The sequence below is a fragment of the Lentzea roselyniae genome (assembly GCF_039537795.1).
Classification (GTDB): Bacteria; Actinomycetota; Actinomycetes; order Mycobacteriales; family Pseudonocardiaceae; genus Lentzea; species Lentzea atacamensis.
Window position 1 is genome coordinate 1 of the sequence record NZ_BAABBE010000036.1, and the last position, 54,760, is coordinate 54,760.

A 54,760-nucleotide genomic window follows, 5' to 3' on the forward strand; every position below is an offset into this window, starting at 1 on the left:
GCGGCCGCGGGCCCCACGGGCCTGCTGCCGGAGGAGTACGACCCGGTGGCCGAGCGCTCGCTGGGCAACCACCCGCAGGCGTACTCGCACCTGGGCCTGATCCGCTGCGCCCAGCTGCTCTCGCAGTGAGCTGACGTGGTGCCGCCGCGGTCTTCCCGGCCGCGGCGGCCACCTCACTTCTCGTCGAGGGTCTTCTTGATGACGTCCAGGCAGTGCGCCATCGCCCTGCCCATCGTCTCGGCCAGCTCGTCGGGGAGCACGTCGCGGGTCCACACCATCCGGCAGCGCAGTTCGCCGTCGGCGACGATCTGCATGGCCGCGTTGTCGTGCTCCGGCGCAACGGTGCCGTCGACCACCGAGTAGGCGATCCGGCGCACGTCGTCGTCGACCGAGACGCGCTTCTCCCTGACCACGGTGCCGTCGGCGAAGGTGACCGTGCGCTCGTCGGCTTCGGCCGTGGTGTCCACCACGAGCCCCGGCGCCATCCGCGACGGCCCTTTGGCGAAGTCGCCGATCACGTCCCACACGTCCTCGGCACTGGACTCGATGACGATCTCCTTGCTGATGTACGCCATGTGATCAGCCAACCAGACACAGCAGGTGGCCCTGCGGGTCCGCGAGCACGGTCCAGCCGTCGCCGGGCTGGAACTCGGGCTTCGTGGCACCCAGCGCGAGCAGTTGCTTGACCGCGAGGTCGAGGTCGGCGACCTGGAAGTCCAGGTGCGCCTGCTTGGCAGTGCTCGGCCACTTCGGCGGCTCGTAGCCGTCCACCCGCACGAACGCGAGCTGGATGCCGCCGTCGCCCAGGTAGGCGCTGTCGGCGTCGCTGGAGATCACCTCCCACCCCGTGACCGCGCGGTAGAACTCGGCCAGCGGGCCGGGGTCGGCGCAGTCGAGGACGATCGTGGTGAGCTGGGCCGGTGCGGACATGATGTCGACTCCTTCTCTTCGGTGCGCCCAGCGTCGCCCGAGGTCAGCCCGCCCGTCTTGAAGATCCTTGCGGGAATTGTCAGACCCCGCGCCTAACCTGCGAGGGTGCTCTCGTTCGTGGGTCTCGCCGCCCGTCCCGAGTTCACCGTCGCCTCGGTGGACTGCCAGGACGACCACCGCGGCTGGTCTGCCGAGCCGCCGCGTGCCGACGTGCGGCTCGTGCTCGTGCGCCGCGGCGGGTTCCGCCGCCGGGTCCGCGGTGAGTCCGCGGATCTCGACCGCACGGTCGGGTACGTCGGGCTGCCCGGCGAGGAGGAGCAGTTCGCGCATCCCGCCGGTGGCGACGTGTGCACCTCGATCAGCCTCACCACCGATCTGTGGCGTGCCGTGGCGGGCGACGCACCGCGGCTCAGCAGCTCGTCGCTGTACGTCGACGGCAGGCTCGACCTGGCCCACCGGCGGCTCCTGGCCGCGACCCGCTCCGGCGACTCGGCCGAGCATCTGGTCGGTCTGGTGGGCGAGGTCGTCCGGCAGGTGGTGGCGACGACGGCCCCGGACGGCGACCGACCCGGTGCGGGCGACCGGGCGCTGGTGGCCAGGGCGCGCGAGGTGATCGGCGCCGGACATCCCGCCGCGGAGGGGTTGCTGCCGCTCGCCGCGCTGCTGGGTGTCTCGCCGTACCGGCTCAGCCGGGTCTTCACCCGTGAGCTGGGGGTGTCGCTGACCCGCTATCGCAACCGGGTCCGCGTGGCCCGCGCGCTGGATCGCCTGGAAGCCGGTGAAACAGGGTTGGCCGGCCTCGCCGCCGAGCTGGGCTTCGCGGATCAGGCCCACCTGTCCCGCACGGTGCGCGAACACCTCGGCCACACCCCGACCGCACTGCGGAAGCTGCTCACCTGACGCCGCTCAGGGCCGCGGCGGCACCTTCTCGAGAATCTTCGCCGTGCCCGGCGAGCTGCCGTGCAGGGCGATCACGTCCCCTCTGACGAGATGAGCCCACGCCGGCGGCACGAACGGCCGCAGCCGTGCCCTCGCGCGCTCTCCAGGCCCCAGGACCGGCTTGGACTCGATCCACAGCGCGGCCACCCGCCGGTCGTTGCCCGTGAGGTCCCACGTCGGCCGTTCTCCCCTGGCCTGCAACGGTTCGGCGTCGTTCCCGAGCACCAGCTCGACCCGCAGCACGCCTTGGATCGACTCCACGCACCGCCATTGGAACCAGGCCTCGTCCTGCTCCAGCTGAATCGCCGCCTCGGCGAGCAGAGCCCAGTAGCGCGGCGTCTGCCAGGTGTTGCCGTCGAACTCCCCCAGCTGGTCCAGAACCAGCTCCCACTCCTCGTGGTCGAGATGGTCGAGCACGTCCTCGCTCTGCACCTCCGCGGGAACCATGCCCGCCGCGAACCGCAACAACTCACCGATCTCGCGGTCGTGTCTCCCCAACACGCCAGTATTCGATCACAGTCGCCGTTCCCGCCGCGGCCAGCCCGAAGCGTCAGCGCAGCCGCATCAGCCCGGCAGCCTCGGCCGGCAGTGCCCAGAACTCCTCACCCTGCCAGGCACCGTCGTGGAAGTCCGCGAGGATGCCGTGCGCGACCTCGAACTCGTTGTGGTCCAGATACTCCTCGACGTCCGCCCGCGACAGTCCCGCGTCACTGCGCGCTCCGTCCGGCACCAGCGCGGCCGCGCGGCGCAGCGGTCGAGGTCAGTCATCCTCGCCCTTGGTGCTGCGCCGGCGGTTCAGGCCCAGCACGTCCAGCGCCGATACCAGGTCGTTCGCCACCAGGGCCCTGACCCCCTCCGGCAGCGGTCCGTGGTCCGGCGGCACCAGCGCCTTCTTGAAGCCGAGCCGCGCGGCCTCCGTGAGCCGCTTGCCCACCCCGTTGACCCGCCTGATCTCCCCGGCGAGTCCCACCTCGCCGAGCACCACCAGATCGGCGGGCAGCGCGATCTCCCGCTCCGCGGACGCCACCGCCAGCACCACGGCGAGGTCAGCGGCCGGCTCGACCAGCCGCATGCCGCCGACGGTCGCGGTGAAGACGTCCTTCTGGAACAGGTTGACCTTGCCGCGTTTCTCCAGCACCGCCAGCGCCATCGAGATGCGCGCCGAGTCGAGCCCGCTCACCGCGCGCCGGGGCGCGGGCAGGTTCGTCTTGGCCACCAGGGCCTGCACCTCGCCGAGCATCGGCCGCTTGCCCTCGACGATCACCGTCACGCAGGTGCCCTCGACGGCCTTCTCCCGGCGCGTCAGGAACAGCCCTGACGGATCCGGCACGCCGACGATGCCGTCGTCGCGCAGCTCGAAACAGCCCACCTCGTCGGCCGCGCCGTAGCGGTTCTTGATGCCGCGCAGCAGCCGCAGGCTCGAGTGCCTGTCCCCCTCGAACTGCAGCACCACGTCGACGAGGTGCTCCAGAACCCTGGGCCCGGCAACGGATCCGTCCTTGGTGACGTGTCCGACCAGGACAACCGGCAGCCCGCGTTCCTTGGCCATCGCGATCAGTCCTGACGCGACGGTCCGCACCTGGGTGACACCGCCGGGTACGCCCTCCACGCTCACCGTCGACATGGTCTGCACCGAGTCCACGATCAGCATCGACGGCTTCACCTGGTCGACCTGCCCGAGCAACGCGCTGAGCTCGCTCTCGGCCGCCAGGTACATCTCGGGGTGCAGGTTGCCGGTGCGCTCCGCCCGCAGCCGCACCTGGCCCGCGGACTCCTCACCCGTGACGTAGAGGCAGCGCCCGTGGCTCTCGGCCCACCGGTGCGCGGTCTCGAGCAGCAACGTCGACTTGCCCACGCCGGGCTCGCCGGCCAGCAGCACGACCGCGCCCGGCACCAGCCCGCCGCCGAGCACCCGGTCGAACTCGCCCACGCCGGTGGACAACGCCCGCGCCGACTCGATGTCGACCTCGCCGATCGGCCGCGCCGCCGACGTGGGCGCCCCCGCCACGACACGGGTCACCGACGCGGTGCCACGTTCTTCGATGCTGCCCCACGCCTGACATTCGGGGCAGCGGCCTAACCACTTCGCCACCTCGTGCCCGCACTCGGCACAACGGAAGATCGGCCGCGCTGTCTTCGCCACGCACGGAACGTTAGAGGACGGGTCTGACAGTGTTCTTGGCCGCTGCTCCGCAGACGGCGGCGAGTTCGCCCGCAAGTCGAACTCGCGTTCCCAGGTCAGGCACGACGTCAGGAAAACTTCGAAGATTTTTTCGCGGGCTTGTCGATCCGCCGCGGTGCCCGTTCGACGCATGAGTGGAAGGACCCGACAGCCTGGAGGACACAGTGACCACCGCTACCGCGACCCAGACCCGCAAGTTCGCCCTCGGCCGCTACGCCACCGTCGTCACCCGCGTGCTGACCGGTCTGCTGTTCACCACGACCGGCCTCAACGGCTTCCTGATGTTCATGCCCGCCCCGGACCCCAGCACGATGGCACCGGAAGGTGTGGCCTTCACCGCGGCGCTCTACGCCACCGGCTACATGCTGCAGCTCGCGTCCGGCGTGCAGCTGCTCGCCGGCATCCTGCTGATCATCGGCCGCTTCGTGCCACTGGCGCTCGCGCTGCTGGCCCCGATGGTCGTGAACATCTTCCTGTTCCACGTGTTCCTGGAGCCGAGCGGCACCGTCATGGCCGTGCTCGTCGTCGCCGCCGAGATCGGCCTCGCGTGGGCCTACCGCGACAAGTTCCGCCCGATGCTCAAGGCCGCGTGACCCGGACGCGAAAACGCCGCCCCCTCACCAGGAGGGAGCGGCGTTTCACCGTTTCAACCTTGCGAGTTCGTGTCGGTCGTCCGATCGCCTCTTCGGGTCAACCGCCGCAGGCGATTCGGGCCGAAGCGGTGGCCGGACGGCCGACTTCCAGACGAACTCGCCGCCGTCTGCGGAGCAGCGGCAGAAGGCTCAGTGACCGCCGGCTTCGTGGCCCTCGCTCACGCGCTTGTGGTCGGACGGTGCGACGGGCACCTCCAGCGTCAGGGAGCCGGCCTTCTCGAACAGGAACGTGATCTTGATGGTCTGCGCGGCCACCACTTCGCGGTTCAGCTTCTTCAGCGTGCAGCGGATCTGCAGCACCTCGAGCGACTGGTCGTGCGCGGCCGACGACGAGGTCGGCGACACCGAGGACGAGCCCGACGGGCCGTTCGACGCCGAGACACCGGACGACGGGGCACCTGACGACGACGGCACCGAGCCCGAGGTCGGGGCGACCGACGAGGACGACGGGGCACCGGAGGTCGGCGAGACCGACGAGGAAGGCGCCTTCGACGAGGACGGGGCGTGCGAGGAGGACGGGGCGTGCGAGCCGGACGAAGGCGTGGAGGGCTTCGTCGGCGCGTGTGCGGCGTCGTACTCGGCGCGCAGCGCGTACTGCGCCGGGATGTCCTTGCCACCGACGACCTCGGCCTCGCCCTCAGCGGCGTCGGACTTGATCGACAGCAGCTTGTCCGGCGTCGAGCCGGTGTTGGCGATGACGAACGTCAGCGGCGCGTCCTCGCCCTCGTGATAGCGGTTGCCGTCCGGCGGGAACACCAGCATGACGTTGCGCACCGCGATCGGGCCCGCGTTTCCGCTCGCACCGTCGACGGCGGCGACCTGGGTGTCGGTCTGGGTGACCTGACCGGCGCTGCAGCCGACCGCCACCAGGCCGAGGCCCGCGGCCAGCGCTGCCGTCACGATCAACCGGCGAGACACTCCTGAGTTCACGGCTCCAGCGTCCTTCCTAGGGAACAACCACCAGGCAAAGAGCCTAACCGGGGCCCGGAAAGCGGACTCGACGTGGTGCCAATCGATCTTGACAAGCCCGTACGTTGCACGCAAACAGGTGGTTTGTCAACCCCCCGCATGGCCCTGACCAGCACTAACGGATCATCGACCGGCGTTCGAAGCCTTGCCGGACGTGTTAGGATGGAGGAAGCGAAAGGGGCAGAGGACACATGGTTTTCAAGGTCGGAGAGACCGTCGTCTACCCGCACCACGGTGCCGCTCTCATCGAAGCAATCGAGACCCGCGTGATCAAGGGCGAGGAGAAGAAGTACCTCGTTCTCAAGGTTGCGCAGGGCGACCTCACCGTTCGGGTTCCCGCTGACAACGCCGAGATCGTAGGCGTGCGCGACGTTGTCGGCCAGGAAGGGCTCGACCGGGTCTTCGAGGTCTTGCGTGCTCCCCACACCGAGGAGCCGACCAACTGGTCTCGGCGGTACAAGGCCAACCTTGAGAAGCTCGCCTCCGGCGACGTGAACAAGGTTGCGGAAGTGGTGCGCGACCTCTGGCGGCGCGAGAAGGATCGCGGGTTGTCCGCCGGCGAGAAGCGGATGCTGGCGAAGGCGCGGCAGATACTGGTCAGTGAGCTGGCGCTGGCCGAGGGCACCGACGAGGACAAGGCCGAGGTTCTCCTCGACGAAGTTCTCGCCACCGCGTCGTAGGTTTCCAAAATCACACAGAGCATCGGATAACGCTGCAGACATGAGTGTTGTCGCGCTCGTGCCCGCGGCAGGGCGGGGTGAGCGTCTGGGCTACGGGATGCCCAAGGCGCTCGTGCCGGTCAACGGGGTACCGCTGTTGACTCGTGCCGTTCAAGGTCTGTTCGCGTCAGGCCAGGTTCAGCACGTCGTCATCGCCGCTCCACCGTCCGATGTGGATCTAGTGCACACCGCAACCGCCTCGCTGGCCCCGGCCGGCGGGGCGGTGCACGTGCTTTCAGGGGGCGCCGAGCGCACCGACTCGGTGCGCCTCGCCCTCGAACACGCTCTCCGCGTGATTCCGGACACCTCGATCGTGCTCGTGCACGACGCCGCTCGTGCCTTCACCCCTCCCGAAGTCATCGCGGGCGTCGTGGCCGCGGTGCGCGACGGGCACGACGCCGTCATCCCGGTGCTTCCGGTGGCCGACACGATCAAGCAGGTGGACGAGGTCGGAGTGGTCGTCTCCACACCTGACCGGGCCGGTCTGCGGGTCGTCCAGACCCCGCAGGGTTTCCGCGCCGAGATTCTCAAAGCCGCCTATCGCTCCGGTATCGCCGCGACTGATGACGCTGGTCTTGTGGAGAAGAACGGCGGCAAGGTCCACACGGTTCCCGGACACGCGCACGCCATGAAGATCACCACTCCGTTCGACCTCGCGGTCGCGGAGGCACTTTTCACCGGAGGCCAGCAGTGAGGATCGGCCAGGGCGTCGACGTCCACCCGATCGAAGCAGGTCGTGAGTGCTGGATCGCCGGACTGCTGTGGGAGGGCGTCGACGGTTGCGCCGGTCACTCCGACGGCGACGTCGCCTCCCACGCGCTGTGCGACGCCCTGCTCTCCGCCGCCGGCCTCGGTGACCTGGGCGCCGTCTTCGGCACGTCCGACCCGCGCTGGTCGGGTGCGCACGGAGTGGTTCTGCTCACGGAGGTCCGCCGCCTCATCGAGGAGGCCGGTTTCCGTGTGGGAAACGCCACAGTGCAGGTCATCGGCAACGAGCCGCGCATCGGCAAGCGCCGCGACGAAGCGCAGAAAACGCTTTCTGAAGCCGTCGGCGGCCCGGTCTCCGTGGCCGGCACCACGACCGACGGACTCGGTCTCACGGGGCGGAACGAGGGAATCGCGGCGATCGCCACAGCGTTGCTCGTGACATGGCCACCCTCTCAGAACCACAGCGCGCTCTCCTAGACGGCGCTAACTACGCCACCGTCGCGACGCTCGCCAAGGACGGCAGCCCGCAGACGTCAGTCGTCTGGATCAAGCGCGATGGTGACGACGTGCTGTTCTCCACCGTCGTCGGCCGCGCGAAGGAACGCCACCTGGCGCGCGACCCGCGGGTGAGCATCACCGTCATCGACAGCAACAACCCGTACAACTACACCGAGTTCCGCGGTGAGGCGTCGCTGACGACCGAGGGCGGGGACGACCTCATCAACGAGCTGGCGCACAAGTACACCGGTGACGACTACAAGGGCGACGTCGGTACGGACAACGTGCGCGTCGTCGTCCGGGTGAAGGTCGCGAAGACCACCGGGGGCCGCTAGCGCGGCAGCTTGAGCACGGCTTTGCCGCCGTCGAGGTCGATCCGGCTTCGCGGCGGCGCGCCGTCGCCCTCCTCGTCGCGCAGCTGCCGCTCCTCCTTGCGGTACTCGAGCTCCTCGCGCTTGCCGGCCTCGAACGTCGCGCCGAGCTCGCCGATGCCGGCGCTGGCCATCGGCGTGCCGGTCCTGCCCCGCACCATCCGCTCGACCACTGCGAGCAGGAACAGGGCCGCCACCAACGCCGGTAACGACATCGCGAACAGGAACCCCGGGCTCATACCTGGACAACTCCCGCCACGGCGCTGTGGTTCCCGCCACTAACATTCGGCGCGTGCCCAAGTACGACGTGTGCCTCTCCTTCGCCGGCGAAGATCGCTACTACGTCGAAGAGGTGGCCCGCCACCTCACCGATCTAGGCGTCTCCCGCTTCTACGACACCGACGAGCAGGCCGATCTGTGGGGCAAGAACCTGGTCGAGCACCTCGACCAGATCTACCGCAAGGACTCCCGCTTCTGCGTGATGTTCATTTCCGAGGCCTACGCGCGGAAGATGTGGACCAAGCACGAGCGCCAGGCCGCGTTCGACCGGGCTCTGGTCTCCGACATCGAGTACGTGCTGCCCGCGCGGTTCGACGACACCGAGATCCCGGCGCTGCGCGTCGGCACCGGCTACATCGACCTGCGCAATCGCACCCCGAGGGAACTGGCCGAGATGATCGCGGAGAAGGTGGGGACCGCGATCAGCGCACCCGCTGCGGGCTGGGAGTACCAGCTGTTCTCCGACACCGTGACGATGAACCTGCGCAAGCTCAAGGACAAGCAGCTCAGTCACGAGATGGGCTTCGCGTCCGACGTGCGCACGCTGACCACGGACACCGAGGCGCTCGACTACTACAAGATGCGCACCGGCGCGTTCGACAAGATCATCAACGGCATCGAGGGCCTCCTCTCGCCCGGTAAGCAGCAGTGGGCGTTCGGCCCGGCGGGCCGGCCGGGTGACAGCGACCGGATCAGGCACCTGGCCGCGCAGTTCGCCAAGTCGTACGAGAGCCTGCTCGACTGGGCCGCCGACCTGCGCGGCTCCACGACGCCCGCCCGCTTCAGCGCGCTCTACGCGGCCACCGCACAACTTGCCGACCAGCCGCTCAAGCAGATCGAGGAGTTCGTGGCCCAGCTCGCGGCCGCCACCGAGCGCAATGCCGGTGACCTGGAGCTGGTCATCTCGTACGAGTGGGCGCCGGTGGAGGCCGAGCTCAAAAAGGTCCAGACCACTTAGCCGCGGAGAACGTAGAGTCGGGAGCGTGACGATCCACGCCGCGCTCTTCGACTTCTCCGGCACGCTCTTCCGGCTCGAGCACCCCGAGCTGGCGTCCAACGCGGACCTGATGCGTGCGCTCACCGCCCCGGTCGGCGTCGCCGACGACGTGGACCCCGAGCTCGTGGACGCGTGGTACCGCCGCGACCTCGACCCTGACGTCCACCGCTGGGTCCACGTCCGAGTGCTCAACGACGCGAACGTGCCCGACGCCGAGGCGCTCTACGACCAGCTGATCGACGCGGAGTCGTGGCAGCCCTACCCGGACACGAAGGCGGCGCTGGAACACCTCGCCGACGTTCCCGTCGCGGTCGTCAGCAACATCGGCTGGGACATCCGCCCGGTGTTCGAGCGGTTCGGGCTGACGCACCTCGTGGACGAGTTCGTGCTGTCCTACGAGGAGGGCGTGATCAAGCCGGATCCGAAGATCTTCACCTCCGCGTGCGAACGGCTGGGTGTCGATCCGCGCCACGCCGTCATGGTGGGCGACAGCGAGGAGGCGGACGGCGGAGCCGAGGCGATCGGCTGCTCCTTCCGGCTTGTCAATCCAGTTCCGACGAGTGACCGCCCCAATGCTCTTTTGGATGTGGCCCGTACCATTCCCGTGTGAGCCTCCACATCTACGACACCGCGAGCCGGTCCATGCGGGAGTTCCACCCGCAGGTCAACGGAACGGCGTCGATCTACGTGTGTGGGGCGACCGTGCAGGGCATCCCGCACATCGGGCACGTCCGCAGCGGCCTGAACTTCGACGTCCTGCGTCGCTGGCTGGCCCGCGACGGTGCCGATGTGACGCTGGTCCGCAACGTCACCGACATCGACGACAAGATCCTCACCAAGGCCGCCGACCACGGTCGGCCGTGGTGGGAGTGGGCGTACACGCACGAGCGCGCCTTCGAGGAGGCGTACGACGCACTGGGCTGCCTGCCGCCGTCGTACGCGCCGCGGGCGACCGGGCACGTGACGCAGATGGTCGAGCTGATGCAGCGGCTGATCGACAAGGGCCACGCCTACGACGTCGACGGTGACGTCTACTTCGACGTGCGCTCGTTCCCCGAGTACGGCGCGTTGTCCGGCCAGAAGCTCGACTCCGTGGAACAGGGCGAAGCAGCGGTGCGCGGTAAGCGCGACCCGCGCGACTTCACGCTGTGGAAGGGCGCGAAGCCCGGTGAGCCCTCCTGGCCGACGCCGTGGGGCAACGGCAGGCCCGGCTGGCACCTCGAGTGCTCGGCGATGGCCACGACGTACCTGGGCGGCACGTTCGACATCCACGGCGGCGGGATCGACCTGATCTTCCCGCACCACGAGAACGAGCAGGCGCAGTCGCGTGCGGCCGGTGACGGCTTCGCCAACTACTGGATGCACAACTACTGGGTGACGTTCTCGGGCGAGAAGATGTCCAAGTCGCTCGGCAACACCGTGTCCATCCCGGTGATGCTCGAGAAGGTCAGGGCCCAGGAGCTGCGGTACTACCTGGTCGCGCCGCACTACCGCTCGCACATCGAGTACTCGGAAGAGGCCTTGCAGGAGGCGGTGACGTCCTACGCGCGCATCGAGTCGTTCCTGCGCCGGGTCGCCGAGCGGGTCGGCCCCATCGAGCTCCGCGGCGACATGTGCCCGGACTTCGTCGTTGCGATGGACAACGACCTGAACACCCCGCAGGCCGTGGCCGCGCTGCACAACAAGGTGCGGCAGGGGAACACGGCGCTCGCCGACGGCGACCACGAGACGGCCCGCGAGGCCGCCGAGTGCGTCCGCCGCATGGCCGACATCCTCGGCGTCGACCCGTTGTCGCCGAAGTGGAACGACCAGTCGTCTGCCGATCTCGGCATGCGGCAGGCGTTGACCACGCTCGTGGATCGGCTGCTCGTCGAGCGCCAGGAAGCCCGCAAGACCAGGGACTTCGCCCGCGCTGACGCGTTGCGCAAGCAGCTGGACGAAGCGGGCATCGCCGTCGAGGACACCCCCGACGGTCCGCAGTGGACTTTGAAGGACGACTGACTTCCGTGGCTGGCAACTCCAAGCGCAAGGGCGCGATGCGCAATCCGGGCTCGAAGAAGGGCGCGGTCGTCGGCTCCGGCGGGCAGAAGTCCAAGGGGCTGCAGGGCAAGGGTCCGACCCCGAAGGCGTCGGACCGCCCGAACCACCCCGCCTACAAGCGGGCCAAGGCGGTCGCGAAGACCGAGGCCGTCAAGACGCAGCGGCGCCAGAAGACCGAGAAGGCCCAGGCCGAGACCGTGGCGGGCCGCAACCCCGTCGTGGAGTGCCTGCGCGCGGGCACGCCGGCGACGGCGCTGTACGTGGCGCTCGGCATCGACGCGGACGACCGCGTGGCCGAGGCCGTGCGCCTGGCCGCCGATCGGGGCATCTCCGTGCTGGAGGTGGCCCGCGGTGAGCTGGACCGGATCACCGGTGGCGCGATGCACCAGGGCCTCGGCCTGCAGGTGCCGCCGTTCGAGTACGCCTCGCCCGACGAGCTGCTCGACCTCGCCCAGCGCGCCGGTGAACCGCCGTTGCTGGTGGCACTGGACGGCGTGACGGACCCGCGCAACCTGGGTGCCGTCGTGCGCTCGGCCGCGGCGTTCGGTGCGCACGGCGTGGTGCTGCCCCAGCGGCGCAGTGCGTCGATGACGGCGGTGGCGTGGCGGACCAGCGCGGGCACGGCGGCCAAGCTGCCGATCACGATGGCCACGAACCTCACCCGCACGCTGCGCGACTGGGCGGAGGCGGGCCTGATGATCGTGGGCCTGGACGCGGACGGCGACGTGGACATCGACGGCCTGGAGCTCGCGACCGGCCCGCTGATCGTCGTGGTGGGCTCGGAGGGCCGCGGCCTCGGCCGTCTGGTCAAGGAGACCTGCGACCAGACCGTGTCGATCCCCATGGCGCCTGGCGTCGAGTCGCTCAACGCCTCCGTCGCCGCCGGTGTCGTGCTGGCCGAGGTCGCACGTCGCCGCAGGATCGCGGCCAAAAGCTGACCCTTGCGCCTGACGTTATCGGCTTGTTCGCGACGCTAAGGGCGCCCATTAGCCGACGTTAGTGATCGTTTTCCTGCCCGCTGAACCGGTTTCGGTCTGGCGGGCAGGAAACGGCGATCTCGGTTGCTGCCAAGAGCTTGCGGGTGACCGGCATGACAAACGGCAGGGTCTATTCCGCGGCACTCCCGAGCGCGGGTACGTTCTCTGGTGTTCGCCAATTGCCAGTTGTGCGGGCAGGAGTCGGAGCAGGTTGCACCGCTCGGTCGAGCGTGTGACACCCGTTTGGCACCAGTTGACACAGACCGTGACCGTTTGGGGTCCAATCAGGCGAACCCGAGGTCAACTGTGAAGAAGATCAGCCTCACGTTTCGCTATTGTAACTACTTTAGGTAACTGGCCTGCTCCGTTTAGGTACACACTGTGGTAGGACAGACGTTGAACGGTCAGACAGCTTCTACCGTGATTGTCGATAGAAATTGATTACCACCGGCGGGGGCGACGTGACTCGGCGTAGAGCGAATCAGGACGTGCTGATTCGCCGCGCGCGGGGCGCGGCTCGCCGAGGTCCCGCATGACGACCCGCGGCGCTCTCCGCGACCTCGTCGGTTTGCGTGAGTTCCGCGCCATGTGGATCGGTTCGACCGCTTCGACCGCCGGTGACCAACTCGCGGCAGTGGCATTGTCACTGCTCGTATTCGAACGAACACAATCCGCTGCCTGGACCGCCCTCACCTGGTCGCTGACGCTCTTCCCGCCGCTGATTTCGGGCCCGCTGCTCGGCTGGGTCGCCGACCGCTTCCCGCGACGCACGGTAATGGTGACGACCGCGTGGTCACAGGCTGTGCTGATGGGCGCGATGGCCATTCCGGGCATGCCGCTCTGGGCCATGATCGTGCTGCTGGTGGTGGTGCTGGCGATCTCCTCGCCATATCTCGCGGCCCAGGAGGCGAGCCTCCCGCACGTCCTGCCCAAACACCGCTACGACGACGGCGTGGCGCTCTTCGGCACGTCCGTCGACATAGCTCAGATGGCCGGCCTGGCCGCCGCGGGCTTCCTCGTGGCCCACACCAACCCCGGTGTGGCACTCATGATCAACGCCGGCACGTTCGTCTTCCTGGCGGTCTTGGTGCAGGTGTCCGTGAAGCACCGTCCGGCCGCCGATCCCCTGGGCCGGAAGAAGAAGGACGACGAGCCCCGCGGCGCGCTGACCCTGCTGGTGTCCGAGCCGCGATTGAGGACGTTGCTGGGCGTCCGCATGCTCGCGGGCCTCGCGATGGTCCCGGAAGGACTCGCCGTCCCGTTGGCGGCCAGCCTCAACGCCGTGTGGGCGGTCGGCTTGATTCTCGCGATCGAGCCCGCGGCGAACGTTCTGGGCGTGGCTCTGCTCTTCCGTCTCGTGCGAGATCCGGCAAAACGTGAACGGCTGATCGGTCCTCTTGCGATCCTGTCGCTGGCGCCTTTGATCATGTTCGCGTTCAACCCGAACCTGACGTGGACGATCGTTTTGCTCGTGATTGCCGGTATAGGAGGCGCTTATCACACACCGGCTCGTTCGGCGTGGATGCGGCTGCTACCGGATCAGTACAGAGGAAGGGCTTACGGCATTGGGCGCGCGGCGTTGCGCTCGAGCCAGGGCGGCGGAATGGCGCTGGCCGGTGTCGTCGCCCATTCGATCGGATCGGTCACAGCCACGATCGCGGGAGCGGGCGGTATCGGACTGCTGCTGGCGACGCAGGCCACCATCGCCTGGCGACGTGCGCGCGGTCGCAACGACACGAAGGCGGTGGCAATCTGAAACAGAACGGTCACCAATAGCGATATCCGTCTAGAGGCACCACAGGATCAAGGTGCACGATTGGAAGCCTGTCGAGGAGAGGCGGAGTCAGAAGTCACGGTTGCACATGGAGGGCACCTCCTCGTTGCGACGAGCAGCAGCGCGGTAGGTCTACGACCTGGTCAGCGGCGGCTTTGCTCATGATGTGCCATGAGCGTAGGGGGTCGTGGTGAAGAACAGTTTGACTGATCGCAGGCGATCGCGGGCACTCGGATTGACTCCGATTCGCAACTGGGACCTTTGGACCGTTGCGCCTAGTGCGATCGCGTACTTTTTCGTGCTCGAAGCGGCTGTCGCCGTGGCCTCCATTTGGCTGCTGACGAAGCTCACCTCGGTCTCGCCGTCCGACTGGCTCCGCTTCGGCGCGATCATCGCCGCCATCACGATTCACCTGACCGTGGTACGCAGAGCGGAAGAGGCCCGCCGCAACGAGGCCTCCGGCCCCCACATCGACCTGACCTCGGTCTGGACCTTCGCCGCGGCCGTGGCACTCCCCGGCGGCCTGGCCGTGATCGCCACGATCTGGATGCGCATCCTGATCCAGCCGATCGCCCGCCGCCAGCCCTACCGCTTCGTCTTCGGCACCGCCTCGATGCTCGCCTCGACCCTCCTGTCGTGGGCCGTCGTCCACCTTTCGGGTGTATCACTGGCAGCGACCGGAAACGTGCCGACCGACCTGGGCCTGGTGCTCGTTCTCGCCATGACCGCGGTCCTCTACTGGTTCATCCAGGTGATGACGGTCGCCGTGGCCTTCAAGATCGTCACCCCGAACTCGAAGGTGCTCGACTTCCTCGGCTCCAAAGTCGACAACATGCTCGAGATGAGCACCCTCGGCGCGGGCGCCATGCTCGGCATGCTCATGACCACCCACTGGGTGGGCCCGCTGCTCCTGGTCGTCCCGGTGATCCTGGTGAACGCCCTCCTGTCGCGGGCTGGAGAACGCCGCGCGCACCTGGAACGCCTCCTCCGCGAACAGGAGCAACTCCACCAACGCCTGGCCGCGGACGCCCACACCGACTACCGCACGGGCCTGCTCAACACCAACGGCCTGGCCGAGTACGCGGGCCGCCTGGCCGAGCGGTGCCGCATCGACGGCGAACCGATGACCGTCCTGGTCATCGACCTCGACCACTTCAAGCGCATCAACGACACCTGGGGCCACCCGGCGGGCAACGCCGTCCTGGCCGAGGTGGGCCGGATCCTGCGCGAGAAGCTCCGCCCCGGCGACGTGGCGGGCCGCGACGGCGGCGAGGAGTTCGTGGTGGCGCTGAAGGACACCCCGGTGGCCCAGGGCGTGACGATCGCCGAACGCATCCGCGAGGCCATCGGATCCCTGGCCGTCCCGACCACCGACAAGCACCGCAACGTCGTCACCCTCTACGGCCGGGAGATCCAGCCCTCAGAGCCGGAAGGCGCGTCGCTGCAGGCGATCTCCGCCTCGATCGGTGTGGCCGTGATCCCGGACAACGGCCCGGACATGGCCACAGCGCAGCACTCGGCCGACGCGGCCCTCTACAAGGCCAAGGAGAACGGCCGCAACCAGGTCCGCGTGGCAGGCCTGGACATCCCGCCGCGCCTGATGCCTGCTCCGCGCGCCGATGACATCACCAAGCCGATCACCACCCGCACGGCCTGATCCCGCACTCGGTCAGGCGGTACGACGCTGCACGGCCCCGATGCCCCGGCACGCGAGGTAGATGACGAAGCTGACCGCCGTGACCATGGCGGACACCGGCAGTCCCGGCTGCAGCGACAGCAGAATGCCGCCGACAGCCGCCACCTCCGCGAAGACGACGGAAAGAGCCGTCGCACGGACAGGTGAAGCCGTGACGCGCATCGCGGCGGCGGCCGGCGTGATCATCAAGGCCAGCACGAGGAGCGCTCCGACGACCTGGACGCTCAGCGCGGTCGCCACACCGACCAGCAGGGCGAAGACGATCGACAGCGCGCGCACCGGAACCCCGCGCGCGATCGCGACGTCCGGATCGACCGAAGCGAAGAACAACGGCCGGTAGATGAACGCCAGCACGGCCAGCACGGCGATCGACGCAACCACCAACAGCCACACGTCGGTCGAGTCGACCCCGATGATCTGCCCGACCAGCAGGCTCAGCTTGTTGACCGCACGCCCCTTGTAGAGCGCGAACATGAGCACGCCCATGCCGAGACCGAACGCCAGAATGGCGCCGATCACCGAGTCCCGGTCGCTGTCGCGCCGACTCAGCAAGCCGAGCAGCAACGCGGCGGCCACCGAACCGATCAGCGATCCGTAGCCCACGCTGATACCGAGCAGCAGTGCAGCGGCGCCACCGGTGAACGCGAGCTCGCTGGTGCCGTGCACCGCGAACGCCATCTTCCGGGTGACGATCAACGGACCGAGCACACCCGCCACCAACGCGAGCACAGCCGCGGCTACCAGCGCGCTCTGCACGAAGTCGAGCTCGAGCAGATCGAAGATCGTCACGACGCGGCCTCCGCCGTGAGGTGGTGGGTCTGCTCCTCGCAGGCACCCGCGCCGACGACCAGGATCTGGTCGCGGACCCGGACGACCTCGACCGGCGTGCGGTACAGCTCGGACAGCGTTCGTGAGTTCATGACCTCGTCCGGCGTACCGATCCGGAACCGCCCGTTGACGAGGTACAGCACCCGATCCACCAACGGCAGCACCGGGTTCAGCTCGTGCGTGACGAACAGGACGGCCGTGTTCGCCTCGCGACGGCGCTTGTCGATCAGCTCGGACACCACGCGCTGGTTCGCGAGGTCCAGGGACAGCAGGGGTTCGTCGCAGAGCAGCACGGTCGGGTCGCCGACGAGTGCCTGTGCGACGCGCAACCGTTGCTGCTCGCCGCCGGACAGCACGCCGATCGGCTCGTCCGCGTACCTCGTGGCGCTGACGGACGCGATGGCCGCGTCGACGCGGATCCTGCGCTCCCGGCGGTTGCGCAGGCCGAAGCCCCACCGATGGCCGTCGAGGCCGAGACCCACCAGGTCCCGGCCCCGCAACGTCATGGACACCTCGAGCGCTCGCTGCTGCGGGATGTACCCGATGGCCCGGTTGCCGCCGGTGACCGTGACCGTGCCCGACGACAGGGGCTGCAACCCGAGCAGCACCCTCATCAGGCTGGTCTTGCCGGACCCGTTGGGCCCGAGGACCGCCAGGAACTCACCGGGCTCGACGTCGAGGTCGAGCCCGTCCCACAAAACCCTGTCCCCGTAGGACAGCCGGGCCCCGCGCAGCGAGATCGCGGTCATGCCTTGAGCGCCTGCGAAAGCGCGTCCACCTGCTTGGTCATCCAGTCAAGGTAGCCGGTCACTCCGGCGGGCAGGGTCTCGGTGACCTCGACGACCGGCACGCCCGCCGCCTTGGCCTTCTCGACCAGATGCTTCGTGACCTGGTTCTCGGTCTGGGTGTTGTTGACCAGCACGTTGATCTGCTTGCCGTCGACCAGCTGGTTCATCTCGGCGAGAGCGGCGGCCGGCACGTCCGACTCCTCCTCGATCGCCTTGCTGAACGCCTCGGGCGTGACGTCGTCCGCCCCGGTCTCGTCGAGCAGGTAGTGGGCGATCGGCTCGGTCGCGGCGACCTTCTTGCCCTTGCCGATGCCGTCGACCTTCTTCTCCAGCTCCTCCAGCTTGGCGCTGAAGTCCGCGGTGTTCTTCTCGAACGTCGTCTTCTTGTCCGGCGCGATGGCACCGAGCTCGTTCGCGGCCGCCTCGGCCACCGCGCGCACGGTGTGCAGGTCGTACCAGACGTGCTCGTTCTCGCTGTGGTCGTGGCCGTCCGCGTCGGGCGCCTCGCTCTTGGGAGCCTCGCTGGTGGGGGCCGGGCTGGTGGGCTCGGCGTGGTTGTCGCGCAGCGGGAACGCCTCGACCTTCTTGGTCGCGTCGCTGGTGATCAGCTTGGCGAAGAAGTCGTCGTAGCCGCCGCCGTTGAACACGACCAGCCTGGCGTCCTTGACCAGCGCGGCGTCCGCGGGCTTGCTCTCGTACGAGTGCGGGTCGGCGCTCGGGTCGTCCAGCAGCGCCTTGACGTCCACCGCGTCGCCGCCGACAGCCTTGACCACGCTGCCCCACACGTTCGTGGACGCGACGACCTGGATCTTGCCGCTGTCCGCGGACGGCGTGTTCGTCGTGCCGCAGGCGGCCAGGCTCACCACGGCGAGAGCGCCGACCAGAGCGTTGCGGAGAGTCATCACACCATCCCTCGATCAGGTAATGGAAACCGTTGTCGAGTTCAGTTTACGACACGAGAAAGCCCCCGACGCTCACGCCGGGGGCCTTTCACCTGTGACTCACGCCTCCAGGCGCTCGCCCGATTCGGGGTGGAACAGGTGGATCTCGCTGTGGTCACGAACCGCGATCTTGACGTGCTGGCCCAGGGTCGGCGGCGTGCGGCCGTCGACGCGGACGACGAAGCGCTGCGACGAGTCGCCGATCTTGACGGCACCGTGCACGAGCGCGTCGGCGCCCAGCTCCTCGACCAGCTCGACCGTCATCTCCATGCCCTCTTCACCCGACGGCACGATGCCGAGGGCCTCGGGACGGATGCCGAAGGTGACCTCGTCCAGACCACCGGCGGCGTCCAGCGCGGCACGCGAGAGCGGCACGATGACGCCGTCGAGCTTCGCGCCCTCCGACGTGATCGGCACGGTCTTGAGGTTCATGGCCGGCGAGCCGATGAAGCCCGCGACGAACGCGTTGGCCGGGCGGTCGTACAGCGCGCGAGGCGTGTCGCACTGCTGCAGCAGGCCGTCCTTGAGCACCGCGACGCGGTGGCCCATCGTCATGGCCTCGACCTGGTCGTGCGTGACGTAGATCGTGGTGGTGCCGAGACGCTGCTGCAGCGCCGCGATGTTCGCGCGGGTCTCGACGCGCAGCTTCGCGTCCAGGTTGGACAGCGGCTCGTCCATGAGGAACACGGAGGGCTCACGCACGATGGCGCGACCCATCGCGACACGCTGCCGCTGACCACCGGACAGCGCCTTCGGCTTGCGCTCCAGGTACTTGGTCAGGTCGAGCATCTTGGCGGCCTCTTCGACCTTCGCCTTGATCTCGGCCTTGTTGACGCCGCGCAGCTTGAGCGCGAAGCCCATGTTCTCCGCGACCGTCATGTGCGGGTAGAGCGCGTACGACTGGAACACCATGGCGATGTCCCGGCCCTTCGGCGGCACGTTGGTGACGTCCTTGCCACCGATCTGGATGGCGCCCTCGTCGACGTCCTCGAGACCCGCGAGCATGCGCAGCGCGGTCGACTTGCCCGAACCGGACGGACCGACCAGCACCAGGAACTCGCCGTCGGACACCTCGAGCGACAGCTCGTCGACCGCGCGAACCGGCGGGTTGCCGGAGAAGATCCGCGAAGCCTTGACGTAGGACACCTCAGCCATGTGACGCACCTTTCACCCTTGTCTGGGCGCGACGCTATTCATTGCAAGCGCTTACGGGAACAGACGTAAGCGCTTACGTTTCAGAAGGCGTTCACGTTGCGGGCCACCCAGTCGGCGAAACGGGCGGGAGCACGTCCGGTCACCTGCTCCACATGGCCGCTGACCTGCTGCTCCTCCACCGTCGGCGATCCGAGAATTGCCAGCGTTCCGTCCACAACGGGCGGCGGCATGAACTGCAGCATCTCCTCACGAGCCTCCTCAACGGACTGCTCGACGAACCGGATCTCCCGCCCGATCGCCGACGAAAGCGCTTTCGTCCGTTCAACCGGAGTCAGCGCTTCCGGACCGGTCAGCACATACGTGCGCCCCTCGTGCCCGCCCTGCGACGCCACCGCCGCGACCGCCGCGATGTCCGCCGGATCGACGAACGGCAGCGCCACGTCCGCGAACGGCGCCGCGGCCACGCCGTGCTCACGGATCGGCCGCACCCAGGTGAAGGTGTAGGTGAAGAACCCGCTCGGCCGCAGAATCGTCCACTCCAGACTCGACTGCCGCACGGCCTCCTCGAACGACGCCATCCGCGAGTGCGGCACCAGGCCCGGCCGCGTACCGGCACCCTGCGACGACAGCAGCACCACGCGGCGGACGCCGGCAGCCTTCACCACGTCCAGCACACCGGCCACATCGGTGGACGGCCCGAGCAGGTCTCCCGCGAACAGCAGGAACAACGCGTCCGCACCGTTCAGCACGGGCTCCAGCGTCAACGGGCGCGCAAGATGCACCTACCACCCGGAGGTTCCGCCGCGGGTGGAGTACGAGATCAGCGAGCTGGGGCGCAGTCTCGCGCCGATCTTCCACCAGCTCGCGGAGTGGTCGAAGCACAACCTGGCCGTCGCCGAGAAGGCCAGGCAGCGCTACGACCGATGAGTTTCCGGCGGTGCACCGGTCCACCCCTGCAAAGGCCGAACACGGGAGTGAACCGATGGGCAACGTGCGACTGCACTTCTCGATGTCACTGGACGGCTTCGTGGCTGACCCGCACAACGGCTTCGGCTGGCTGTCCCGCACGACCGGCCGGCCCGAGCTCGTCAACTCCTACGCCGAGCGCACGGGTGCGATCCTCGGCGGCAGGAAGGGGTGGGAGGAGGTCCCGGACCCCAGCGCCCCGTACGGCGGCCAGTTCGTGGGAAAGCTCTTCATCCTGACCCACCACCCCGAGGACGCGACGCCTGCGGAGGGCGTCACGTTCCTGACCTGCGACGTGGCCGAGGCGGTGCGGATCGGCCTCGAGGCTGCGGACGGCAAGGACCTCGAGGTGTTCTCGCCGACCATCGGCCGTCAGCTGATCGAACGAGGGCTCGTCGACGAGATCGCCCTGCACATCGCGCCCGTGCTGCTCGGCGACGGCCTCCGGCTCTACGACAACCCCGGCGGTGCGCCGATCCACCTGCACCGGCTCGACACCGACGACCTCCACTCGGAGGTGGACGTCCGGTATCGGCCGGTGCGGGAGACCGTCAGCCCTTGACCGCGCCCGAGGCGAGGCCGGTCACCAGGAACCGTTGCACCAGGTAGAAAACGATGATCGCGGGAATGGCGACCAGGATGGAGGCGGCGGCCAGGTGGCCCCACTCCGTCCTGTTCTGCTGCACGAACACCTGCAGGCCCACGGCCAGCGTCTTCGACTCGTCCGCCGCCGACAGGAACGCCGACGCGAACGCCACCTCACCCCACGCGGTCAGGAACGCGTAGAAGGACGTGACCGCCAGGCCCGGCTTGGCCAGCGGGAGGATCAGCCGCCAGAACACGCCGAACGGCGACAGGCCGTCCACGCGTCCGGCCTCGTCGATGTCCGCCGGCACCGTGTCGAAGTAGCCCTTCAACATGTAGGTGCAGAACGGCACCGCGGTCGTGCAGTAGACCAGCACCAGGCCGATCGACGTCCCGTTCAGGCCGAGCGCGAGCAGGATGTTGTACAGCGGCACGATCAGCACCGCGAACGGGAACATCTGCACCAGCAGGAACGACATCATCAGCCGGCGCTTGCCGGGGAACCGGAACCGCGACGCCGCGTAGCCCGCGGTCGCCGAGATGAAGACACCGATGACGGTCGTCATCAACGCGATCACCACGGAGTTGCCGAACCAGGCGAGGAAGTCCCCCTTCTCGCCGGCGAGCACGCGGGTGTAGTTGTCCAAAGAGGACTGGTTGAACAGCGTCGGGGTGGGCTCGACCGCGCGGGCGTCCGGCTTCAGCGAAGTGACGAACACCCAGAAGACCGGGAACACCGCGATGATCGACGCGACGACCAGAGCGCTGTGCAGCAACACCGAGGCGCCCCTGGACCGGTCCGCCCGGCGCAACCGGCGCTCGGGAGCCTTGACCACCTGGAGGGACGAAGCATCGAGCGTCATCACCACACCTCGCCCTGCTTGCGCAGCGCCCGCCGGTACACCGTGGCGAACACCAACAACACTGAAAGGATCAACACGCCGTAGGTCGACGCGATGGCGTAGTCACGGGACGCGCTGGAGAAGAACCGCTCGAACGCGTAGGTGACCAGGATCCGGGAGTTCGGGTTCGGGCCCGCGATCAGGTAGATCACCGCGAACATGTTGAACGTCCAGATGATGCCGAGCAGGACCACCGTCGACGACACGGAACGCAGACCGGGCAGCGTGACGTGCCGGAACCGCTGCCACGGCGTGGCACCGTCCATTTCGGCCGCTTCGTAGAGATCGCCCGGAATCGACTGCAGGCCACCGAGAAGTGCCACCATCATGAACGGCACGCCCAGCCACACGTTCACGATGATCACGGAGACCAGTGCCCAGTTCGACTGGCCGAGCCACACCGGGTCCGGCAGGCCGACCGCGCGCAGGACCTGGTTGATGATCCCGTACTGCGCGTTGAACATGTACTTCCAGGCGAACGCGCTGATGAACGCGGGCACGGCCCACGGCAGGATCAGCAGCACGCGGTAGATCGTGCGGCCGCGCACCTGGCGGTTCAGCAGCAACGCCAGGCCGAGGCCGATCGTGTAGTGGAAGAACACGCACGAGAACGTCCAGATCAGCGTGCGGACGAGCGTGTCCCAGAACGCGCCGTACGACTCGCCGCCGGACAGGACGCTCAGGTAGTTCTTGAAGCCCACCACGTCGTAGGACGCGGGCCGGTCGAGGACCGGGTTGGCGATGTTGCCCTCGTTGATGTTCGTGAAGGTGAAGAACACGCCCTGGGCGAGCGGGTAGAGCACCAACACCGCGATGACCACCACGACGGGCAGCACCATCGCATACGCGTACCAGTACCGGTCCAGGAACCGACGCACCGAGACTCTCCCCTCAGGCGAACGGCCGGGGCGGAAGGCCCCGGCCGTTCAACACCAGTCAGCCGATCGAGTACTCGGGAACGACCTTGTCCTTGTACGCCTTGGCGACGTCGTCAAGGGCGGCCTTGGCGTCCTTCTTGCCGGCGAGGAAGTCCGCGTAGCTGATCTTCAGCGGGTCGAAGAGCTCGCCGCCCTCCGGGATCCACGGACGCTCGTGCGCGACCTTGGTGACCGGCTCGAACGCGGCGACGACGGCGTTGGCCTTGACGTCGGCGTTCTGGTAGGCCGACTTGCGGCTCGGCAGCAGGCCCAGCTCCTTGGCGATGGCGGCCTGCGACTCGACCGACGCCATGCACTGGATGAACTTGATCGACGACTGCTTGGCCTTGGTGGCCTTGCGGATCACGTAGTCGTGGCCACCGACGGGCGCGCTGCCCTTGCCCGCGGACGGGCCGGGAACCGGCGCGATGCCCAGGTTCGCCTTGTCGGTGAACGCGGCGCCCTTGAGGTAGTCGGCGACGGCCCACGGGCCGTTGATGACCATGGCGGCCTCACCGGACGAGAACGCGGCCTGCATGTTCGAGTACGAGTTCGTCGCGTCGAGCGCCGTGGTCGCGGCCTTGCTGTCGAGCAGGCCCTTCGCGGTCTCCAGCGCCTTCACGTTCTGCGCGGAGTTCACGACGATCTTCTTGGCGGACGCGTCGACCAGGTCGCCGCCCTCGCCGTAGATGAACGGCAGCGCGTAGTACGCGTCGTTGTTGAGGAAGAAGGCCTTCTCGCCACCCAGCTTGGCGGCCGCGGCCTTGAGCTCGTCCCAGGTCTTGGGCGGCTCGACACCGGCGTCAGCGAGCTTCTTCTTGTTGTAGAGCAACGCGAGCGAGTCGGTCACCTGCGGCACGGCGTAGGTCTTGCCCTCGTACTTCGTGGAGCCCAGCGGGGCCTCCAGGAAGTCGGAGGTGTCCTTCGCGAGGTCGGTGTCCGACAGGTCCTCGACCAGGCTCAGCTTCGCGAGCTGCGGCACCCACGCGACCTCCGCGCGGAAGACGTCCGGGCCCTGACCACCCTGAGCAGCGGTCTTGTAGTTGTTGAGCGCGCCGTCGAACGCCTGCGTCTCAACCTTGACCTTGTAGCCGCCCTTGGTGGCGCAGTCCTCAGCGATCTTCTTGAACACGGGGCTCTCGTTGGGGCCGCTGGTGTCCCAGAAGGTCACTTCGCCCGTGTCGGATCCGCTGCTGCTCGATCCACCACCGCCACAGGCGGTGAGCACGAGGGCGACACCCGTCGCCATGGCGGTCACGAGGGTTGTCCGTCGCATCGTTGCTGCCGTTCCCTCCAGCTGGGCCTCATCTCCCGGCGAGATGAGGGTCTTGCAAGGTTTTGCGTCAATGTTGCGGGCGATTTCACTACCGGAACCATGGTCAGGTCAAGGCATCGTCCGTAACCAAGCCGTAACGGCACCGTCTTGCAAGGGCGCGTTGCAAAATTTTTCTGAACGCGGCAGGCTTGCGCCGACCCAAGCTGAGCAGGGAGGCAACGTGTCCGGACTGTCCGAGATCGCCAGGGCAGCCGGGGTGTCCATCTCGACGGTGAGCCGCGTGCTGAACCGCCGGGCCGGCGTCAACGAGGAGACTCGGCAGCGGGTGCTGTCGGTCCTCGCGGAGATGCCGTACACCCCGCGCGGCCTCGGTGCGTTGCAACGCACCGGCGTGATCGGCCTGCTCGTGCCAGAGCTCTCGAACCCGGTCTTCCCCGCGTTCGCCGAAGCCCTGGAGACGCGTGCGGCCCGCCTCGGCTACTCGTCGCTGCTGTGCAACACCCGCAGCGGCGCTCCGATGGGTGAGGAGGAGTACGTCCGCATGCTCCTGGCCCGCGGGGTCGAGGGCATGGTGTTCGTGTCACCGGAGATCACCAACGTCGAGGTGCCGCTCGGTCAGGCGCCGCGCCCGAGCTACTACGCGAAGCTCGTGGCCGACGGCGTCCACATGGTCTTCCTGAACGGTGCCACGCCCGCGCTGGACGTGCCCGACGTGACGGTGGACGAGCAGCTCGCGGGTTACATGGCGACCAAGCACCTGATCGAGCTCGGCCACGAGCGGATCGGGTTCGTCTCGGGTCCGGCACGATCGCTCCCCTCACGTCTGAAGCGCGCCGGGTGGGCCGCCGCTCTCGAGGAGAACCACCTGCCGGCGGGCTCGGAGTACGTCGCGCACGGGCCGTTCAGCGCGGAAGGCGGCGGCGTGGCCGTGGGGCAGTTGCTCGACACGGTGACGCCGACAGCGGTGATCTGCTCGTCGGACCACATGGCTCTTGGTGTCATGCGCGAAGCACACCAACGGGGGATCTCCATTCCTGAAGATCTCTCGGTCGTCGGGTTCGACGACATTCCGCTGGCTGCCTACTCGTCGCCCGCTTTGACGACGCTCGCGCAGCCCATCGAGGAGATGGCGGCCGCCGCCATCGACGAGCTCGTACTCCGTCTGGATCCGGATCGCCGCAGGCAGGACAGGGACAACTACACCCGCGTCTTCCGCCCGCGGCTCGTCGTGCGGGAGTCGACGGCGCCACCCAAGTGAGATGCCGTTTGGTCTGGACCAACTTCTGAACAAGGCAGATGGGTCAACCAGGGCGGATGCGTCATTTGAGGGACACAGGTCACCCTCGCTTCACGAATTGGTTCTGAACCGTTACGGTCACTTCATGGCGCGGTCGATGCATGTGCGACGTCCGGCGACGCTGGCCTCTCTGGCCGCTGAGCTGGGCGTTTCCCGGACAACGGTGTCCAACGCGTACAACCGTCCCGACCAGCTCTCCCCCGAGCTGAGGCGGCGGGTGTTGGACACGGCCCGAAGGCTGGGTTACCCCGGCCCGGATCCTGTGGCGCGCTCGTTGCGCACGCGCAAGGCGGGTGCGGTGGGCCTGTTGCTCACCGAGAACCTCTCTTATGCGTTCCGCGACCCGGCCGCGATCGGCTTCCTGGAGGGCCTCGCGCTGGCGTGCGAGGACGCCGGCACCGGTCTGCTGCTCGTCCCGGCCAACCCCGAGCGCGAGGACGTCGCGTCTGTCCACCGCGCGGGTGTCGACGGCTTCGTCGTCTACTCGGTGCCGGACGACGACCCGCACCTCGCCGCCGTGCTGGAGCGTCCCGTTCCCACCGTCGTCTGCGACCAGCCCGACCTCGGCACCGTCGACCGGGTCGGCATCGACGACCGCGGCGCGATGTACGAGCTCGCGAAGCACCTGCTCTCGCTGGGCCACCGCCGCGTTGGCGTCGTGTGCATGCGGCTCGCGCGTGACCGCAACGACGGCTTCGTGACCGCGGAACGTCAGCACGCAGCGCACTTCCACGTGCAGCGCAACCGCCTGTCCGGCCTGGCCGAGGCGTTCAGCGAGGCGGGCGTCGACTGGTCGCAGGTGCCCGTCGTCGAACGCTTCGACCACAACATGGCTTCCGGTGCCTCCGGTGCCGCCCAGGTGCTCGACAAGGACCCGCAGATCACCGCGTTGATCTGCACCTCTGACGTGCTCGCTCTCGGCGCGATGACCGAGGCCGCGCGACGTGGCCTGCGCGTGCCGCACGACCTGTCGGTGACCGGCTTCGACGGCATCCGCGAGGCGGAGGCCGCCGCGCTCACGACGGTGCGTCAGCCGGTGCTGGAGAAGGGCCGTGCCGCGGGCAAGCTGCTGCTCGACTCGAGCGAGCGGACCCGGCCGCGGTCGGTGAACCTCGCGACCGAGCTGATCATCGGCAAGACGTCCGCCGCGCCGCGCGGTGGAGCCGAAGAACGTTGGTTCGGTCCGTGATCACCACTCGAGCCTGAACACCACCGGTGAGCTGGCCTTCCCGGCCAGCTTCGCCACCAGCAGGTAGTCGCCGGGCCCCAGCCGGGTGTGCGCTCCGCACCCCGGCTTCGAGGTGGAGCCCGCCCACTTCGTGCCGTAGTTGAAGAGCTCCTTGGGCTGCATCACCCGCACCTCGGAGCCCGCCGTGGCCAGGCAGTGGTTGCTGGACCACAGCAGCGTCGCGCCGTCCGCGCTCATGACCTGCAGCTCGCGGTGCTGGCGCCCGATGTCCTTGATGCACGGCACCGGCCCGTTGTTGGCCACGTCCATCGACAGTTCCGGCTGGTCACCGATGGTGTAGAAGGGCTTGTTGGCCTTCGCCACGATCCCGATCACGTCGTCCGGGCAGGGCTGCGGCGGGCCTGGCGGCGGAGGCGGTGGCGTGGTCTCCGTCGGGGACGGCGGTGCGGTGGTCGACGAGGACGACGGAACCGCCGTCTCGGACATGCTCGGCGGTGGGTTGGAGGACGACGCCGCTGCCGCGTTGGTCGGCTGGGCGGAGTCCTCGCCGGATCCGAAGAACCCGACGATCCAGATCACGAGCAGCAGTGTGACCAGTGCGGCACCGATCGCGGCGACACGACGGCGCCAGTACACCGAGGAAGGCAGCGGTCCGGTGGGCTCGATCACGGCCCGAACGTAGCCGGACGGGGTGGAATCGAGCGGTAGGCGAGCATCGCTCGATCGGCTGAACGTGATATTGGCCGGAAACCCCTTGTGAACGCGCACTAACTCAAGTTCCATCGAGCGGGGGTCCGCCGGTAGGCCATGGAGGTGTCATGACCGCGATCGACGAACTGCTCAAGCGGAACTACGAGCTCGGGACCGTGGTTCCTGGAGACCGTTCGTCCGCGAAGCCGTCCCTGCAGGTAGCAATCCTGACCTGCATGGACTCGCGCATCCGGGTGTTCGAGATCTTCGGGTTGAAGCAGGGTGAGGCGCACGTGCTGCGCAACGCGGGAGGTGTCGTCACCGACGACATGATCCGCTCGCTGGCGCTCAGCCAGCGCAAACTGGGCACGCGCGAGGTGCTCCTCGTGCACCACACGAACTGCGGCCTGGAGATGGTGACAGAGGACGACTTCAAGGACGAGCTGGAGGCCGAAACCGGCCTGCGCCCGACCTGGGCCGTCGAGGCGTTCAAGGTGGTCGAGCAGAGCGTGCGCGGTTCGATGGCCCGCCTGCGCCGCAGCCCGTTCATCCCGCACACGGACAAGATCCGCGGGTTCGTGTACGACGTGCACACCGGTGAGCTGCGCGAGGTCGACGCCGTCGACACCAAAGCCGCCTGAGTTCTGGCGCTGAGGGCCCTTCCGGGAAACCGGCAGGGCCCTTTGCGCGAGAATGGCGGGCGATGAATCACGAGTTGCTGCTGGGCTGGTGGGACACCGCCGCACGCGACCTGCCGTGGCGCCGGCCTTCCTGTACCGCCTGGGGTGTGCTGGTCAGCGAGATCATGCTGCAGCAGACGCCGGTGGCCCGCGTCGAACCGATCTGGCACGAGTGGCTGGCGCGCTGGCCGGTGCCGAGCGCGATGGCCGCGGCGTCGCAGGGCGAGGTGCTGCGCATGTGGGGCAAGCTCGGCTATCCGCGCCGGGCTCTGCGGCTGCACGAGGCTGCTTCCGCCATTGCCCGCGATCACGGTGATGTCGTGCCCTCGGACGTGGAGACCCTGGAGTCGCTGCCGGGCATCGGCAGCTACACGGCTCGTGCGGTGGCCACGTTCGCGTACGGGCAGAAGTGCGCTGTCGTCGACACGAACGTCCGCCGGGTCGTTGCGCGCGCGGTGCACGGTGCCGGTGATGCCGGGCCGCCGTCGACCAAGCGTGATCTCCGGGACGTCGAGGCCATCCTGCCGGAGGACCAGGAGGACGCCGCTGTGTTCTCGGCGGCGTTGATGGAGCTCGGGGCGTTGATCTGCACGGCCAAGAACCAGAAGTGCGCGGACTGCCCGCTGTACGCCGAGTGCGCGTGGCAGCTGGCCGGCCGCCCCGCCTATGCCGGGCCGGTGAAGAAGGTGCAGCAGTTCGCCGGCACCGATCGCCAGGTTCGCGGCAAGCTCCTGGACGTGCTGCGCGGTGCGCCCGGTCCGGTGCCCAAGGCGCAGCTCGACATCGTCTGGAACGACATCACGCAACGAGAGAAGTGCCTGGTCTCGCTGCTCGACGACGGTTTGGTCGAGCAGACGCGAGACGGCCTGTTCGCGCTACCCGGGGAGCATTGATGCACGCGCTGGTGGCGTTCTTCGACGACGAGGCGGACAAGCAGGTCCGTGACCTGTGGCGGCGGATCGGCGCACGTCACGAGTACCCGCCGCACCTCACCTACGCCGTCGCGAGCACGATCGGTCCCAAGGTCCGCAAGGAGCTGCGCGAGGACCTCGAACGGCTGTGGATGCCGGATCTCTGGCTGCACACGCTCGGCACGTTCTCGACGGTCGACAACGTGCTGATGCTCGCCGCTGTCGTCGACGCCGAGCTGCTGGCCGTGCACTCGGCGATCCACGATGTGCTGGCCGGTCACGTGAAGAACCCGAGCGCGTACTACCTGCCCGGCAGCTGGGTGCCGCACTGCACGCTAGCCGCGGACATCGACGACGAGGCGATGAAGAAGGCGTTCGCCGAGGTCTTCCCGGTCGAGCCGATCCGCGCGAAGGTCCGCGAGGTTTCGATCGTCGACACTCAGACCGGCGAGATCGACGTGCTCAAGAAGGCCTCCACGGCACCTCGGTAGACCCACGGCGCGGTGGCGTGCACGACGTGGCCCGCCTCCGGCACGTACAGGTACTGACCTCGGGAACGCCGCGCGGCCTCCTCCATCTGGCCCGGCAGCTGACCGCCCTGACCTGCCTCGATGACCAGTGACGGGCACTTCACCTCGTCGATGAACTCCCAGTACGCCCGCGTGCCCCACTCGGCGGCGATCTCGTAGAGGTCGTCCATCGAGGCGATCAGGTGCCAGCCGTCCTCGCGTTCCTCGAAGTACTCGGCGAACACCTGCGCGCCGAAGAACGACGTCACGTGCGCCACCGACTGGAACGGCACCGGCCAGGCGTCGAAGAACCACTTCCACTCGTCGACGGTCCTGCCCCTGTTGTCCGGGGCGAAGTCCTCGACCACAATCGCCCGGACCAGGTCCGGACGGGTCGCCGCGAGACACCACGCGTGCAGCCCGCCCATGGAGTGCCCGATCACCACAGCGGGTCCGAGGCCGAGGTCCTCGATCGCCTTCGCGGCGTCGGCGACGAAGTCCTCGGTGCGGAACGGTCCCCGCTGCGGGTTGCGGCCGTGCCCGCGCTGGTCGATGCCGACGACCCGGCCGAAAGGTTTGAGCCACTGCGCCACCGGCCACCAGGCAGTGGCCCTGCTCATCAGACCGTGCAGGAGCAGTACACCTTGCCCAGTTCCGCCGAACTCCACCACCGACACAGGGATGATTAACGCATGAAGGCCCGTCCGTACCTGATCGCCCTGGTGTTGATCGTGCTCGTCGCCGGCCTGCTCGTCGTGTTCCGCACGCCGGGCGGGGACCCCGCGCAGCAACAACGCCAGGAGACGTCCCCGCAGGCAGCCGTGGAGGCCGGCGCGGGGGTGGGCGACGCGTACTACCCGACGGACGGCAACAGCGGCTACGACGTCACGCTCTACGACCTGGCGATCACCTACGACCCGTCGTCGCAGCAGCTGGACGGCGTCGCTTCCATCACCGCCACCGCCGCCGACGACCTCTCCCGGTTCAACCTCGACCTGGAGGGCCTGAAGGTCAGCGACGTCAAGGTCGGCGGACAGCCCGCGAAGTTCGCGCAGGAGGGCGACCACGAGCTCGTCATCACGCCGTCGTCCCCGATCGCGAAGGGCAAGCCGTTCACCGCGGTCGTCACCTACGGCGGCAAGCCCACGACGATCGACGACGCCTCGCTGGGCCGCAGCGGCTGGCAGATCTCGTCGACCGGCGGTGCCTTCGCCGCAGGTCAACCACACTCCGCGACGACCTGGTTCCCCGCCAACGACACCCCGCGCGACAAGGCGGCCCTGAAGCTCGCGGCCCGCGTCCCGGACGGCTGGACGGCCGTGTCGAACGGTCTCGAGGGCCCGGTGACGCGGGACGGCGGCTGGACGACGTTCAACTGGTCGGAGGAGACGCCGCTCGCGACGTACCTGGCCACGGTGGCGATCGACAAGTTCGAGATCGTGCGCGGGAAGCTGCCGAGCGGCGAGCCGGTGCTCGACGCGTACGCACCCGGCACGTCTTCCTCGAAGAAGCCGATCCAGGCACGGTTGCCCGAGGTCCTGGCGTTCCTGGAGACGAAGTTCGGCCGGTACCCGCAGCGCGCGGCCGGCAGCATCTGGGTGGCCGACCAGATCGGGTTCTCGCTGGAGACCCAGACCCGGCCGGTCTACGCGTCGTGGGCGGACCTGGAGACGGTCGTGCACGAGAACGCGCACCAGTGGTTCGGCGACTCCGTGACGATCGAGAACTGGGCGGACATCTGCCTCAACGAGTGCCTGGCGTCCTACTCGCAGTGGCTGTGGCTGGAGAAGGAGGGCACCGACCTCGACGAGCGCTACCGCGGTCGGGTGGAGGAGCTGCGCAGCCGGTCGTCGTTCTGGGCGCCGAAGCTCTACGACATGGGCAAGGGCAACGAGTTCAGGGGCGTCTACGACAAGGGCATCATGGCGATGCACGCGCTGCGCAAGCAGGTCGGTGACGACGTGTTCTTCAAGGCCCTGCAGTCGTGGACGACCAAGCACCGCGACTCGAACGCCTCGTGGCCGGAGTTCGAGAGCCACTTCAAGGAGGCCTCCGGACAGCAGCTGGACGGGTTCTTCGCGGCGTGGTTCCGGGGCTCGGGCATCCCGGAAGACCAGTACCTGCTGCCTGTCGGTGTGCGGCGCTAGCGCCGTGGTCTGAAGACTTGCCGGGCCACGGCGCTAGTGTGGGTCGCATGGCAGTCGTGAAGATCAATGCGATCAAGGTTCCCGAGGGCGCTGGCCCCGAGCTGGAGAAGCGGTTCGCCGCCCGCCTCGGCGCGGTCGACGACCAGCCCGGCTTCCTCGGCTTCGAACTCCTGCGCCCGGTCGCGGGAGAGGACCGCTACTTCGTCGTGACGCACTGGGAGACCCACGAGGACTTCGTCGCGTGGCGCGACGGTCAGGCCGGCCAGGCTGCGCACTCCGGTGAGCGCGCCAAGCCCGTGTCGACCGGTGCCGATCTGCTGGAGTTCGAGGTCGTGCTGGGGAGCAAGCCCAAGCAGTGACAGAGCTCGACCACGCTTACGGCCAGGCAGCCGAGCTGATCGCCGGTGCGGACGCGGTGCTCGTCTGTGCCGGCGCCGGCATGGGCGTCGACTCGGGTCTGCCGGACTTCCGCGGCACCGAGGGCTTCTGGCGGGCCTACCCGCCCTACGAGCGCCTCGGGCTGAAGTTCGAGGAGATCGCCGACCCGGTGCACTTCGCCGACGATCCCGCGCTGGCGTGGGGTTTCTACGGCCACCGGCTCGGCCTGTACCGCGCGACCGTGCCGCACGAGGGCTTCGAGATCCTGCGCTCCTGGGGTGCCCGCGTCTTCACGTCCAATGTGGACGGCCAGTTCCAGAAGGCGGGCTTCACGGACGTCGCAGAGGTCCACGGTTCGATCCACCACGCCCAGTGCGTGGAACCGTGCACCGACGAGATCTGGGAGTGCTCGTTCGACGTCTCCGTGGACCCGTCCACGATGCGCGCGGTGGGCACGCTGCCGTCGTGCCCGTCGTGCGGCGGCCTGGCACGGCCCAACATCCTGATGTTCGGTGACTGGGGCTGGGTGCCGCACCGCAGCCAGTCGCAGCTCGACGCGCTGACGGCCTGGCGACGCACGCAGCAGAACCTGGTCGTGCTCGAGATCGGTGCCGGTACCGCGGTGCCGACCGTGCGGCGTCAGGCAGAACTGGCCAGCGCCGCTTCCGGTTCGCTGATCCGGATCAACACCCGCGAGCCCGCCGTCCGGCACGGCCGAGGCGTTTCCCTGCCGGTGGGCGCGCTGGAAGCCCTCACAGCCTTGGCACGACGAACTGCGTGACGACGGCCCGGTGATCGCTGCCGGGCACGTCGAACACGTCCAGCGTGTCCACCGGGCACCGCGAGTCCACCAGCACGTGGTCGATCGTCACCGGCGGCGGCCAGAACCCGCTGTTGCTCGGCCAGGTGTGGATCAGCCCCTTGCCGACCTGGTCAGCGGCGTCCACGTAACCCTTGTTGAGCAGCCGCGTGATGCCCACGTGGTCGAGCGTCGCGTTGAAGTCACCCGCGAGCACCCTGATCGCGCCCGTGCTGTCGCGGCTGGGCAGCCCGGCGAGCTCGCGCTGCCACGCCTCCGGCCCTTCGGTCACGACCGGCGGCAACGGGTGCACCGACACGACCTCGATGTCCTTGCCCGGCAGGTCCACCAGCGCACCCGCCTGCTGCAACGTGCCCGGCGGCGTGAGATCCCGGCGCGAGAGCGGGTACTTCGAGGCGATGCCGCTACCCGACCCACCCGGCTCGGCCAGGAAGACCCGGTTGGGCAACACCTGGTTGAGGCCCGCCCGTTCGAGATCCCGCACCATCTCGGGCGTGAGCTCCTGCATGGCCAGGATGTCGATGCCGCGAGCCCTGACCTCCCTGACGATGAAGTCGGCGTCCGCGATACCGGTGAGAAGGTTCGAGGTCATCAACCTGACCTGCTGCCCCACCCCGTTCGGCCGCGAGTCGGAAAACGCCCGCGGCGCCACGTTCGCCACCAGCACAATCCCGACAAGCGTCATCGTCAGCCCAACGGCCCACCTCCTGCGAAACAACGCCCCCAGGCCGATGAGCAGCCCTACGACCGTGATGTACGGGATCAGCGACGTCGTGGCGACCATGTACCTGGCGCCATCGATCCCGAGAACCCTGACCATCGCAGCCGCGACGAACGCGACCGCGCACACGACCAGCAGAAAGGTGGCGAATCCGTTCCGCGGTGCCTTGACCTCGGTGGTGACCACGTCGCGCAGTCTCGCCGAGTGCTCGTCAGTCTCCGGTGTGGTCCCCACAGCCAAGGGACGGCCGACGGCCCGTTCGCGTTGCCTGCCGAAGTTGTCAGACCCCTCCGGCATCCTGAGCACACACCGACCGGACGGGAGTCTCATGGGAACCGCGGACTGGCTGCTCTTCTACGCATCCGACGACGTCAGAAGGTCCTGCGCGCGTCACCGAAGATTGCCCGCGAGGCCACGTCGGCGTTGATCCAGCGGCTCTACCCGTCGCACGAAATCCACCCGATAGCGGACGGCTGCCTGGACGCGGCCAACCCACCGAAGGGCGAGGTCTACGCCGCCGTCTTCCCCGGCCTGGCCATCGTCTGCACCAGGGACGCCGCGAACGACGCCCCGACCCACCTGCCCCCGCACTTCGTCCGCGAAGCCGCGGGCCGCACCCTCTACCTGCACGCGATGCACAGCGTCGTCGACTTCTTCGCCGACGCGATCTGGGAGCCCGGCGGCACCCTGCGCCGCTCGTTCAGCCTGTCGCCCGACAGCGGCGTGATCGAGGACATCGTGCTCCCCTGCCGTTCGAGGAGAAGTACCTGGCGGGCGACCCGGAGTTCCTCGAACAGCTGGAGGAGGACGACGACCATCCGTTCCGCTTCCACCCGCTCGACCTGGCGGAGATCGTGTTGGTGGGCTACGCCGTGACGCCGCGCTGGCTCACACCGCCGCTGCGGGGTGCCTCGGCCGCGCACCGGGCATGCGGTCGAGGAGCCCGCAGATCGTGTCGACCACGCCCATCAACTGATCCGGTTCGATGTGGTCGCTCAGGACGATGTACACGAACCCTGACTCGAACGTCAGCCGCAAGCGACTCGCCTCGACCGGCAGATCGTTCTCCCGGTCCAGCAGCCAGTGCAGCGCATCGAAGTTCAGCTCCCTGCTCGCAGCGGCAGGATCGCTGCCGTAGGCGAAGAACTCCTGGTCCATCGGTGGCGCCAGCCGCACTCGATGCCATTCGACGTGATCGTTCTGCGCCGTCGACGGCGGCTTGGACACAAAGCCTGTCCACAGTCTTTCGATCTGCTCAGGCGTGAGCGGGTTTCCGCTGCTCGTGTACTTGGACGGCCGGATGATCCGCATCGGGGCCATGCGCGCTGTGGCCACCTCGATCCGGTGCTCCTGAACCCACTTCACTCCGTAGCCGGCGGGGTTGCTCACCCGTACCGACGCCTCGGTGACCCGGACGTGCCACTGGCCACGCTGCACGTCCAGTGCCAGGTCCCACCGCGGTTTCGACCGCCGGAGCAACGTCGCGAAAAAGCCTTCGACGTGTTCGACAACCGGCCCGCGGACACCTGCCGACCACGCGGCGGTATCGCCCCCTGGCGCGATCACCTGCCCGCCGATGCTGTCCGCCAGTGGAGTCAGCGCGGCGACCTGCTCGGCCCGGGTCCTCCGGTGAGTGCGGAAGTTCAACCACCGTCGCACGATGAGGAACACGATCGCCAAGGCGACCATGGCCAGGAAAGTGGGGCTGAGCAGGAGGTCCAGCAAACCCTTTTTCACGTTGTCCATCAGATGTCCAGGTAGCCCTTGATCTGTTGTTTCGAGTAGTCGGTCCCGGTATCGCGCGCCTCGTTGGCCTGCTGCTGCAGCGAGGTGTTGCGCAGCCCCTTCTCGTTACGTCCGTCGAGTTGCGCAGCCGCCTCTATGCCGACGGCTTCACCCATCGAACGCCAGAAGCCCTGGTTCACCCGTTCGCCGACGATTCCCTTCGAGCTGTTCATCTTGTCAACCCAGCCCTTGTGCAGATCGCGCTTGCCGAGGTTCTTCACGGCATCGTCCGCGACCGTGACGTTGGCCTTCTTGTCCGCCATGGCCTTCTTCATCGCGGTGCCCACGTTCTTGGTCCTGGTCACCAGGTTGCGCAGGAACTGCACGATCTTGCTCAGGAACGCTTTGAGCCTGGCGATGATGCGCGACACCCGGCTCGCCGTCGTCGCGGCCCGCACACCGGTCAGGGCTCCCGCTGCGGCGGTCGACGACCCGAAGCTGGGGACGGCGGCGGCGAGCGCGGGGATCCAGATCATGACCAGCCAGATGATGAACTCGGTCAGGATCGCCTTGAGGAGGTCCTCGATGACCTGCATGATCATCGAAGAGGTCAGCAGCAACTCGGACAGCTCACCGGCCTGGCCGATCACCCCGTCGATGCCGTTGGCGAACTCACCCAACTTCGTGGCTGCCGCGTCCGCCGTTTCGCCACCCCAGCTCTGCACCGAGCTCTGCAGGTCGCTGTTGAACGCCTCCTGCAGCTTGGTGAGACCCGCGGCCAGCTTGCCGAAGTTCTCACCGGCCTGCTGGAGCGCCGGGCCGTCGCCGCTGACGAAGTGGATCGCATCCTCCAGCGGCTCACAGATGCTGATCAGGAAGCTCAGGCCCTGGTTGACCAGCCAGCCGATCGGATCGAACGCGATCTGCCCTGCCTCGCTGAACGAGTTGATCAGCGCGCTGCCTTCGGACGCCAGCGCTGTGATGCCACCCGCTTCTCCGGTGTTTCCCGCCGCCTCCAAGGCCTTCTTGAAGCTGCCGTAGAACGGTGCGTTCTCGACCGCCTTCTCTGCCGTGGTCTTCTCGCCGATCTTGACCTGGTTCTCTTCGCCGGTCAGGCCGGGAACGTCGTACGGTTCTTCCGCCACGACCGCGCTACCCCCGCTCAACCTGGATGCCGTTGAGGAGCTGCTTCAACGCCTCTTCCTGCTGCGCATAACCCTCCGCGGTGTCGCGGAACTTGTCCGAACCGGACCGCAGGCCGTCCTGCATCGCCTGCATCGTCTCCTTGAGGTCACCGAGCATCTGCGTGTACTGGTCCTTGACGAAGATTCCGACGACACCCCAGGACTTGTCGCCGACATCGGCCATGGCGATCAGCTCGGCGATCCTGCTCGCCGAGCTGTGGTGGCCGTCGAGCTTGCTCGCGAACTCCCTGAGCTCGTCCGGGTTGACGCTGAACCCGCTCATCGGCCGTCCTCGTCGTCGTAGAGGTTCAGGAACTTCCCGTCCTGTTTGGGCGGTGCGGCGGGAGGCGGCTGCGATGACCTCTCGTTCCACGGGTTGCCGCGCATGATGTTCTGGTCGGAGAAGTCGTCGTGCGGCAGGGGCGCGGGCCTGCGCGGCGGTGCGGGCGGCCTGACGGGGCCGACCTGAGGCATGGGCGGCGGCATCGGGGGACGTTGCGGTGCGGGGGCGACGGGTGCGGCTTCTTCCGCCCTGACGGTGCGAAGTTCCTCTTTGGACATTCCGAAGAGCTGCGCCTGGGTTTCCAGGACCTGGTCGGACAGCTTCATGTCCGTGCCGATCACACCTTCGACGATGTCCGCCTGGCGGCGAGCGGCTTCGGCGACGGCCTGCTGCAACGTCGACATCAGCTCGGCGGCCAGTGCTTGCGGTGGTCTGCGCATGGCGTGGTCGGTCAGCCTGATGTCCTTGATGGTGCCGGACGGTCCAGCCACGACTGTCACGGTGCGGTCGGCCGAGGTGGCGACCGCTTCCATCTCGGTCAGCTGCTGCTGCATCTCGCCGATGTTGGCGAACTGCTGGTCAACGCGCTGCATTCGAGCTTGGAACTGCTCGAACTGAGCGACGAGCTGTTCGAATGCTGCCGACGGCACAAGAACCTCCCCCCAGGGCTTCGCTGGCTCGCAGTGATCGCGAGCGGCGCCATAGTGGCAGGAGGTGTTTCCGGTTCGCGGCGAAACGGACGAACCGATGTGGCTGAGTGACCCGCGTGACAGACGAGACGGTCAGACGACCGCTGTGGGATCCCTCGGCTCCACGCCGGGCATGAGGTCGAGCGTCTCCAGGATCGTGTCGACCAGGAAGACGAGTTCGTCGGGCCGCACCTGCCCCTGACACACGGTGTGAACGAATCCGTCCTCAAAGGACAGCGGGAAGAACTCCAGCCGCATCTTTCGCGTCGGCACCGGCATCGTCGCGATCTCGATCCAGTGCTCGTACTCCAGAAGCGCTTCGGTGAACCTCGGCTTCGGGTTGCACGCCTCGGTCACGCGGACGTGCCACGGCCCGCGCCGGAAGTCCAGCGACAGCTCGGCTTCCGGCTTCGAGCGCTGCAGCCGGGGTGACCACGCGCCGGCCTGACCCTGGCCGGACAGGGAGCCGTCCAGCGTCTTCGCGAGCTCGGCCATGGCCGGAGATCGGCTGGCGAGCGCCTCCGAGCGTGCGCGGGCGCGCCGATGCGGGAGCAGTGCGGCCATGACGACCGAGATGGCGATGACGACCATGACGTGTGGTTGCAGCAGGCTCGCCAGGATCTCCATGTGCCCTCCGGCGGAGAAAGGGACGGTCGTCTTCCTCTAGAGGTGCCGTGAGCGGAGATTGTTGAGTCCGCGGACGAGAACGGCCCCCGGGCGGAGTGCCCGGGGGCCGTTCTCAGCTGGCTAGATCACTCGGCGTCGTTCGCCGGGGACTCCTGCGGCTCGGTGGCCGCGGGAGCGGCGAGGTCGACCGGCGGGGCGTCCGGAACGCGGTTCGGCTTGGCCTCGCCGCGGAAGACGAAGCGCGCCTTGTCGTGCTCGTCGGACACGCCGTCCCAGCCCTCGACGTCGGTGATGATGATCTGGCCCGGCTGGATCTCGCCGAACAGGATCTTCTCCGACAGCTGGTCCTCGATCTCGCGCTGGATCGTGCGGCGCAGCGGGCGGGCGCCCAGCACCGGGTCGAAGCCGCGCTTGGCCAGCAGGGACTTCGCCCTGTCGGTCAGCTCGAGGGCCATGTCCTTGTTCTTCAACTGGGTCTCGACGCGGGCGATCATCAGGTCCACCATCTTGATGATCTCGTCCTGAGTCAGCTGGTGGAAGACGATGATGTCGTCGATGCGGTTGAGGAACTCGGGGCGGAAGTGCTTCTTCAGCTCGTCGTTGACCTTGTTCTTCATGCGCTCGTAGTTGGACGCGGTGTCCTGACCCGAGGTGAAGCCGAGGCCGACTGCCTTGCTGATGTCGGACGTGCCCAGGTTCGACGTGAAGATGATGACGGTGTTCTTGAAGTCCACCGTCCGGCCCTGACCGTCGGTCAGGCGGCCGTCTTCCAGCACCTGGAGCAGCGTGTTGTAGACCTCCTGGTGGGCCTTCTCGATCTCGTCGAAGAGCACGACGGAGAACGGCTTGCGGCGCACCTTCTCGGTGAGCTGGCCGCCCTCTTCGTAGCCGACGTAACCGGGAGGGGCACCGAAGAGCCGCGACGCGGTGTAGCGGTCGTGGAACTCGCCCATGTCGATCTGGATGAGCGCGTCGTCCTCGCCGAACAGGAAGTTCGCCAGCGCCTTCGAGAGCTCGGTCTTACCGACACCGGACGGGCCGGCGAAGATGAACGAGCCGGAGGGGCGCTTCGGGTCCTTCAGGCCGGCGCGGGTGCGGCGGATCGCCTGCGACACGGCCTTGACCGCGTCGACCTGGCCGATGATCCGCTTGTGCAGCTCGTCCTCCATGCGGAGCAGACGCGTGGTCTCCTCCTCGGTGAGCTTGAACACCGGGATGCCGGTCCAGTTGGCGAGGACCTCGGCGATCTGCTCGTCGTCGACCTCAGCGACGACGTCCAGGTCACCGTCCTTCCACTGCTTCTCCCGCTCGGCCTTCTGGCCCAGGAGCTGCTTCTCCGCGTCACGCAGCTTGGCCGCGCGCTCGAAGTCCTGCGCGTCGATCGCGGACTCCTTGTCGCGACGCACGTCCGCGATCTTCTCGTCGAACTCGCGCAGGTCTGGCGGCGCGGTCATCCGGCGGATGCGCATGCGAGCGCCCGCCTCGTCGATGAGGTCGATCGCCTTGTCCGGCAGGAACCGGTCGTTGATGTACCGGTCGGCCAGCGTGGCGGCGGCGACCAGCGCGGAGTCGGTGATCGAGACGCGGTGGTGCGCCTCGTACCGGTCGCGCAGGCCCTTGAGGATCTCGATGGTGTGCTCGAGCGACGGCTCGCCCACCTGGATCGGCTGGAAGCGGCGCTCCAGCGCGGGGTCCTTCTCGACGTGCTTGCGGTACTCGTCGAGCGTGGTCGCACCGATCGTCTGCAGCTCACCACGAGCCAGCATCGGCTTCAGGATCGACGCGGCGTCGATCGCGCCCTCGGCCGCACCCGCGCCGACGAGCGTGTGGATCTCGTCGATGAACAGGATGATGTCGCCGCGCGTGCGGATCTCCTTGAGAACCTTCTTCAGGCGCTCTTCGAAGTCACCGCGGTAGCGGGAGCCCGCGACCAGCGAACCGAGGTCGAGCGTGTAGAGCTGCTTGTCCTTGAGCGTCTCGGGCACCTCGCCCTTGACGACCATCTGCGCCAGCCCCTCGACGACGGCGGTCTTGCCGACGCCGGGCTCGCCGATGAGGACCGGGTTGTTCTTGGTGCGGCGGGACAGCACCTGCATGACCCGCTCGATCTCCTTGGTGCGCCCGATCACCGGGTCGAGCTTGCCCTCACGGGCCGAAGCCGTGAGGTTGCGCCCGAACTGGTCGAGGACCAGGGACGAGGACGGCGTGCCCTCACCACGACCGGTCGACTCCGACGCGCCCTTCTCCGTCGAGTAACCGGACAGCAGCTGCAGCACCTGCTGCCGCACCCTGTTGAGGTCGGCACCCAGCTTCACGAGGACCTGCGCAGCAACGCCCTCGCCCTCGCGGATGAGCCCGAGCAGGATGTGCTCGGTGCCGATGTAGTTGTGGCCGAGCTGAAGCGCCTCGCGCAGCGAGAGCTCCAGGACCTTCTTCGCACGGGGGGTGAAGGGGATGTGTCCACTCGGAGCCTGCTGGCCCTGGCCGATGATCTCTTCGACCTGCTGGCGGACGCCCTCCAGCGCAATCCCCAACGACTCGAGCGCCTTGGCGGCGACACCTTCACCCTCGTGGATCAGACCCAGGAGGATGTGCTCGGTGCCGATGTAGTTGTGGTTGAGCATCCGTGCCTCTTCTTGGGCAAGGACAACCACCCGCCTCGCGCGGTCGGTGAACCTTTCGAACATTCGCACTCCCTGACTGCTGCGTCGGCGGTCCTCGGCTCCACCGATCTACCCTGGTGAGCGCGGCACCGTGGCTCCACTGTAGTGGGCGGTACCGAGGCCTGTGGTTCCCGTCAGCGGACAGTCGCGTCCGGCCAACCCTGACACCCGCATCAACGCAGGTCGGGAGCAACGGATTCCACAGATCGGGCGATGTCCGCTCAGCGCGAACAACCAACCGTTGAGCGATACTCCTGTGATCGGGACCACTCGGACAGGCGCAGCAAGGGCAACCTTGGGTAAGGTTAGGCAAGCCTCATTCAGATGAGATAGGACTTGCGCGTTGACCGTACCTGCGAGGGTCTCACAGCAGAACCCGCGTGCGCTCACGCCACTGGCCGAGTCCATCGCCCGCCTGGAGACCGACTCCGAAATCCGGTTCGGCATTCCTCCGACTTCCTGGACGATCTGCTCGGACCTGCTGGCCGAACCCGCGCGCTTCGACCTGTGGCGCAAGGACCTGGCCGAATGGATGGCCGAGCAGTACGGCGAGTCCGACGACCGAGCCACCGCCGGCTACATCATGGGCTGGTACCTGCACATCCCGGGCACCATCGCGGGCCTCCTCTTCCACACGGCCCGCCGCGTCCCCACGCTCAAGCCCTCCGACATCGCCTTCCGCACCAACGCCGACGGCCGCCCCCACCCGGACGGCATCTCCGTCCTCTCCGACGAGTTCGCCTGCCTCCCGGACGACCCGGCCTCAAACCACCCGGCAGCCACCGTCGTGGCCAACGAGGCAGCCCTTGCCGCCCTGCTCCGAGCGCGCTATGCCGCCCACGCAGCCCAGTTCGTGGCCTCCTTCGGCCAGGTGGTCCGCTTCGGCCGCCGCACCCTCTGGGCAGCCGCGACCGACATGCTGGAGTACGGCGCCTGGGCAGCGGGCCGGGTCTGCGGTGACGAGAACGGCGGCGTGACCGACGCGGCGCTGATCCTGCCGGAGAAGCTCGACCCCTTCGTCTCCGCTTCGACCCTGCACCTCACCACGGAGGGCTGGAAGCGCAAGCGCAACAGCTGCTGCTTCCACTACGTGCTCCCGGAGGCCGAGCCCTGCACGGCCTGCCCCCGCACCTGCTCCTGACGCAGGCTGGCTGGGCACAGCAGGCTCGCGCAGGGGTCCCCTTGAGCTCAGGCCCCCACGCGAAACGCCGCAGGCGGCTCCCTACAGCACCCGATGCCGAGACCCAACCGGCACAACCAACGGCGTTCCAGAAACCGGATCCTCGACAACCCGAGCATCCAAGCCGAAAACATCCAGCAACACGGCCTCGGTCAACACATCCCCAGGCGCCCCCTGAGCCACGATCCGCCCATCCAGCATGGCAACGATGTTGTCCGCATACCGAGCAGCCAAGTTCAAATCGTGCAACACCATGACGACAGTCCGCCCCATGCTGGAGTGCAACTCCTGCACCAGGTCCAACACGTCGATCTGATGCGCAAGATCCAGGTACGTGGTCGGCTCGTCCAGCAGCAACAGATCCGTGCCCTGCGCCAACGCCATGGAGATCCACGCCCGCTGCCGCTGCCCACCGGACAGCTCGTCCACGGTCCGCTCAGCCAGGTCCGAGATCCCGGTCATCGCCAACGCGGCATCAACAGCAGCCTCGTCATCCGAGGACCACTGCCGATACCAGGACTGATGCGGATGCCGCCCACGAGCGACCAGATCGGCCACAGTCAGCCCTTCAGGTGCCGACGGAGCCTGAGGCAACAACCCCAGCACCCGAGCCACCTCCCGAGTGGGCATCCGGTCGATCTGCTTGCCGTCCAGCAGAACCGCACCCGACCGTGCAGGCAGCAACCGCCCAAGAGCACGCAGCAGCGTCGACTTGCCACACCCGTTGGGCCCGATCACCGCGGTGACGGTCCCGCCGACCACCGACAGGTCCAGGGTGTCGACGACCAGCCGCTCCCCGTACCCGACACACAGCGACGAAGCCTCAAGACGCACACTCATACCCGCGCCTCCCGGCGACTCCGTACCAGCAGGTACATCAGATAAGGCGCTCCGAGCACCGCGGTGACCACCCCGACCGGCAGCTCGATGCGATAGATGGTCCGTGCCACCAGATCCGACAGCATGACGAGCACGCCGCCCACCAGGACAGACCCGAACAGCGGCGGCTGAGCGGTTCCGGCGAGCCGCAAAGCGATCTGCGGCGTGGCCAGCGCGACGAACGCGATGGGACCGGCCGCGGCGGTGGCCACGGACGCCAGCACGATCGCCACGATGATCAGGAACGACCGCGCCACGTTGACCCGGACGCCCAGCCCGCGCGAGGTCTCGTCGCCGAACTGCAGGGCGCCGAGCACGTGCCCGCCGATCAGAGCCACGGGAACCAGCACGACCAGCGCGAGGGCGACCGGTACGACGTGCTCCCACCCTCGTCCGTTCAGCGAGCCGGTGATCCACACCATCGCCCGGCCGGCGTCCTGCACGTCGCCCACGGTCAGCAGGTACTGCGTGAAGTTGCCGGCGACCGCGGTGATGCCGATGCCGATCAGCACCATCCGGAAGCCCTCGATGCCCTGCCGCCACGCCAGCGCGTAGACCAGCAGCCCGGCGGTCAGGCCGCCTGCCAGACCGGCCAGCGGCAGCCCGATCGACGCCGCGCCGCCGGTCACCACGCCGAGCGAGCCGGCGAAGGTGATCACGGAGACCGCGCCCACGCCGGCGCCCCACGTCACGCCCAGGATGTCGGGCGACGCCAGCGGGTTGCGCACGATCGCCTGGAAGATCGCGCCGGACAGGCCGAGCGCGCCGCCCACGAGCAGGCCGGTCAACGCTCGCGGCAGCCGCAGCTCCGTCACCACGAACTGGTCGCGCCTGGTCCCTCCGCCGAGCAGTGTGTCGATCACCTGCGCGGCGGTCAGCGGGAAGTCGCCGATCATGATGTCGACGACCAGCACGGCTGCCAGCAGCACGAGTGCGACCGCCACGACCACCATTGGTCGGCGGCGCAGTTTGAACGATGTGACTCCCAGCCTCAGCGCGGTCAAATCTTCACCAGCTTCTTGCGGCGCACCAGGAAGATGAAGAACGGCGCGCCGAGCAGCGCCAGCATCACGCCGACCTCCACTTCGGACGGACGGGCCACCACGCGGCCGAGGATGTCGGCGAGCAGGATCAGGATCGCGCCGACCACCGCGGAGAACGGCAGCAGCCAGCGGTAGTCCGGACCCGTGAACGCGCGTGCCACGTGCGGCACGACGAGACCGATGAACCCGATGGGCCCGCACGCCGCGACAGCCCCGCCCACCAGCAGCGTGATGGCGACGATGCCCAGCGTCCGCGTCATCCCGACGCGCACGCCCAGCGACTTGGCCACGTCCTCGCCCAGCGACAACGCGTTGAGCCCGGGCGCGTTGAGCGCCGCCATCACGAGGCCTACCACGAGGAACGGCAGCACCTGGTTCAGCACCGTGAGGTCGCGGCCCGCGATGGCGCCGACCTGCCAGAACCGGAACGCGTTGAGCGACTGCTGGTCGAGCAGCACGATCGCCGACACCAGGCCGTGCATCAGGGCCGAGACCGCGGCACCGGCCAACGCCAGCGTCACCGGCGACGGACCGCCCCTGCCCGCCGAGCCGAGCAGGAACACCACCACGCTCGCGATCATCGCGCCGGCGAAGGCGAACCAGATGTAGCCGACCAGCGACGAGACGCCGAGCAGGAAGATCGAGAGCACGACGGCGAGCGCGGCGCCGTGCGTGACGCCGAGGATGCCGGGGTCGGCCAGCGGGTTGCGCGTGTGACCCTGCATCAGCGCGCCGCCCACGCCGAGAGCGACGCCCACCACGATGCCGAGCAGCGTGCGCGGGATCCGGAGTTCACGGATCACCACGTCGTCCTCGACCCCGGTCGGCGTGAAGAGGCCGTGCCACACCCCGGACAGCGGGATTTCCTTCGAGCCGATCGCGATGCTAGCCAGGCACACGGCGACCAGCACGATCAGCAGGAAGAGCAGGCCGACCAACGACTTACGGCCCAATGCCCACCCCTCCAAATGCCCGACATATGCTCGGCGAAAGCCAGGTAAGCCTAACCGAATTTCTGGAGTCACCGATGCGAAGACCAGCTCTGATCAGTGTGGCGCTGCTCGCGCTCACCGCCTGTGGCCAGACGGCTACGACGAGCCCGAGTGCGCCAGCCGACCAGGGCTGGAAGCCGGTGACGATCGAGCACGCGATGGGCAGGACCGAGATCAAGGACCGGCCGGTGAAGGTCGCCGCGCTCGACTCCAGCTACGTGGACGCCGCGCTGGCGCTGGAGACCGAGGTCGTCGCGTACACCCGCTACCGCACCGACTCCCTGCCCGAGTACCTGGCGGCGGACGCGGCCAAGTACGCGAAGAACGCCAAGGCGGTCGGTGAGCTGGCCAGCCCGAACCTCGAGGAGCTCGCCACCATCGGCCCGGACCTGATCGTGTCCGCGAAGGTCAGGCACGAGCAGATCTACGACAAGCTGTCCAAGATCGGGCCGACGGTGTTCAGCACGACCACCGGGCCGACGTGGAAGGACAACATCCGCCTGCTCGGCAAGGCGCTCGGCAAGGAGGAGCTGGCGAACAAGAAGATCGCCGACTACGAGGCACGCGCCAAGAAGGTCGGCGACGCCATCCGCGCCAAGGCCGGCCACAACCCGTCGATCTCGCTGGCGCGGTTCGTCGGCGGTGAGCAGACCGTGCGGCTGTACACGGAGAAGTCGTTCCCCGGCGGTGTCCTGTTCGCCGACGCCGGCCTGGCCCGCCCCGCCGGGCAACCGACCTCGGAGAAGATCGCGGTCGACCTCAGCCAGGAGCAGATCTCCTCGCTCGACGCCGAGCGGATCTTCGTCTCCGCCTGGACGGACCCGAAGGGCGAAACGGAGAGGATCAAGGAACAATATTTGACCAACCCGTTGTGGAGTCAACTAAAAGGCCAGAAGCAGGACGTCTCCGATGTCGTTTGGGTCTCTTCGGTCAGCCTTCAGGGTGCACACGCGATGCTCGACGACCTCGCGAAGGGATTCGGAGTCGATCCAGCCCGTAGTTGATCAGTCACCCAAATAACACGAAGGGGTTCCAGGAATCATCCCGGAACCCCTTCGTGATTTACCGAATTTCAGCCCTGCTGGTGGTAGGCGTCGAGCACCTCGGCCGGGATGCGGCCCCGGTCCGACACCTTCATGCCCTGCTTGCGGGCCCACTCGCGAATGGCCTGGTTCTGCTCACGATCCGCCGATGCAGGGCGCGCCTTCACACCGGCCGGACGACCGGGGCCAACGCGCTTGCGACCGCCTGCACGACGTGCACTTCCCACGAAGTCGGCCAAGGCATCGCGAAGTTTGCCCGCATTCCCCGAAGAAAGGTCGATCGTGTAGCTGACACCGTCCAGCCCGAACTCGACGGTCTCCTCCGCAGTGGAGCCGTCCAGGTCGTCGACGAGGGTCACCGTGACCTTCTGCGCCATGCGTATCCTCCTGGACCCCGAATGCGCGGTCACCCGCACGCCAACTAATGCCTCTTGCGAGGCAGGTTAGCGCACGGGTGCCGCATTGCACCTATCGACATCCGGAAAGTTACTCATTCAGGGCGAACGAGCGGGAACAAGATGGTCTCCCGGATACCCAGACCCGTGAGGGCCATCAGCAGCCGATCGATACCCATTCCGACACCACCACTCGGTGGCATTCCGTACTCCAGTGATCGCAGAAAGTCCTCATCGATCGGCATCGCCTCGTGGTCGCCGGCCGCGCCAAGACGTGCCTGCGCTTCGAGGCGTTCGCGCTCGATGACCGGGTCCACCAGTTCGGAGTAACCGGTTCCCAGTTCGAAACCGCGCACGTACAGATCCCACTTTTCGGCGACGCCCGGCTTGCTGCGGTGCTGCCTGGTCAGCGGCGACGTCTCGACCGGGTAGTCGCGCACGAACGTGGGCAGGTAGAGCGAGTCGCACACCAGGTGCTCCCACAGCTCCTCGACCAGCTTGCCGTGCCCGAACTTGGGGTTGACCTCGAGTTCGTGCCGGTCACAGAGCTTGCGCAGCACCTCGGCAGGCGTCTCGGGGGTGATTTCCTCACCAACCGCCTCGGACAACGACTCGTAGATGCTGATCGTGGTCCATTCACCCGACAGGTCGTACTCGGTGCCGTCCGCCAAGGTGACGATCTGCGATCCCGTCACGGCTTCCGCGGCTTCCTGGATCAGCTCGCGCGTCAGCTTCGCGTTGGTGTCGTACGTGGCGTAGGCCTCGTAGTACTCCAGCATCGAAAACTCGGGCGAATGCGACGAGTCCACGCCCTCGTTGCGGAAGTTGCGGTTGATCTCGAAGACCTTCTCGATGCCGCCGACGACGCAGCGCTTCAAGTACAGCTCCGGCGCGATGCGCAGGAACAGGTCGATGTCAAGGGCGTTCGAGTGCGTGATGAACGGACGCGCGGACGCACCACCCTGCAGCGTCTGCAACATCGGCGTCTCGACTTCGAGGAATCCGCGCCGGTGGAACGAGTCGCGCAGAGAACGAACAACGTTCGCACGGGTCCGAACGGTGTCCCGCGCCAACGGCCGCAGGATGAGGTCGACGTATCGCTGGCGAATGCGAGTTTCCTCGCCGAGTTCCTTGTGCGCGACCGGCAACGGGCGCAACGACTTCGACGTCAGCTGCCACGAGTCGGCCATCACGGAAAGCTCGCCGCGGCGCGAGCTGATGACCTCGCCGTGGATGAAAACGTGGTCGCCGAGGTCGACGTCGGTCTTCCACTCGGAAAGCGCTTCTTCACCCACGCCGGCGAGGCTCAGCATCGCCTGCAGTTCGGTGCCGTCGCCTTCGCGCAACGTCGCGAAGCACAGCTTTCCGGTGTTGCGCATGAACATCACGCGCCCGGTCACTCCGACCATCTGGCCGGTCTGCGTGTCGGGTTCGAGTTCGGGATGCGCGTCGCGAATCTCGCGCAGCGTGTGCGTGCGCTCGACTTCGACGGGATACGGCTCCTTGCCGGAAGCGAGCAGCCGCGCACGCTTCTCCCGGCGCACGCGCATCTGCTCGGGCAGGTCCTCTTCGCTGGTCACGGGGTTTTGCTTCGGCTGCTCACTCACGCCGAGAAGGGTACGGAAGGCCGTTCCGTCAAAGCGAACCGGATACCCGTTTCACGAGGTGGCCACCGATTCCGAGATCCACGAGGAAGGCACGCGCAAGCTCTGCTTCCGCCGGCGTGCAATCGAGGAGGATCTTCACCTCGGCGTCGCGCTTCAGCACGTCGGCCGTCAGCAGCACGCCGGTGACCCCGGCACCGGTAGCCGTGCCGACGAACACGTCGATGCCGTCCCCGTCGCCGCCGGTGGTATCGCCCAGATGCCCGTAGTCCAGCGGATACACGGCATCCTGGTACCGCGGACGAGCCGTCCCGCGCGGCCGGTCGACCACCACGTCGGACGTGCGAACCAGCTCGTCCAACCCCGCGAAGAACCCCACCACGCCATTCTGGACGAACAGCCACGAACTAGGTTGGACGGATGGATCTACACGCGAGGCGAGCGGACTCGTTCGGTGACCAGGCCGAGGCCTACGCCGAACACCGGCCTGACTATCCCGTGGCGGCGATCCGGTGGGCTCTGGAGCCGCTAGGCACCTCGGAGCGGTTGGAAGTGATGGACCTCGCCGCCGGCACCGGCAAGCTGACCGCGGGTCTGGTCGCGGAGGGCCACCGCGTGACGGCCGTGGAGCCCAACGAGCAGATGCTGTCCGAGCTCGTGCGCCGCGTTCACGACGTGCGCGCGCTGCCCGGCCACGCGGAACACATCCCGGTTCCGGACCACACGATGGACGCCGTGCTGGTCGGCACCGCGTTCCACTGGTTCGACCAGGCGAAGGCGCTGCAGGAGATCGCGCGCGTGCTGCGGCCGGGCGGGGTCGTCGCGGCGATGTGGAACGAGCACGACCTGGACTCCGCGTGGCTGGCCGAGTTCGACCGGCTGTCGTCGACGAGCGTCGAGTCGCAGCGGCAGGACCCGACGGGCGTGATGACGCACCCGTCGTTCGGCCCGGTGGAGCGGCGGACGTTCCCGCACGCGCACCGCAGGGAGTCACCGGAAGCGCTCGTCGCCACGGTCAACACCCATTCGCGGATGCTCGTCGTCGACGACGAGGAGCGGGGTGCGATCAACGAGAAGATGCTCGCGTTCCTCCGCACGCGGCCGGAGACGTCGAACGGGCCGTTCGACGTCCCCCTGCGCACGGAGGTGTTCCGGGCGGTGCGCGTCAGCGAGTAGGCAGGTTGCGCTCGAAGACGAGCCGCAACCCCAGCAGGGTCAGGTCGGGCACGTGGTGCGCGATCTCCGAGGACTCCGAGACGACCAACGGCGCGAGGCCGCCGGTGGCGATCACGGTCACGGGACCGGGATCGGTCTGCTGGAGCTCCTCGGTGATCTTGCGCACCAGCCCGTCCACCTGGCCGACGAACCCGTAGACGATGCCGGACTGCAGGCACTCCACGGTGTTCTTGCCGATCACGTTGCGCGGCCTGACCAGCTCGACCTTGCGCAGCTGAGCGGCACGGGCGGCCAGTGCGTCGACCGAGATCTCGATGCCGGGTGCGAGCGCACCGCCGAGGAACTCGCCGCGCGACGAGATCACGTCGAGATTCGTGGACGTGCCGAAGTCGACCACGATGCACGAGGTCGAGTAGAGGTGGTGGGCGGCCAGCGTGTTGATCACACGGTCCGAGCCCACCTCCTTCGGGTTGTCGACGAGCAGCGGCACGCCGGTCTTCACGCCCGGCTCCACCAGCACCTTCGGCACGGTGTCGTAGTAGCGGCCGAGCATCACGCGCAGCTCGCGCAGCACCGCGGGGACGGTGGACAACGCGGAGATGCCGGTGATCTTGTCGGCGTACTCGCCGAGCAGGCCGCGCATGGTCAGCGCGAGCTCGTCGGCGGTCATCCGTGCGTCGGTGCGCATGCGCCAGTCGCGCACGAGCGGGGCCGTGTCGCCGACCCCGTCGTACAGGCCGAGCACGATGTTGGTGTTGCCGACGTCGATGGCGAGCAGCACGGTGCGTTCCTCAGTTCTCGGCCTGGATCAGCGCGTCCAGCGCGGTCGCCTCAACGGTCTCAGACGACGGTGACGAATTCGGGGCACTCGTGGAGCCGTTCACCAGACCGGAACCCTCTGGCGCGTGCGCCGGGTCGGCACCGAGGTCGACGACCTTGTTGTCAGCGTCCACGAAGACCACCCGCGGCTGGTAGGTGCGGGACTCGGCGTCGTCCATCTGCCCGTAGGCGATGAGGATGACGATGTCGCCGGGGTGCACGAGGTGTGCCGCCGCGCCGTTGATGCCCAGCACGCCGGAGCCGCGCTCACCGGGGATGACGTAGGTCTCCAGCCGCGCGCCGTTGGTGACGTCGACGATGGCGACCTGCTCGCCCGCCAGCAGGTCGGCGGCCTCCATCAGGTCCTCGTCCACCGTCACCGAACCGACGTAGTGCAGGTCGGCCTGCGTCACGGTGGCCCGGTGGATCTTGGACTTCAGCATCGTGCGGAACATGTCATTCCCCCTACTCGTCGCCTTCGCCGAGCAACACCGCGATGTTGTCGATCAGACGGGTGGAACCGACCTTGGCCGCCACGAGCAGCCTGGCGTCGCCGTTCTCCGGCGCGGGACCGAGGTCGACCCCGCGCAGCTCCAGGTAGTCCAGCTCGACCTCCGGCACCTGCGCCAGCACGTCGTGCGCCGCCTTGAGCACCGCGTCGGCGCCCTGCGAGCTGACGTGGGCACCCGCGGTGAGCGCGGCCGACAGCGTGACGGCGTGGTGGCGCTGCTCCGGCGTCAGGTAGGCGTTGCGCGACGACAGCGCCAGGCCGTCCTGCTCGCGTACCGTCGGCACGCCGACGACGTCGAGCGGGAAGTTCAGGTCCCGCGCCATCTTGTGGATCAGCTGCAGCTGTTGGTAGTCCTTCTGCCCGAACACCGCGAACGTGGGCTGCACGATGTTGAACAGCTTCGACACCACGGTCAGCACGCCCGCGAAGTGGCCGGGCCGTGACGCGCCCTCCAGCTCGTCTCCCAGCGGACCGGGGTGCACGGTGACCTGCGCACCATCGGGGTACATGTCCTCGGCGGACGGCGCGAACACCAGGCCCACGCGCTCCGCGCGGCAGATGTCCACATCGGACTCGAACTGGCGCGGGTACTTCGCGAGGTCCTCGTTCGGCCCGAACTGCAGCGGGTTCACGAAGATCGACACCACGACCACCGTGTTCTGCATGACCTGGGCCTCGCGGATCAGCTGCCGGTGGCCCGCGTGCAGAGCGCCCATCGTCGGCACCAGCGCGACGTTGCGGCCGGCGTTGCGCAGCGCGCGGACGACCCGGTTGAGCCGCTGCGGGTCGCGGTGCACCGTGACGTCGTCCGGGCGGTAGTCGTCCTTGGTCAGTGGCTTGGTCACGTCAGTCCTCAAGAGTGGTGCGAACGTCGTTGGCCGCGTCGGGCTTGAGCAACCCTGAGTGCTCGGCCCGTTCGACGGTGCGGCGGGCGAGCACGCGGTAGCTGGGCAGGATCTCGGGTGCCTGTGCGGCGAGCACGTCGAGGTGCTTGCGCAAGGTACCCGTGTCGCCGCGGGCGACCGGACCGGTGAGGCCTCGGTCACCGTGGCGCAGCGCGTTGTCGAGCGCGGCGGACAGCAACGGGCCGAGCAGGCGCTCGGCGTTGGCGACGCCGGCGTTGGTGAGCAGGTCGGCGGCGTCGCGGACCAGCGTGATCAGGTGGTTCGCCCCGTGGGCCAGTGCCGCGTGGTAGAGCGGGCGCACGGCCTCTGGCACCCGGACCGGTTCGGCGTCCATCTCCACGACCAGGGCCTCGCCGACGCTCCACGCCACCTCGTCGCCGTCGGCAGCGGTGACGCCGACGCACGCGGCGCTCATCCGCTGCAGGTCCTCCGACCGTCCGGTGAAGGTCATGACGGGGTGCAGCGCGAGCGTGAGGGCACCGAGCGCAGCAGCGGGTTCGAGCACCTTGACGCCCTGGGCGCCACTGGTGTGCACGATGATCTGGCCCGCACGCAGCGAGTCCGTGGCGACCAGGCCTTTCACCAAGCCCGCGAGTTCGTCGTCGGGAACGGCCAGCAGCACGAGATCAGCGAGCTTGGCGACTTCCGTCGGGTCCTCGATCGGGACACCGGGCAGCAGCTCCTCGGCGCGGTTGCGGGAGGCCTGGGAGACGGCGGACGTGCCGACCACCACGTGGCCCGTCCTGGCCAGCGCGGCGCCCAGCACGGAACCGACCCTGCCTGCCGAGATGACACCAACGGCGAGCCTGGCCGGACGTGGGGTCGCGTCCATGCGACTAACTCCTTCTGACGTTCCAGTCCCGGTTCGGGTACCAGACGACGCCGCCGAGGGTAGACCGGCGTTCACCTGGATGTACCTGGTCGGTGACCGGATTCACCGGCGTGCGGCCGCCCTGGCGGCGTGCAGGGTGTCGAGCAGCACCCCGTGGCGGTGCTCGGCGCTCTGACCCGCTGTTCCCTGTTCGATGCGGTGGCGCAGGAACGCCAGCTCGGTGACGGCGATCTGGTAGGTCTTCACGGACTTGGCCGCCGCGTCACCGGACTTGCGCTTGACCGCCCGCAGCCAGTTCCTGCGCCCGTTGAGGCTGGCCAGCAGCGCCACCTCGCTGTTGGCGATCCACCGGTTCTGCGCCATCGCGGCCAGCTGGCCGGCCACGATCCGCTGCTCCCTGCGGCGCTGCCAGACCACGATCGAGACCGCACCGGCGAACACAGGCACCATGATCAGGAAGTACAGGTTGATGAAGTCCGACCCGGTGCCGACCGTCGTGGAGAAGTTCCACAGCGAGTGCAGGCCGACCGCGGTGAGGTAGCCGCCGATCGGGGCGAGGATCCGCACCGTGGCGTTGCCGGTGCTCGCCGCGATGCCGACACCGATGCCGGTCATGGCCGTGAACAGCGGGTGCGCGAACGGCGACAGCACCCCGCGCAGGACGAACAGCGCGATCACGCCGCCACCCATGTTGCCGAGCCCGTTCTCCAGGAAGACCCGGCCGAAGTACCAGATGTTCTCGGTGAACGCGAAGCCCGCGGCCGTGATGCCCGCGTAGACCATGCCGTCCACGACGCCGTCGAACTCGTGCCGGCGGCGCAGGAAGACCGCGAGCAGGAACGCCGCCTTGGTCGCCTCCTCGACGATCGGCGCCCCGACGACGGCGGTGAACGTCGTGCCGTCCTGGTAGAGCAGGTCACCGAGCACACGGCTGGTCTGGTTGAACGCGAGCGAGCTGATCGTCGCTCCGCACGCTCCCCACACGAACGCGAAGAGCAGCATCTTCGCCGGTTCCGGCTCCCAGCGGTCGATCCACAGGAACGCGCTCACCACGAACGCGACGGGGATCAGCGCCGCGGCGGCACCGACCAGCAGCGGCTCGATGCCGATGGCCGACGTGCCCAGTGCGAACAGCACCAGCCCGGCGGCGGCGAGGGCGATCAGCGCCACGACGGGGAACAGGACGGTCCAGCGGCGCTGCTCGATGCGCTTGCGGGTCGGCGTCGGCGTGAGGTCGGCGTCGGTCACGGGAAATGACCTTAGATGCACACTTGTCCGATGTTCGACTGGGAAGCCGCTTGGCACTCCGCTCTGTACGGCCCAGGTGGCTTCTTCGCGCGCGGTGAGAAGCCGTCGTCGCACTTCCGCACGTCGCCACTGGTGGGCCCGGAGCTGGCCACGGCGCTTCTGGAGCTGTTGTCACGGGTGGACGCCGCTCTCGGATTCCCCCCGGTCGTGGACTTCGTCGACGTCGGCGCGGGCGGGGGTGAGCTGGCGTTCGCGGTGCGTCGGCTGGCGTCGGGATCGCTGGCGTCCCGGTTGCGCGTGACGGCTGTCGAACTCGGTCCTCCCGTTGAGCTGCCTGGGGTTCGGTGGGTTTCCGAGGTGCCTTCGTGTGTCGGGCTGCTGGTCGGGCACGAGTGGCTCGACTCGATTCCGTGCCCGGTGGTGACCGGGCCTTCCACCGATCCGTGGATCACCCGGTGGTGGCCTTCGCTGCGTGACGGTGAGCAGGCCGAGGTGGGGGCGCCCCGGGATGCCGCCTGGGCCGCCGCGGTCTCTTCGGTGCGCGGCGCGGCCTTGGCGATCGACTACGGGCATCTGGTGTCGTCTCGGCGGTTCACGTTGACCGGGTATCGCGCCGGGCGTCAGGTGCCGCCGGTGTTCGACGGGTCCTGCGACATCACCGCGCACGTCGCCTTCGACTCGGCCGCCTCGGCCGCCGGCGGGGGCTGGGTGCTGGTGTCGCAACGGGATGCGCTGGCCGCGCTGGGCCTGGCCGGTTCGGCCTCCGGTTCGGGCTGGGAGTGGCTGGAGTCGGCGGCGCGAGCCGGGCGGGTCGCCGAACTGCGCGACCCGTCAGGTCTGGGCGGGTTCGGCTGGCTGCTGCACGGCAACGGGGTGGCCGTCGCGGACCTGCTGCCCGCGCTGCCGCCCTGGCGTCCGAATCCCGCCAGCTTTCCGGAGTCCTGAGGACGATCGTTGTCGGCATGCGAATCCACAACGTGCCGACGTCCGCCGCCCTGTCCGACCCCGGTCGCGAGTACCGCGCCTCCGAACCGGACGCGCCGCTGCGCTGCTGCCTGCGGAAGTCGCTGCCGGACGAGCCGGTCTGGTTGTTCCGCTACTCGCCTTCGTCGGGCAAGGGACCGTACGCCGAGGTCGGACCGATCTTCACCCACGTGGACTGTCCCGACGAGCCTTCGTTGGATCGCCTTCCTGTCGAACTGTTGAACAATCCCCGGATTCTACGTTCCTACAACGCCGCAGGTCAGATCCATGACGGCGAGGTGGTGGAGCTCGGATCGTTCGATCGTGTGATCGAAGGATTGTTCAACAATCCCGAGATCGAGTCGCTCCAGGTCCGCAGCGTCTCGCACGGGTGCTTCTACTTCGCGATCACCAGGGCGTGAGCGGCCGCGCGAGAGCGTGAAACCATGCTCTGGTGAGCGAGCAGATCACCGTCGGCGTGGGTGCGGGCGCCCAGTACCTGGGCGTGGACCGCGTGATCGACCTGGGCCCCCTGCACCCGTCCGCCCACGGCGCCTACCGCCTGCG

64 protein-coding genes and 1 pseudogene (1 of these 65 cut by a window edge) are annotated in these 54,760 nt (G+C 68.1%); 30 read left to right on the plus strand and 35 right to left on the minus strand.

All coding sequences use genetic code 11. The features are described 5' to 3' along the window. Window positions 1-129 (plus strand): glycoside hydrolase family 15 protein (locus ABFX45_RS46670; protein WP_428834283.1); only part of this gene is annotated, 129 nt, incomplete at its 5' end. Window positions 130-173: 44 nt separating this feature from the next. Here the strand turns inward: ABFX45_RS46670 and ABFX45_RS39310 are convergent. Further along, window positions 174-575 carry an SRPBCC family protein gene (locus ABFX45_RS39310; protein ID WP_109631338.1) on the minus strand — a complete coding sequence of 134 codons (402 nt, stop codon included), beginning with the start codon at window positions 573-575 and terminating at the stop codon, window positions 174-176. A 4-nt stretch (window positions 576-579) separates the two neighbouring features. After that, on the minus strand, window positions 580-930 hold the full coding sequence (locus ABFX45_RS39315; protein WP_346135864.1) for a VOC family protein: 351 nt from the start codon (window positions 928-930) through the stop codon (window positions 580-582). A 105-nt stretch (window positions 931-1,035) separates the two neighbouring features. Between ABFX45_RS39315 and ABFX45_RS39320 the strand changes: the two genes are divergently transcribed. Further along, complete coding sequence (locus tag ABFX45_RS39320) at window positions 1,036-1,830, plus strand: helix-turn-helix domain-containing protein (RefSeq protein ID WP_346135866.1); 795 nt, start codon at window positions 1,036-1,038, stop codon at window positions 1,828-1,830. Window positions 1,831-1,836: 6 nt separating this feature from the next. Here the strand turns inward: ABFX45_RS39320 and ABFX45_RS39325 are convergent, their stop codons facing one another. The 3 genes from ABFX45_RS39325 to radA are packed head-to-tail and all read right to left on the minus strand — an operon-like array spanning window position 1,837 to window position 4,012. Continuing rightward, a complete protein-coding gene (locus tag ABFX45_RS39325) occupies window positions 1,837-2,370 on the minus strand; it encodes a hypothetical protein (protein WP_109631328.1) in 534 nt (177 codons plus the stop codon). Window positions 2,371-2,419: 49 nt separating this feature from the next. Beyond that, a complete protein-coding gene (locus tag ABFX45_RS39330) occupies window positions 2,420-2,599 on the minus strand; it encodes a hypothetical protein (protein WP_346135868.1) in 180 nt (59 codons plus the stop codon). Between the two features lie 30 nt (window positions 2,600-2,629). Beyond that, window positions 2,630-4,012, minus strand: coding sequence for a DNA repair protein RadA (gene radA, locus ABFX45_RS39335; protein WP_346135870.1), 1,383 nt, complete (start codon window positions 4,010-4,012; stop codon window positions 2,630-2,632). A 203-nt stretch (window positions 4,013-4,215) separates the two neighbouring features. Between radA and ABFX45_RS39340 the strand changes: the two genes are divergently transcribed. Then, window positions 4,216-4,644: a DoxX family membrane protein gene (locus ABFX45_RS39340; RefSeq protein ID WP_109633081.1), complete on the plus strand. Its 429-nt coding sequence runs from the start codon at window positions 4,216-4,218 to the stop codon at window positions 4,642-4,644. A 189-nt stretch (window positions 4,645-4,833) separates the two neighbouring features. Here ABFX45_RS39340 and ABFX45_RS39345 read toward each other — a convergent pair whose 3' ends face one another. Continuing rightward, window positions 4,834-5,634, minus strand: coding sequence for a hypothetical protein (locus ABFX45_RS39345; protein ID WP_146231396.1), 801 nt, complete (start codon window positions 5,632-5,634; stop codon window positions 4,834-4,836). A 230-nt stretch (window positions 5,635-5,864) separates the two neighbouring features. On the opposite strand from ABFX45_RS39345, the gene ABFX45_RS39350 reads away from it, so the two are divergent. From ABFX45_RS39350 to ABFX45_RS39365, 4 genes are read left to right on the plus strand one after another with little or no spacing between them, the layout of a single operon-like run. Then, window positions 5,865-6,353, plus strand: coding sequence for a CarD family transcriptional regulator (locus ABFX45_RS39350; protein ID WP_065915127.1), 489 nt, complete (start codon window positions 5,865-5,867; stop codon window positions 6,351-6,353). 40 nt (window positions 6,354-6,393) lie between these two features. Then, a complete protein-coding gene (gene ispD / locus ABFX45_RS39355) occupies window positions 6,394-7,086 on the plus strand; it encodes a 2-C-methyl-D-erythritol 4-phosphate cytidylyltransferase (protein ID WP_109631316.1) in 693 nt (230 codons plus the stop codon). After that, entirely contained in the window at window positions 7,083-7,577 is a 495-nt protein-coding gene (gene ispF / locus ABFX45_RS39360; RefSeq protein WP_109631313.1) for a 2-C-methyl-D-erythritol 2,4-cyclodiphosphate synthase, read from the plus strand. The genes ispD and ispF overlap by 4 nt, the downstream gene beginning before the upstream one ends. Further along, a complete protein-coding gene (locus tag ABFX45_RS39365; RefSeq protein ID WP_346135874.1) occupies window positions 7,541-7,933 on the plus strand; it encodes a PPOX class F420-dependent oxidoreductase in 393 nt (130 codons plus the stop codon). Before ispF ends, ABFX45_RS39365 begins: the two co-directional genes overlap by 37 nt. On the opposite strand, the gene ABFX45_RS39370 is transcribed toward ABFX45_RS39365, so the two are convergent. Beyond that, window positions 7,930-8,208 (minus strand): DUF6191 domain-containing protein, encoded by a 279-nt coding sequence (locus ABFX45_RS39370; RefSeq protein ID WP_109631307.1) that lies wholly within the window; start codon window positions 8,206-8,208, stop codon window positions 7,930-7,932. The two genes, ABFX45_RS39365 and ABFX45_RS39370, sit on opposite strands and share 4 nt — an antisense overlap. Before the next feature lie 53 nt (window positions 8,209-8,261). On the opposite strand from ABFX45_RS39370, the gene ABFX45_RS39375 reads away from it, so the two are divergent. From ABFX45_RS39375 to ABFX45_RS39400, 6 genes are all read left to right on the plus strand, one after another. Continuing rightward, on the plus strand, window positions 8,262-9,206 hold the full coding sequence (locus ABFX45_RS39375; protein ID WP_170154727.1) for a toll/interleukin-1 receptor domain-containing protein: 945 nt from the start codon (window positions 8,262-8,264) through the stop codon (window positions 9,204-9,206). Between the two features lie 25 nt (window positions 9,207-9,231). Beyond that, entirely contained in the window at window positions 9,232-9,855 is a 624-nt protein-coding gene (locus ABFX45_RS39380; RefSeq protein WP_346135877.1) for an HAD family hydrolase, read from the plus strand. Next, window positions 9,852-11,246 carry a cysteine--tRNA ligase gene (gene cysS / locus ABFX45_RS39385; protein WP_346135879.1) on the plus strand — a complete coding sequence of 465 codons (1,395 nt, stop codon included), beginning with the start codon at window positions 9,852-9,854 and terminating at the stop codon, window positions 11,244-11,246. Before ABFX45_RS39380 ends, cysS begins: the two co-directional genes overlap by 4 nt. A 5-nt stretch (window positions 11,247-11,251) precedes the next feature. Then, entirely contained in the window at window positions 11,252-12,223 is a 972-nt protein-coding gene (gene rlmB, locus ABFX45_RS39390; protein ID WP_346135881.1) for a 23S rRNA (guanosine(2251)-2'-O)-methyltransferase RlmB, read from the plus strand. A gap of 571 nt (window positions 12,224-12,794) precedes the next feature. After that, the gene (locus ABFX45_RS39395; RefSeq protein WP_109631291.1) at window positions 12,795-14,018 is read left to right on the plus strand and encodes an MFS transporter; all 1,224 of its coding nucleotides are present in this window, start codon (window positions 12,795-12,797) and stop codon (window positions 14,016-14,018) included. A gap of 316 nt (window positions 14,019-14,334) precedes the next feature. Continuing rightward, on the plus strand, window positions 14,335-15,693 hold the full coding sequence (locus ABFX45_RS39400) for a GGDEF domain-containing protein (RefSeq protein ID WP_233439166.1): 1,359 nt from the start codon (window positions 14,335-14,337) through the stop codon (window positions 15,691-15,693). A gap of 12 nt (window positions 15,694-15,705) precedes the next feature. On the opposite strand, the gene ABFX45_RS39405 is transcribed toward ABFX45_RS39400, so the two are convergent. The 5 genes from ABFX45_RS39405 to ABFX45_RS39425 all read right to left on the minus strand — a co-directional run bounded on the left by ABFX45_RS39405 (window position 15,706) and on the right by ABFX45_RS39425 (window position 20,226). Next, window positions 15,706-16,521, minus strand: coding sequence for a metal ABC transporter permease (locus ABFX45_RS39405; protein ID WP_112231080.1), 816 nt, complete (start codon window positions 16,519-16,521; stop codon window positions 15,706-15,708). Next, entirely contained in the window at window positions 16,518-17,309 is a 792-nt protein-coding gene (locus ABFX45_RS39410; RefSeq protein ID WP_109631284.1) for a metal ABC transporter ATP-binding protein, read from the minus strand. Before ABFX45_RS39410 ends, ABFX45_RS39405 begins: the two co-directional genes overlap by 4 nt. Next, entirely contained in the window at window positions 17,306-18,250 is a 945-nt protein-coding gene (locus ABFX45_RS39415; protein WP_346135884.1) for a metal ABC transporter solute-binding protein, Zn/Mn family, read from the minus strand. Before ABFX45_RS39415 ends, ABFX45_RS39410 begins: the two co-directional genes overlap by 4 nt. Window positions 18,251-18,349: 99 nt before the next feature. Further along, entirely contained in the window at window positions 18,350-19,444 is a 1,095-nt protein-coding gene (locus ABFX45_RS39420) for an ABC transporter ATP-binding protein (RefSeq protein WP_109631278.1), read from the minus strand. Between the two features lie 80 nt (window positions 19,445-19,524). After that, window positions 19,525-20,226: an NAD(P)H-binding protein gene (locus tag ABFX45_RS39425; protein WP_346135887.1), complete on the minus strand. Its 702-nt coding sequence runs from the start codon at window positions 20,224-20,226 to the stop codon at window positions 19,525-19,527. Here ABFX45_RS39425 and ABFX45_RS39430 point away from each other — a divergent pair. Then, window positions 20,225-20,371: pseudogene (locus tag ABFX45_RS39430) on the plus strand (winged helix-turn-helix transcriptional regulator); the annotation flags it as partial. The gene ABFX45_RS39425 and the pseudogene ABFX45_RS39430 overlap by 2 nt on opposite strands. 55 nt (window positions 20,372-20,426) lie before the next feature. Next, complete coding sequence (locus tag ABFX45_RS39435) at window positions 20,427-20,972, plus strand: dihydrofolate reductase family protein (protein ID WP_346135889.1); 546 nt, start codon at window positions 20,427-20,429, stop codon at window positions 20,970-20,972. On the opposite strand, the gene ABFX45_RS39440 is transcribed toward ABFX45_RS39435, so the two are convergent. The 3 genes from ABFX45_RS39440 to ABFX45_RS39450 are packed head-to-tail and all read right to left on the minus strand — an operon-like array spanning window position 20,962 to window position 24,090. Continuing rightward, the gene (locus tag ABFX45_RS39440; RefSeq protein WP_346135891.1) at window positions 20,962-21,858 is read right to left on the minus strand and encodes a sugar ABC transporter permease; all 897 of its coding nucleotides are present in this window, start codon (window positions 21,856-21,858) and stop codon (window positions 20,962-20,964) included. The genes ABFX45_RS39435 and ABFX45_RS39440 overlap by 11 nt on opposite strands. Beyond that, window positions 21,858-22,775 (minus strand): carbohydrate ABC transporter permease, encoded by a 918-nt coding sequence (locus ABFX45_RS39445; protein WP_407656816.1) that lies wholly within the window; start codon window positions 22,773-22,775, stop codon window positions 21,858-21,860. The genes ABFX45_RS39440 and ABFX45_RS39445 overlap by 1 nt, the downstream gene beginning before the upstream one ends. Window positions 22,776-22,833: 58 nt before the next feature. After that, window positions 22,834-24,090 (minus strand): extracellular solute-binding protein, encoded by a 1,257-nt coding sequence (locus ABFX45_RS39450; RefSeq protein WP_109631268.1) that lies wholly within the window; start codon window positions 24,088-24,090, stop codon window positions 22,834-22,836. 220 nt (window positions 24,091-24,310) lie between these two features. Here ABFX45_RS39450 and ABFX45_RS39455 point away from each other — a divergent pair, with 220 nt between their 5' ends. Further along, window positions 24,311-25,348: a LacI family DNA-binding transcriptional regulator gene (locus tag ABFX45_RS39455; protein WP_109631264.1), complete on the plus strand. Its 1,038-nt coding sequence runs from the start codon at window positions 24,311-24,313 to the stop codon at window positions 25,346-25,348. Between the two features lie 124 nt (window positions 25,349-25,472). Beyond that, window positions 25,473-26,576 carry a LacI family DNA-binding transcriptional regulator gene (locus ABFX45_RS39460; RefSeq protein WP_109633069.1) on the plus strand — a complete coding sequence of 368 codons (1,104 nt, stop codon included), beginning with the start codon at window positions 25,473-25,475 and terminating at the stop codon, window positions 26,574-26,576. Here the strand turns inward: ABFX45_RS39460 and ABFX45_RS39465 are convergent, their stop codons facing one another. Further along, on the minus strand, window positions 26,577-27,245 hold the full coding sequence (locus ABFX45_RS39465; protein ID WP_146231395.1) for a hypothetical protein: 669 nt from the start codon (window positions 27,243-27,245) through the stop codon (window positions 26,577-26,579). A 149-nt stretch (window positions 27,246-27,394) separates the two neighbouring features. Here ABFX45_RS39465 and ABFX45_RS39470 point away from each other — a divergent pair, with 149 nt between their 5' ends. The 3 genes from ABFX45_RS39470 (at window position 27,395) to ABFX45_RS39480 (ending at window position 29,348) form a co-directional block, all read left to right on the plus strand. After that, window positions 27,395-27,907, plus strand: coding sequence for a beta-class carbonic anhydrase (locus ABFX45_RS39470; protein ID WP_346135893.1), 513 nt, complete (start codon window positions 27,395-27,397; stop codon window positions 27,905-27,907). Window positions 27,908-27,969: 62 nt separating this feature from the next. Further along, a complete protein-coding gene (locus tag ABFX45_RS39475) occupies window positions 27,970-28,839 on the plus strand; it encodes an HhH-GPD family protein (RefSeq protein WP_109631251.1) in 870 nt (289 codons plus the stop codon). Then, complete coding sequence (locus tag ABFX45_RS39480; RefSeq protein WP_211337136.1) at window positions 28,839-29,348, plus strand: 2'-5' RNA ligase family protein; 510 nt, start codon at window positions 28,839-28,841, stop codon at window positions 29,346-29,348. The genes ABFX45_RS39475 and ABFX45_RS39480 overlap by 1 nt, the downstream gene beginning before the upstream one ends. Here the strand turns inward: ABFX45_RS39480 and ABFX45_RS39485 are convergent. Beyond that, the gene (locus ABFX45_RS39485; protein WP_211337135.1) at window positions 29,297-30,043 is read right to left on the minus strand and encodes an alpha/beta fold hydrolase; all 747 of its coding nucleotides are present in this window, start codon (window positions 30,041-30,043) and stop codon (window positions 29,297-29,299) included. The two genes, ABFX45_RS39480 and ABFX45_RS39485, sit on opposite strands and share 52 nt — an antisense overlap. Window positions 30,044-30,058: 15 nt before the next feature. Here ABFX45_RS39485 and ABFX45_RS39490 point away from each other — a divergent pair, with 15 nt between their 5' ends. Genes ABFX45_RS39490 through ABFX45_RS39500 form a run of 3 tightly spaced genes read left to right on the plus strand, consistent with a single transcriptional unit; the run spans window position 30,059 to window position 32,672 of the window. Further along, window positions 30,059-31,513, plus strand: coding sequence for a M1 family metallopeptidase (locus ABFX45_RS39490; RefSeq protein ID WP_346135896.1), 1,455 nt, complete (start codon window positions 30,059-30,061; stop codon window positions 31,511-31,513). Between the two features lie 47 nt (window positions 31,514-31,560). Beyond that, window positions 31,561-31,872 (plus strand): antibiotic biosynthesis monooxygenase family protein, encoded by a 312-nt coding sequence (locus tag ABFX45_RS39495; RefSeq protein ID WP_109631240.1) that lies wholly within the window; start codon window positions 31,561-31,563, stop codon window positions 31,870-31,872. Continuing rightward, the gene (locus ABFX45_RS39500) at window positions 31,869-32,672 is read left to right on the plus strand and encodes an SIR2 family NAD-dependent protein deacylase (RefSeq protein ID WP_233439164.1); all 804 of its coding nucleotides are present in this window, start codon (window positions 31,869-31,871) and stop codon (window positions 32,670-32,672) included. The genes ABFX45_RS39495 and ABFX45_RS39500 overlap by 4 nt, the downstream gene beginning before the upstream one ends. On the opposite strand, the gene ABFX45_RS39505 is transcribed toward ABFX45_RS39500, so the two are convergent. After that, the gene (locus ABFX45_RS39505; RefSeq protein WP_346135898.1) at window positions 32,644-33,729 is read right to left on the minus strand and encodes an endonuclease/exonuclease/phosphatase family protein; all 1,086 of its coding nucleotides are present in this window, start codon (window positions 33,727-33,729) and stop codon (window positions 32,644-32,646) included. The two genes, ABFX45_RS39500 and ABFX45_RS39505, sit on opposite strands and share 29 nt — an antisense overlap. On the opposite strand from ABFX45_RS39505, the gene ABFX45_RS39510 reads away from it, so the two are divergent. Continuing rightward, a complete protein-coding gene (locus tag ABFX45_RS39510; protein WP_428834281.1) occupies window positions 33,637-34,308 on the plus strand; it encodes a DUF6928 family protein in 672 nt (223 codons plus the stop codon). The two genes, ABFX45_RS39505 and ABFX45_RS39510, sit on opposite strands and share 93 nt — an antisense overlap. Window positions 34,309-34,320: 12 nt before the next feature. Here the strand turns inward: ABFX45_RS39510 and ABFX45_RS39515 are convergent, their stop codons facing one another. From ABFX45_RS39515 to ABFX45_RS39540, 6 genes are all read right to left on the minus strand, one after another. Next, on the minus strand, window positions 34,321-35,178 hold the full coding sequence (locus ABFX45_RS39515) for a hypothetical protein (RefSeq protein ID WP_112231097.1): 858 nt from the start codon (window positions 35,176-35,178) through the stop codon (window positions 34,321-34,323). After that, window positions 35,178-36,302, minus strand: a complete 1,125-nt coding sequence (locus tag ABFX45_RS39520) for a WXG100 family type VII secretion target (RefSeq protein ID WP_346135902.1) — start codon at window positions 36,300-36,302, stop codon at window positions 35,178-35,180. The genes ABFX45_RS39515 and ABFX45_RS39520 overlap by 1 nt, the downstream gene beginning before the upstream one ends. A 7-nt stretch (window positions 36,303-36,309) precedes the next feature. Then, window positions 36,310-36,624: a WXG100 family type VII secretion target gene (locus tag ABFX45_RS39525; RefSeq protein WP_109631228.1), complete on the minus strand. Its 315-nt coding sequence runs from the start codon at window positions 36,622-36,624 to the stop codon at window positions 36,310-36,312. After that, a complete protein-coding gene (locus ABFX45_RS39530) occupies window positions 36,621-37,274 on the minus strand; it encodes a YbaB/EbfC family nucleoid-associated protein (RefSeq protein WP_428834282.1) in 654 nt (217 codons plus the stop codon). The genes ABFX45_RS39525 and ABFX45_RS39530 overlap by 4 nt, the downstream gene beginning before the upstream one ends. A gap of 132 nt (window positions 37,275-37,406) precedes the next feature. Then, a complete protein-coding gene (locus ABFX45_RS39535; RefSeq protein WP_346135905.1) occupies window positions 37,407-37,940 on the minus strand; it encodes a hypothetical protein in 534 nt (177 codons plus the stop codon). Window positions 37,941-38,065: 125 nt separating this feature from the next. Further along, complete coding sequence (locus ABFX45_RS39540; protein WP_109631222.1) at window positions 38,066-40,627, minus strand: ATP-dependent Clp protease ATP-binding subunit; 2,562 nt, start codon at window positions 40,625-40,627, stop codon at window positions 38,066-38,068. Between the two features lie 319 nt (window positions 40,628-40,946). Between ABFX45_RS39540 and ABFX45_RS39545 the strand changes: the two genes are divergently transcribed. Beyond that, the gene (locus ABFX45_RS39545) at window positions 40,947-41,744 is read left to right on the plus strand and encodes a (2Fe-2S)-binding protein (protein ID WP_233439162.1); all 798 of its coding nucleotides are present in this window, start codon (window positions 40,947-40,949) and stop codon (window positions 41,742-41,744) included. A gap of 81 nt (window positions 41,745-41,825) precedes the next feature. Here ABFX45_RS39545 and ABFX45_RS39550 read toward each other — a convergent pair whose 3' ends face one another. From ABFX45_RS39550 to ABFX45_RS39560, 3 genes are read right to left on the minus strand one after another with little or no spacing between them, the layout of a single operon-like run. Then, window positions 41,826-42,623 (minus strand): ABC transporter ATP-binding protein, encoded by a 798-nt coding sequence (locus ABFX45_RS39550; RefSeq protein WP_109631219.1) that lies wholly within the window; start codon window positions 42,621-42,623, stop codon window positions 41,826-41,828. Continuing rightward, complete coding sequence (locus ABFX45_RS39555) at window positions 42,620-43,615, minus strand: FecCD family ABC transporter permease (protein WP_346135908.1); 996 nt, start codon at window positions 43,613-43,615, stop codon at window positions 42,620-42,622. The genes ABFX45_RS39550 and ABFX45_RS39555 overlap by 4 nt, the downstream gene beginning before the upstream one ends. Window positions 43,616-43,662: 47 nt before the next feature. Next, complete coding sequence (locus tag ABFX45_RS39560; protein WP_233439161.1) at window positions 43,663-44,658, minus strand: FecCD family ABC transporter permease; 996 nt, start codon at window positions 44,656-44,658, stop codon at window positions 43,663-43,665. Between the two features lie 74 nt (window positions 44,659-44,732). Between ABFX45_RS39560 and ABFX45_RS39565 the strand changes: the two genes are divergently transcribed. Beyond that, on the plus strand, window positions 44,733-45,701 hold the full coding sequence (locus tag ABFX45_RS39565; RefSeq protein ID WP_109631209.1) for an ABC transporter substrate-binding protein: 969 nt from the start codon (window positions 44,733-44,735) through the stop codon (window positions 45,699-45,701). 68 nt (window positions 45,702-45,769) lie between these two features. On the opposite strand, the gene ABFX45_RS39570 is transcribed toward ABFX45_RS39565, so the two are convergent. From ABFX45_RS39570 to ABFX45_RS39580, 3 genes are all read right to left on the minus strand, one after another. After that, on the minus strand, window positions 45,770-46,117 hold the full coding sequence (locus ABFX45_RS39570; RefSeq protein WP_030471050.1) for a histone-like nucleoid-structuring protein Lsr2: 348 nt from the start codon (window positions 46,115-46,117) through the stop codon (window positions 45,770-45,772). A gap of 113 nt (window positions 46,118-46,230) precedes the next feature. Further along, on the minus strand, window positions 46,231-47,685 hold the full coding sequence (gene lysS, locus ABFX45_RS39575) for a lysine--tRNA ligase (RefSeq protein WP_109633057.1): 1,455 nt from the start codon (window positions 47,683-47,685) through the stop codon (window positions 46,231-46,233). Between the two features lie 85 nt (window positions 47,686-47,770). Then, a complete protein-coding gene (locus tag ABFX45_RS39580) occupies window positions 47,771-48,118 on the minus strand; it encodes an inorganic pyrophosphatase (protein ID WP_346135911.1) in 348 nt (115 codons plus the stop codon). A 41-nt stretch (window positions 48,119-48,159) separates the two neighbouring features. Between ABFX45_RS39580 and ABFX45_RS39585 the strand changes: the two genes are divergently transcribed. Further along, complete coding sequence (locus ABFX45_RS39585; protein WP_346135913.1) at window positions 48,160-48,915, plus strand: class I SAM-dependent methyltransferase; 756 nt, start codon at window positions 48,160-48,162, stop codon at window positions 48,913-48,915. On the opposite strand, the gene ABFX45_RS39590 is transcribed toward ABFX45_RS39585, so the two are convergent. The 5 genes from ABFX45_RS39590 to ABFX45_RS39610 form a co-directional block, all read right to left on the minus strand. Further along, a complete protein-coding gene (locus tag ABFX45_RS39590) occupies window positions 48,905-49,696 on the minus strand; it encodes a type III pantothenate kinase (RefSeq protein WP_109631200.1) in 792 nt (263 codons plus the stop codon). The genes ABFX45_RS39585 and ABFX45_RS39590 overlap by 11 nt on opposite strands. A gap of 10 nt (window positions 49,697-49,706) precedes the next feature. Continuing rightward, window positions 49,707-50,189 (minus strand): aspartate 1-decarboxylase, encoded by a 483-nt coding sequence (gene panD / locus ABFX45_RS39595; protein WP_109631197.1) that lies wholly within the window; start codon window positions 50,187-50,189, stop codon window positions 49,707-49,709. A 10-nt stretch (window positions 50,190-50,199) separates the two neighbouring features. Next, a complete protein-coding gene (gene panC / locus ABFX45_RS39600) occupies window positions 50,200-51,090 on the minus strand; it encodes a pantoate--beta-alanine ligase (RefSeq protein ID WP_109631194.1) in 891 nt (296 codons plus the stop codon). A 1-nt stretch (window position 51,091) separates the two neighbouring features. Continuing rightward, on the minus strand, window positions 51,092-51,982 hold the full coding sequence (locus ABFX45_RS39605; RefSeq protein WP_109631191.1) for a Rossmann-like and DUF2520 domain-containing protein: 891 nt from the start codon (window positions 51,980-51,982) through the stop codon (window positions 51,092-51,094). Between the two features lie 102 nt (window positions 51,983-52,084). Beyond that, a complete protein-coding gene (locus ABFX45_RS39610) occupies window positions 52,085-53,230 on the minus strand; it encodes a PrsW family intramembrane metalloprotease (protein ID WP_109631188.1) in 1,146 nt (381 codons plus the stop codon). A gap of 30 nt (window positions 53,231-53,260) precedes the next feature. Here ABFX45_RS39610 and ABFX45_RS39615 point away from each other — a divergent pair, with 30 nt between their 5' ends. The 3 genes in view from ABFX45_RS39615 to ABFX45_RS39625 are tightly spaced (at most 32 nt apart) and all read left to right on the plus strand, a layout consistent with a single transcriptional unit that may run on beyond the window. Then, a complete protein-coding gene (locus tag ABFX45_RS39615) occupies window positions 53,261-54,175 on the plus strand; it encodes an SAM-dependent methyltransferase (protein WP_346135917.1) in 915 nt (304 codons plus the stop codon). 17 nt (window positions 54,176-54,192) lie between these two features. Next, a complete protein-coding gene (locus ABFX45_RS39620) occupies window positions 54,193-54,615 on the plus strand; it encodes a DUF1203 domain-containing protein (RefSeq protein ID WP_346135919.1) in 423 nt (140 codons plus the stop codon). Window positions 54,616-54,647: 32 nt separating this feature from the next. Then, a protein-coding gene (locus ABFX45_RS39625; protein WP_346135921.1) for an NADH-quinone oxidoreductase subunit D crosses the window boundary here: on the plus strand, window positions 54,648-54,760 show its 5' portion. It continues 973 nt past the right edge of the window; 113 of the gene's 1,086 nt are visible here — the first part of the coding sequence; its start codon is at window positions 54,648-54,650; its stop codon lies beyond the right edge, outside the window.

Coding starts and splice junctions, on each gene's coding strand:
- ABFX45_RS39310 (WP_109631338.1), bottom strand. CDS start 575: ATGGCGTACATCAGCAAGGAGATCGTCATCGAGTCCAGTGCCGAGGAC.
- ABFX45_RS39315 (WP_346135864.1), bottom strand. CDS start 930: ATGTCCGCACCGGCCCAGCTCACCACGATCGTCCTCGACTGCGCCGAC.
- ABFX45_RS39350 (WP_065915127.1), top strand. CDS start 5,865: ATGGTTTTCAAGGTCGGAGAGACCGTCGTCTACCCGCACCACGGTGCC.
- ispD (WP_109631316.1), top strand. CDS start 6,394: ATGAGTGTTGTCGCGCTCGTGCCCGCGGCAGGGCGGGGTGAGCGTCTG.
- ABFX45_RS39365 (WP_346135874.1), top strand. CDS start 7,541: ATGGCCACCCTCTCAGAACCACAGCGCGCTCTCCTAGACGGCGCTAAC.
- ABFX45_RS39370 (WP_109631307.1), bottom strand. CDS start 8,208: ATGAGCCCGGGGTTCCTGTTCGCGATGTCGTTACCGGCGTTGGTGGCG.
- ABFX45_RS39395 (WP_109631291.1), top strand. CDS start 12,795: ATGACGACCCGCGGCGCTCTCCGCGACCTCGTCGGTTTGCGTGAGTTC.
- ABFX45_RS39410 (WP_109631284.1), bottom strand. CDS start 17,309: ATGACCGCGATCTCGCTGCGCGGGGCCCGGCTGTCCTACGGGGACAGG.
- ABFX45_RS39415 (WP_346135884.1), bottom strand. CDS start 18,250: ATGACTCTCCGCAACGCTCTGGTCGGCGCTCTCGCCGTGGTGAGCCTG.
- ABFX45_RS39420 (WP_109631278.1), bottom strand. CDS start 19,444: ATGGCTGAGGTGTCCTACGTCAAGGCTTCGCGGATCTTCTCCGGCAAC.
- ABFX45_RS39435 (WP_346135889.1), top strand. CDS start 20,427: ATGGGCAACGTGCGACTGCACTTCTCGATGTCACTGGACGGCTTCGTG.
- ABFX45_RS39440 (WP_346135891.1), bottom strand. CDS start 21,858: ATGACGCTCGATGCTTCGTCCCTCCAGGTGGTCAAGGCTCCCGAGCGC.
- ABFX45_RS39450 (WP_109631268.1), bottom strand. CDS start 24,090: ATGCGACGGACAACCCTCGTGACCGCCATGGCGACGGGTGTCGCCCTC.
- ABFX45_RS39460 (WP_109633069.1), top strand. CDS start 25,473: ATGGCGCGGTCGATGCATGTGCGACGTCCGGCGACGCTGGCCTCTCTG.
- ABFX45_RS39470 (WP_346135893.1), top strand. CDS start 27,395: ATGACCGCGATCGACGAACTGCTCAAGCGGAACTACGAGCTCGGGACC.
- ABFX45_RS39475 (WP_109631251.1), top strand. CDS start 27,970: ATGAATCACGAGTTGCTGCTGGGCTGGTGGGACACCGCCGCACGCGAC.
- ABFX45_RS39480 (WP_211337136.1), top strand. CDS start 28,839: ATGCACGCGCTGGTGGCGTTCTTCGACGACGAGGCGGACAAGCAGGTC.
- ABFX45_RS39490 (WP_346135896.1), top strand. CDS start 30,059: ATGAAGGCCCGTCCGTACCTGATCGCCCTGGTGTTGATCGTGCTCGTC.
- ABFX45_RS39495 (WP_109631240.1), top strand. CDS start 31,561: ATGGCAGTCGTGAAGATCAATGCGATCAAGGTTCCCGAGGGCGCTGGC.
- ABFX45_RS39505 (WP_346135898.1), bottom strand. CDS start 33,729: ATGCCGGAGGGGTCTGACAACTTCGGCAGGCAACGCGAACGGGCCGTC.
- ABFX45_RS39515 (WP_112231097.1), bottom strand. CDS start 35,178: ATGGACAACGTGAAAAAGGGTTTGCTGGACCTCCTGCTCAGCCCCACT.
- ABFX45_RS39525 (WP_109631228.1), bottom strand. CDS start 36,624: ATGAGCGGGTTCAGCGTCAACCCGGACGAGCTCAGGGAGTTCGCGAGC.
- ABFX45_RS39535 (WP_346135905.1), bottom strand. CDS start 37,940: ATGGAGATCCTGGCGAGCCTGCTGCAACCACACGTCATGGTCGTCATC.
- ABFX45_RS39540 (WP_109631222.1), bottom strand. CDS start 40,627: ATGTTCGAAAGGTTCACCGACCGCGCGAGGCGGGTGGTTGTCCTTGCC.
- ABFX45_RS39550 (WP_109631219.1), bottom strand. CDS start 42,623: ATGAGTGTGCGTCTTGAGGCTTCGTCGCTGTGTGTCGGGTACGGGGAG.
- ABFX45_RS39555 (WP_346135908.1), bottom strand. CDS start 43,615: ATGGTGGTCGTGGCGGTCGCACTCGTGCTGCTGGCAGCCGTGCTGGTC.
- ABFX45_RS39565 (WP_109631209.1), top strand. CDS start 44,733: ATGCGAAGACCAGCTCTGATCAGTGTGGCGCTGCTCGCGCTCACCGCC.
- ABFX45_RS39570 (WP_030471050.1), bottom strand. CDS start 46,117: ATGGCGCAGAAGGTCACGGTGACCCTCGTCGACGACCTGGACGGCTCC.
- lysS (WP_109633057.1), bottom strand. CDS start 47,685: ATGCGCGTGCGCCGGGAGAAGCGTGCGCGGCTGCTCGCTTCCGGCAAG.
- ABFX45_RS39585 (WP_346135913.1), top strand. CDS start 48,160: ATGGATCTACACGCGAGGCGAGCGGACTCGTTCGGTGACCAGGCCGAG.
- panD (WP_109631197.1), bottom strand. CDS start 50,189: ATGTTCCGCACGATGCTGAAGTCCAAGATCCACCGGGCCACCGTGACG.
- ABFX45_RS39605 (WP_109631191.1), bottom strand. CDS start 51,982: ATGGACGCGACCCCACGTCCGGCCAGGCTCGCCGTTGGTGTCATCTCG.
- ABFX45_RS39615 (WP_346135917.1), top strand. CDS start 53,261: ATGTTCGACTGGGAAGCCGCTTGGCACTCCGCTCTGTACGGCCCAGGT.
- ABFX45_RS39620 (WP_346135919.1), top strand. CDS start 54,193: ATGCGAATCCACAACGTGCCGACGTCCGCCGCCCTGTCCGACCCCGGT.